The sequence below is a fragment of the Sphingomonas qilianensis genome (assembly GCF_039614825.1).
Taxonomy (GTDB): domain Bacteria; phylum Pseudomonadota; class Alphaproteobacteria; order Sphingomonadales; family Sphingomonadaceae; genus Sphingomonas; species Sphingomonas qilianensis.
This window is the reverse complement of sequence record NZ_JBDIMF010000002.1, coordinates 110,171-167,841: the sequence shown is the minus strand read 5'-3', so window position 1 is coordinate 167,841 and position 57,671 is coordinate 110,171. Positions and strand designations below refer to the sequence as shown.

Annotated in this window: 41 protein-coding genes, 1 tRNA gene and 1 pseudogene (2 of these 43 running past the window's edge); 28 read left to right on the top strand and 15 right to left on the bottom strand. The window is 63.7% G+C overall.

What is annotated here, in order from left to right; all coding sequences use genetic code 11:
- Positions 1–300 carry the 3' portion of a hypothetical protein gene (locus ABC969_RS07270; protein ID WP_345864020.1) on the top strand. Its footprint begins 102 nt before the window's first position, so only the last 300 of its 402 coding nucleotides appear in the window; the start codon falls outside the window, past its left edge; its stop codon occupies positions 298–300.
- Between the two features lie 56 nt (positions 301–356).
- On the opposite strand, the gene ABC969_RS07265 is transcribed toward ABC969_RS07270, so the two are convergent.
- The 3 genes from ABC969_RS07265 to ABC969_RS07255 form a co-directional block, all read right to left on the bottom strand.
- Positions 357–1,256: a hypothetical protein gene (locus ABC969_RS07265; RefSeq protein WP_345864019.1), complete on the bottom strand. Its 900-nt coding sequence runs from the start codon at positions 1,254–1,256 to the stop codon at positions 357–359.
- A gap of 1,239 nt (positions 1,257–2,495) precedes the next feature.
- Positions 2,496–3,146, bottom strand: a complete 651-nt coding sequence (locus tag ABC969_RS07260; protein WP_345864018.1) for a hypothetical protein — start codon at positions 3,144–3,146, stop codon at positions 2,496–2,498.
- A gap of 104 nt (positions 3,147–3,250) precedes the next feature.
- A complete protein-coding gene (locus ABC969_RS07255) occupies positions 3,251–3,814 on the bottom strand; it encodes a recombinase family protein (protein WP_345864017.1) in 564 nt (187 codons plus the stop codon).
- A 1,238-nt stretch (positions 3,815–5,052) separates the two neighbouring features.
- Between ABC969_RS07255 and ABC969_RS07250 the strand changes: the two genes are divergently transcribed.
- Both ABC969_RS07250 and ABC969_RS07245 read left to right on the top strand, forming a co-directional pair.
- Entirely contained in the window at positions 5,053–7,512 is a 2,460-nt protein-coding gene (locus tag ABC969_RS07250) for a hypothetical protein (RefSeq protein ID WP_345864016.1), read from the top strand.
- Between the two features lie 169 nt (positions 7,513–7,681).
- The gene (locus ABC969_RS07245) at positions 7,682–7,924 is read left to right on the top strand and encodes a hypothetical protein (RefSeq protein ID WP_345864015.1); all 243 of its coding nucleotides are present in this window, start codon (positions 7,682–7,684) and stop codon (positions 7,922–7,924) included.
- Between the two features lie 287 nt (positions 7,925–8,211).
- On the opposite strand, the gene ABC969_RS07240 is transcribed toward ABC969_RS07245, so the two are convergent.
- The 5 genes from ABC969_RS07240 to ABC969_RS07220 form a co-directional block, all read right to left on the bottom strand.
- The gene (locus tag ABC969_RS07240; RefSeq protein WP_345864014.1) at positions 8,212–8,409 is read right to left on the bottom strand and encodes a hypothetical protein; all 198 of its coding nucleotides are present in this window, start codon (positions 8,407–8,409) and stop codon (positions 8,212–8,214) included.
- 412 nt (positions 8,410–8,821) lie between these two features.
- Positions 8,822–9,643 carry a response regulator gene (locus ABC969_RS07235; RefSeq protein ID WP_345864013.1) on the bottom strand — a complete coding sequence of 274 codons (822 nt, stop codon included), beginning with the start codon at positions 9,641–9,643 and terminating at the stop codon, positions 8,822–8,824.
- Positions 9,640–13,578: a GAF domain-containing protein gene (locus ABC969_RS07230; RefSeq protein WP_345864012.1), complete on the bottom strand. Its 3,939-nt coding sequence runs from the start codon at positions 13,576–13,578 to the stop codon at positions 9,640–9,642. The genes ABC969_RS07235 and ABC969_RS07230 overlap by 4 nt, the downstream gene beginning before the upstream one ends.
- A gap of 1,005 nt (positions 13,579–14,583) precedes the next feature.
- A complete protein-coding gene (locus tag ABC969_RS07225) occupies positions 14,584–17,556 on the bottom strand; it encodes a Dyp-type peroxidase (protein ID WP_345864011.1) in 2,973 nt (990 codons plus the stop codon).
- A 25-nt stretch (positions 17,557–17,581) separates the two neighbouring features.
- On the bottom strand, positions 17,582–18,730 hold the full coding sequence (locus ABC969_RS07220) for a cytochrome P450 (protein WP_345864010.1): 1,149 nt from the start codon (positions 18,728–18,730) through the stop codon (positions 17,582–17,584).
- Between the two features lie 318 nt (positions 18,731–19,048).
- Here ABC969_RS07220 and ABC969_RS07215 point away from each other — a divergent pair, with 318 nt between their 5' ends.
- The 3 genes from ABC969_RS07215 (at position 19,049) to ABC969_RS07205 (ending at position 23,351) form a co-directional block, all read left to right on the top strand.
- Positions 19,049–20,428: a M20/M25/M40 family metallo-hydrolase gene (locus ABC969_RS07215; RefSeq protein WP_345864009.1), complete on the top strand. Its 1,380-nt coding sequence runs from the start codon at positions 19,049–19,051 to the stop codon at positions 20,426–20,428.
- On the top strand, positions 20,428–21,633 hold the full coding sequence (locus tag ABC969_RS07210; RefSeq protein WP_345864008.1) for an aromatic ring-hydroxylating oxygenase subunit alpha: 1,206 nt from the start codon (positions 20,428–20,430) through the stop codon (positions 21,631–21,633). The genes ABC969_RS07215 and ABC969_RS07210 overlap by 1 nt, the downstream gene beginning before the upstream one ends.
- A gap of 116 nt (positions 21,634–21,749) precedes the next feature.
- Positions 21,750–23,351: a phytoene desaturase family protein gene (locus ABC969_RS07205; RefSeq protein WP_345864007.1), complete on the top strand. Its 1,602-nt coding sequence runs from the start codon at positions 21,750–21,752 to the stop codon at positions 23,349–23,351.
- A 103-nt stretch (positions 23,352–23,454) separates the two neighbouring features.
- Here the strand turns inward: ABC969_RS07205 and ABC969_RS07200 are convergent, their stop codons facing one another.
- Positions 23,455–24,774, bottom strand: a complete 1,320-nt coding sequence (locus tag ABC969_RS07200) for an amino acid permease (RefSeq protein ID WP_345864006.1) — start codon at positions 24,772–24,774, stop codon at positions 23,455–23,457.
- 112 nt (positions 24,775–24,886) lie between these two features.
- Here ABC969_RS07200 and ABC969_RS07195 point away from each other — a divergent pair, with 112 nt between their 5' ends.
- The 7 genes from ABC969_RS07195 to ABC969_RS07165 all read left to right on the top strand — a co-directional run bounded on the left by ABC969_RS07195 (position 24,887) and on the right by ABC969_RS07165 (position 36,098).
- Entirely contained in the window at positions 24,887–26,473 is a 1,587-nt protein-coding gene (locus ABC969_RS07195; RefSeq protein WP_345864005.1) for a tetratricopeptide repeat-containing sulfotransferase family protein, read from the top strand.
- 117 nt (positions 26,474–26,590) lie between these two features.
- The gene (locus ABC969_RS07190) at positions 26,591–29,083 is read left to right on the top strand and encodes a TonB-dependent receptor (RefSeq protein WP_345864004.1); all 2,493 of its coding nucleotides are present in this window, start codon (positions 26,591–26,593) and stop codon (positions 29,081–29,083) included.
- A gap of 23 nt (positions 29,084–29,106) precedes the next feature.
- Entirely contained in the window at positions 29,107–29,574 is a 468-nt protein-coding gene (locus ABC969_RS07185; RefSeq protein ID WP_345864003.1) for an OsmC family protein, read from the top strand.
- Positions 29,575–29,907: 333 nt separating this feature from the next.
- Positions 29,908–30,114 carry a cold-shock protein gene (locus ABC969_RS07180; protein ID WP_034159288.1) on the top strand — a complete coding sequence of 69 codons (207 nt, stop codon included), beginning with the start codon at positions 29,908–29,910 and terminating at the stop codon, positions 30,112–30,114.
- Complete coding sequence (locus ABC969_RS07175) at positions 30,111–30,389, top strand: hypothetical protein (protein WP_345864002.1); 279 nt, start codon at positions 30,111–30,113, stop codon at positions 30,387–30,389. The genes ABC969_RS07180 and ABC969_RS07175 overlap by 4 nt, the downstream gene beginning before the upstream one ends.
- Positions 30,390–30,449: 60 nt before the next feature.
- Positions 30,450–32,591 carry an NAD-dependent DNA ligase LigA gene (ligA, locus tag ABC969_RS07170; RefSeq protein WP_380808224.1) on the top strand — a complete coding sequence of 714 codons (2,142 nt, stop codon included), beginning with the start codon at positions 30,450–30,452 and terminating at the stop codon, positions 32,589–32,591.
- 180 nt (positions 32,592–32,771) lie between these two features.
- A complete protein-coding gene (locus tag ABC969_RS07165; RefSeq protein ID WP_345864000.1) occupies positions 32,772–36,098 on the top strand; it encodes a TonB-dependent receptor plug domain-containing protein in 3,327 nt (1,108 codons plus the stop codon).
- A gap of 176 nt (positions 36,099–36,274) precedes the next feature.
- Here ABC969_RS07165 and gorA read toward each other — a convergent pair whose 3' ends face one another.
- Together gorA and pgi are read right to left on the bottom strand one after the other, a co-directional pair.
- A complete protein-coding gene (gene gorA, locus ABC969_RS07160; protein ID WP_345863999.1) occupies positions 36,275–37,630 on the bottom strand; it encodes a glutathione-disulfide reductase in 1,356 nt (451 codons plus the stop codon).
- Positions 37,631–37,745: 115 nt separating this feature from the next.
- Positions 37,746–39,239: a glucose-6-phosphate isomerase gene (pgi, locus tag ABC969_RS07155; protein ID WP_345863998.1), complete on the bottom strand. Its 1,494-nt coding sequence runs from the start codon at positions 39,237–39,239 to the stop codon at positions 37,746–37,748.
- A gap of 103 nt (positions 39,240–39,342) precedes the next feature.
- Between pgi and lepB the strand changes: the two genes are divergently transcribed.
- From lepB to era, 3 genes are read left to right on the top strand one after another with little or no spacing between them, the layout of a single operon-like run.
- A complete protein-coding gene (lepB, locus tag ABC969_RS07150; RefSeq protein ID WP_345863997.1) occupies positions 39,343–40,176 on the top strand; it encodes a signal peptidase I in 834 nt (277 codons plus the stop codon).
- Entirely contained in the window at positions 40,173–40,880 is a 708-nt protein-coding gene (gene rnc, locus ABC969_RS07145) for a ribonuclease III (protein WP_427916126.1), read from the top strand. The genes lepB and rnc overlap by 4 nt, the downstream gene beginning before the upstream one ends.
- Positions 40,877–41,779 carry a GTPase Era gene (era, locus tag ABC969_RS07140; RefSeq protein WP_345863996.1) on the top strand — a complete coding sequence of 301 codons (903 nt, stop codon included), beginning with the start codon at positions 40,877–40,879 and terminating at the stop codon, positions 41,777–41,779. The genes rnc and era overlap by 4 nt, the downstream gene beginning before the upstream one ends.
- 139 nt (positions 41,780–41,918) lie before the next feature.
- Here the strand turns inward: era and ABC969_RS07135 are convergent.
- Positions 41,919–42,616 (bottom strand): annotated as a pseudogene (locus ABC969_RS07135) (NAD-dependent deacylase).
- 64 nt (positions 42,617–42,680) lie between these two features.
- Positions 42,681–43,388 carry a LuxR C-terminal-related transcriptional regulator gene (locus ABC969_RS07130; protein ID WP_345863995.1) on the bottom strand — a complete coding sequence of 236 codons (708 nt, stop codon included), beginning with the start codon at positions 43,386–43,388 and terminating at the stop codon, positions 42,681–42,683.
- A gap of 123 nt (positions 43,389–43,511) precedes the next feature.
- Between ABC969_RS07130 and ABC969_RS07125 the strand changes: the two genes are divergently transcribed.
- The 4 genes from ABC969_RS07125 (at position 43,512) to ABC969_RS07110 (ending at position 46,306) form a co-directional block, all read left to right on the top strand.
- On the top strand, positions 43,512–44,564 hold the full coding sequence (locus ABC969_RS07125) for a potassium channel family protein (protein WP_345863994.1): 1,053 nt from the start codon (positions 43,512–43,514) through the stop codon (positions 44,562–44,564).
- 139 nt (positions 44,565–44,703) lie between these two features.
- Positions 44,704–45,432 carry a 4-hydroxy-tetrahydrodipicolinate reductase gene (gene dapB, locus ABC969_RS07120; RefSeq protein ID WP_345863993.1) on the top strand — a complete coding sequence of 243 codons (729 nt, stop codon included), beginning with the start codon at positions 44,704–44,706 and terminating at the stop codon, positions 45,430–45,432.
- Positions 45,429–46,100 carry an endonuclease III gene (gene nth / locus ABC969_RS07115; protein WP_345863992.1) on the top strand — a complete coding sequence of 224 codons (672 nt, stop codon included), beginning with the start codon at positions 45,429–45,431 and terminating at the stop codon, positions 46,098–46,100. The genes dapB and nth overlap by 4 nt, the downstream gene beginning before the upstream one ends.
- Before the next feature lie 129 nt (positions 46,101–46,229).
- Positions 46,230–46,306, top strand: a tRNA-Arg gene (locus ABC969_RS07110).
- A gap of 1,048 nt (positions 46,307–47,354) precedes the next feature.
- Here the strand turns inward: ABC969_RS07110 and ABC969_RS07105 are convergent.
- Entirely contained in the window at positions 47,355–48,518 is a 1,164-nt protein-coding gene (locus ABC969_RS07105) for a hypothetical protein (protein WP_345863991.1), read from the bottom strand.
- A gap of 95 nt (positions 48,519–48,613) precedes the next feature.
- Between ABC969_RS07105 and ABC969_RS07100 the strand changes: the two genes are divergently transcribed.
- Genes ABC969_RS07100 through ABC969_RS07080 form a run of 5 tightly spaced genes read left to right on the top strand, consistent with a single transcriptional unit; the run spans position 48,614 to position 54,500 of the window.
- On the top strand, positions 48,614–49,618 hold the full coding sequence (locus ABC969_RS07100; RefSeq protein ID WP_345863990.1) for a hypothetical protein: 1,005 nt from the start codon (positions 48,614–48,616) through the stop codon (positions 49,616–49,618).
- A gap of 23 nt (positions 49,619–49,641) precedes the next feature.
- Positions 49,642–51,540: a hypothetical protein gene (locus ABC969_RS07095; RefSeq protein ID WP_345863989.1), complete on the top strand. Its 1,899-nt coding sequence runs from the start codon at positions 49,642–49,644 to the stop codon at positions 51,538–51,540.
- Entirely contained in the window at positions 51,537–52,622 is a 1,086-nt protein-coding gene (locus tag ABC969_RS07090; protein WP_345863988.1) for a hypothetical protein, read from the top strand. Before ABC969_RS07095 ends, ABC969_RS07090 begins: the two co-directional genes overlap by 4 nt.
- The gene (gene rpiA / locus ABC969_RS07085) at positions 52,615–53,301 is read left to right on the top strand and encodes a ribose-5-phosphate isomerase RpiA (protein WP_345863987.1); all 687 of its coding nucleotides are present in this window, start codon (positions 52,615–52,617) and stop codon (positions 53,299–53,301) included. Before ABC969_RS07090 ends, rpiA begins: the two co-directional genes overlap by 8 nt.
- Positions 53,302–53,324: 23 nt before the next feature.
- A complete protein-coding gene (locus ABC969_RS07080; RefSeq protein WP_345863986.1) occupies positions 53,325–54,500 on the top strand; it encodes a hypothetical protein in 1,176 nt (391 codons plus the stop codon).
- Between the two features lie 32 nt (positions 54,501–54,532).
- Here the strand turns inward: ABC969_RS07080 and ABC969_RS07075 are convergent, their stop codons facing one another.
- Positions 54,533–55,675 (bottom strand): endonuclease/exonuclease/phosphatase family protein, encoded by a 1,143-nt coding sequence (locus ABC969_RS07075; protein WP_345863985.1) that lies wholly within the window; start codon positions 55,673–55,675, stop codon positions 54,533–54,535.
- A 971-nt stretch (positions 55,676–56,646) separates the two neighbouring features.
- Between ABC969_RS07075 and ABC969_RS07070 the strand changes: the two genes are divergently transcribed.
- The 3 genes in view from ABC969_RS07070 to ABC969_RS07060 are tightly spaced (at most 8 nt apart) and all read left to right on the top strand, a layout consistent with a single transcriptional unit that may run on beyond the window.
- Entirely contained in the window at positions 56,647–57,018 is a 372-nt protein-coding gene (locus tag ABC969_RS07070; RefSeq protein WP_345863984.1) for a hypothetical protein, read from the top strand.
- 1 nt (position 57,019) lies between these two features.
- Positions 57,020–57,559 carry a caspase family protein gene (locus tag ABC969_RS07065; RefSeq protein WP_345863983.1) on the top strand — a complete coding sequence of 180 codons (540 nt, stop codon included), beginning with the start codon at positions 57,020–57,022 and terminating at the stop codon, positions 57,557–57,559.
- 8 nt (positions 57,560–57,567) lie between these two features.
- A protein-coding gene (locus tag ABC969_RS07060) for a hypothetical protein (RefSeq protein ID WP_345863982.1) crosses the window boundary here: on the top strand, positions 57,568–57,671 show its start. Its footprint extends 349 nt past the window's final position; 104 of the gene's 453 nt are visible here — the first part of the coding sequence; the start codon lies at positions 57,568–57,570; its stop codon lies beyond the right edge, outside the window.

Genomic DNA, 57,671 nt, shown 5'->3' with positions numbered 1-57,671 from the left:
CGTCGCGCTCCCCTACGGCGAGCAATGGTCTTTCTGTCGGTAGCGAGCTACCCAGGAATCTCCCAGCTCGAAGTCGCGAACCAGGTGGACGGACCTGCGTCAACCATCCACACGGACCTGCAGGCCCTGGCGGAGACCGACAGGCACGGCAGGCCCGGCAGGAAGCTAATAGAACGCTACCGGGAAGCCCCTTTCGGTTCGCGGTTCCTGTACAGGCTCACTGCGGCTGGAGAGCGTGTGATCGAACGCCTGGAGAATGCGTTGCCCGATGAGCCGGATGTCCTGACAGCGGCGCACTGACGCCCTATCAAACTTGGTAGCAGTGCAGGTGTGAAAAGAGGAAATCTCTCATACCTCTAAGATGCCGGTCCCGAGCCAACGGAGGCCAGCAGGTCCGTCGCATCCTTCTTTTTACGCTGACGGTAAGCGCCATGGACGTCGATCACGGTGTAAGATTTTGGCTCGCCGGCTTCATACTCTACCAATACATCAACCTTAAACGGTTGCCGAAATGGATTAGATGATCGACCGACCATCTTTTTCTTTAGATCTTCAATAGTTTTAGCAAAATAGACAGCCAAGGGCTTTTCCGTTACAGATCGAATTATTCCGCGATCAGCCGTCTTCCCACTTGCCTTAGCTGGTCCAGTATTGGTCTGTTGTAGACTTAGCACAACTTTTCTGAGCAGTCGTGGCTGCGTCTCATCCAGCGATGTCTCAGGAATAGCCACAAGTTGCTCGGTAGCGCGACCTGCATTCACGGCTATTCGGTCGATCTCGGTCGACCCGTACGAAACCTCAAGCTCTACCGTGCGCTCCTTTGATCGACTCCGGTACTTGATGTGCGCGACGTCCAATCGACTCCCTTGGCGGCCCGCTAGGGGCTTTACGAGAGCTGCTATATCCGCTGCAACGTCGCGGTCATCGGACTGAAGTGGCACCGTGACGGCTCCGTCACCGATCCCGGCAAAAGCATTTAATCCGTCACGAAGCCTCTTCACGAACTCAGCGACCTCAGTGGATCGTGTTGCAAATTCGACCGCCTGTCCCATGAACGGCACAAATGGTGCCAGCAGAGCGACGATACTGCCCTTACGTATTTCAGCTATTGCAAGGTGTGCACCCGACTTTGACTCTCTTACAAACAGCCTATCTAAAGCCTTGAAGCTGTCGGCAAGCTCAGCGAGTGGAATGGCATCCCGAGTATCAAAGACAAATTCGGCAACGTTCTCGGGTAGGTCGGCCTCGATCTTCACGCCACTCTCCTTACTTTGCGTAAACATGCCCGCGAACTTGGTGATAGAAAAGCGGAGACTGGGATAGCGCCGTGTTGCGTGTAGCGATTCCCCGCTTAAAGCCCGGTGGATTCAGCCCAAAGCTGCAGCCGAGTTATGGTACTCGTATGCTGTGTGTCCCTCCCGGCCATCACTTCGCAAACCAGTGGAATGGGCCCGAAGGGAAGAGTAAATGAATATTCCCGTCTATCTAGCATCCGGCTAGGCGGCACGCCTCTTGATCTGGACTGCGAGCCTTACTGGGGACGGCTTCCCCGTCGACGCTTCGACATGGGCTCGGAAGGCCACTTTTAGCGCGCTACTAGCGCCCTCTAACGCCGGATCGGGATGAACCCGGAAGCCCGAGGGCCATGCGCCCCGCACCGAGGGAGAGGAGTATGGCAGCACGCCAATCTCTACGATGGCTGAGGCGATAGGTAGGCTCCCGCGCGACGTCATACCGGGCGTCTAATGCTGCGCCCCTACCCGATCCGCGCGACAGTCGTGCATGACTGCTCCCACGTCCAGATAAGGGGGAACGCTTTCCCATGCGCAGCCTTCCACTGAGCCGCGTCTTCCGATGTTACGTGAAGCGTAACCTCAACAGCTCCGCTCAGCCGATCCAGACTGAAAAACCGCATGGTGCCGTTCTCGCTGTAGGATGACGCCTCCACAGACCCCTCAGTCACCTTCAGGTGATCGAAGGTATTGCCGCTCCCAACCGCAGGACGGATGCCCCCGCCAGCAAAGTCAACGATCCAGCTCTGCGGCACAGAGACAATCGCAAATACCATGCCGCCTTTCCAAATGTCCGCAAGGTATGCGTCTCGACTGGCAGGAGGCTTCGTGTACATCTCATAAAGAGAATGTTGCGGCCCAGATATTGTCTCACATTTTAGGTACAAAGGTGCCGACTGAGGCGAACCTATCATCGCAGCGAGTCCTACGGCCATCATTGTATTTAGCATAGCTTGTCCCCCAGTTACCCTTGTAGGACACCCGCTTCTAACAAGCGAATAGCGGACGGACGATCGTCAAAAAGGGTCCGCGCAATACCGGACTTTCCTCGGTGGCGGCCTGGATTGTAAAACAGAGGTATCAAAAACAGGGAGTTGGGATTAACAAAACCTCAGGACTTCCGCGCATTCACGCCCGCCGCTGTTACCCATGACGCCCAAACTTAACAGTCACCGTTCGAAAAGCTCGCAGTTCCGCCAGTTTCTAGATGTCCAACCCCTCGACGGCCTCGACGTTCCCGGCAGTCTCCATGTCCCCTAATGCGGCCCGCATGCTGTCGAGGAAGAACGCCCGGCTGACCGGGTCGGACATTCGCCCGTAAAGTCCCTCCAGGCCCTTCAAGTTCTTCCGAGCCGTCTCGCCCACTCGGTCCTGCGCGGCCTCCCGTGCCCGTCGCTCGGCTTCTCCGGGCTCTAGTTTCTTTGCGCCCTTCAAGCCCGCCAGGCCCATCCGGTCCCGATAGGTCATGACGGTGACGTGTGAGACGATCCCACCCAAGGCCCTCGACACTTCCCGGTGTGACAGCTTGGCGCTGGCGGGGTCTTTTAGGAACATCTCCAGTGCCCGCCCCTTCGACTTTCGGTCCCCTAAGGGTCGTCCGTGTCCCACATTGGCCGTCGCGGCATAAGCGCTCGCCTGGGCCCAGGTCATCCGCGCCACGAAGGCCGCAATCGTCGTCCTGCCGTTCCGCTCCGCCGCCGCCATACGCAGCCTGCCGTCAAGGACGTACAGCGCGGGCCCTATCCGGGCGACGCGTACAGGCGGGAACTCAGCGCCTGCCCGCAGCGCCTGGGCCGCGTCCAGCACTGCCGAATGCTTATGCTCCCGCACGGTCAGTTCGGGGACGTCGGTCAACTCAGCTATCGCCAGCTCTTCCGCAGTCCATTTAAGTTCTCTCGCCACGTTAGGTCTCTCTCGGTTCGGCATCAGGCAGGAAAGGGAATGGTAGAGGAAAGAGATCAGGCACCATCGGGCTCGGCAGTCCCTAGGACCCTGTAGACCGATGCCCTGCCGATCCCCAGGCGCTTCGCTATCGCCGCAGCGCCAACGCCCTCCGCCCGCAATGCCTGGACTTGGGCGGCGTCCACGGTCGGCTTCCGCCCTTTGTAGACCCCTGCCGCCTTAGCTTTGGCAATGCCCTCCATCTGCCGCTCGCGCCGCAGGGCCGTTTCGAACTGGGCAAACACCCCCAGCATTTGCAGGAACGCCGTGCCTGCCGGGCTAGACGTATCAATCGGTTGCTCTGTGGCTCGCAGGAACGCCCCCCGATCCTTCACGGTGGCCACAAGGGCCTCCAGGTCCGCGACGGAGCGAGAGAGGCGATCAATCCGCGTGACCATCAAGGTGTCACCTGCCTGCAGGAACCCCAGGATCGTATCCAGCTCCGCCCGCCCCGCCATCGTCGTGCCGCTCTTCTTCTCCGATCGGACGATGGTGCACCCCGACGCCCACAGGGCCGCTTCCTGAATCGTGCAGTCCTGATCGTCCGTTGAGGCCCTGGCGTAACCGATGATGCTTGCCACAGTGTAGGTGTCCCGTCTCGTTAGGGTCTAGATGACACCTAAGTGAGCGTCTCGCTGCCCTAAGTCAACCCTATTAAGACGGAGAATGTGTCTCGCCTCCATGTCCCGCTCAGGTATACCTCAACGGGACGGCGAGGCACGGCCTGGGCCGGTGGCACGGCCTGGGCCGGTGGCACGGCAGGTCCCACGATCGCACCGCGACGCCGCCGCTGTAGTACACGAATAACACACTAAAACGCTTTCCAAATGTCACCGGAATGTCTCCGACACGATCGGCAGCGTCTGAACCGAAGCCAATGCCATCAATCCGCCCCAGGCCCTACCAGTCCCTACCGCCCCCGCCCCGGTGACAGGCCGCCCCGACTGGACCGTCTGCCGAACCCCAGGACTTCCGCGCTCCGCAATGGCCCTTTGTGTTTTGGGTCCCTCCCGCCCCACCGCCTGGGGACCCGCTGGCCTCGCTGCAATCCGGTTCGAAACAGGCGGCTTCGCTCGACCGCCAACGCCACAACTCGGACCCTGATGCACGCAACGGGTCCCCAGAAACGCTGCAGAGCTGCCCGATTATTTCACCTTGGGCACCATACGGCTCCAGGGTTCCATCCGGGCAACTTGGGTCCCATCTGCCCCCGCAGGGTCCCATCCGGTCTTAGCGGGCTCCCGCCGCTGACTTAGTGCTACCTAATGGGCATCTCCGCATGAGCCCGCCACAGTAGGCAGCGCTACATCGACCAATGTGGAGGGGTAACTCCTTCAGGAAGCCCCAAAGCCTCGACCAGAACAGTGCCTATGTCGGCAAGGTCCACGCAGGCGTCCATGTCTAAGACACCGCCGCATTTAACGACCAGCTCTTCAATCGACATCATCACGACGTGGTAGCTTTCCAGGGGGGTACGATGGGCCATCGGCTGGGCATGACGCTCCCTGACCGATAGTCAAGATCGTGATGGGTCGGTACAGCCACTCCTTAGTGCCCCCTTATGTACATCACCCGTCCGGCCCCGGCCCGGCAGGCTTTAGTCCCCCCTAATGTAGACGGGCGCGGTCAGATGCTTGGGAAGACCCCAGGCCAGCCCCCCGTTTGCATTCGCCCTCCCCGCCTATCCGCCTCGCTCCTACAGTGCCCGCTAGTCTGCAGGAACGCTGCGTAACGATGGGCTGGGAGGCTCCGGTGGCGGCCCCGTGCACACGGGCTGTCCCCACGGCGTCTAGCGGCGCTCCACCCAAGAGAATAATCAATGTCCGATCCCACAAGGATCAAATCCAATATCGCCTCCATGATCGACCAGGGAGCGACCGAGGCCGAAATAGAAACCTACATCGCCTCGGAGAATACCACCGCCAAGGACCTCCGAGGCGGCAGGATGTCCGCAGATGATGAGGCGCTCTACACGGCCCTGGCGCAGGACCCTCGGTCCACCGCCGACTCCTTGCAAGGCTTCGCCCGCTCGCGTGGCTTTGACGTGACCGACGCCGACGCCCAGGCCTTCATCGCCGCCCGCGACCGCAACCCCGACGTGGGCGGGTCTGTCCTGTACGAGCCCGCAGAGGCCCCCGCCGTCCCCGAAGGCCCCAGCGAGGAACTCAAAGCCCAACCAAACACCGCCTTCCAGACCGTCTCAGCCACCGCTGGCGAGTTCATGGACGGCCTCATTCCAGGGTCCAGCAAGTTCCTAGCAGGCTCTGGCGGGGCCCTTGGGAACACGATCGGGGCCGGTCTTGGCATGACCGATTGGCATCCCGGCCAAGCCTATGATGAGGGAGCAGCCGACAGCGAACGCGACCAATCCCGGCTGGAGGCTGACCATCCCAACATCGCCAGCGCGGCAGGTTGGGCGGGGTTCGGTTCCAGCTTCCTCCTACCAGCCGCCAAGGTCTTCCAGGGCGGCAAGCTCCTAGCCGGTGTCGGAAATGGGGCTCTCAACGGGGTTCTGTACGGCGTAGGCACGGGAGCCCTCAACGATACCGGCGAGGGCCGCTTAGCCAATGCGGTAAACGGCGGGGCCCTCGGAGGAGTCCTTGGTGGAGTAGCGCCCGTTGCGGCCCGCAAGCTGGGGGACACAATCTCGACGGCCCGGCGTAACATCCCAGGCCTGAATGGGGTCCTGACCGCCGCAGCGAACCTGCCGCGTCGGGCTCTAGGCCAGCCGCTCATTCCCGCCACCGCCGCCGCCCAGGCCCAGGCCGAACGCATCATCAATCGCGAGATGCGGGACGCCACGATCGCGACAGGCGGCGGGACCCGGACCATCCCCGCCACCCCTGCCAGCGTCGCTACGGAGGTCAACCGGCGTGGGGCGCTCTACGTGCCGTCGATGCCAGCCGATGTCAGCGAGCCCCTCCGGGACACCGCCGCCTGGGCACTGCAGGGCAAAGGTACGATGGCCGCCCGCTCCCGTGGCGTGCTTGCAGACCGCCAGGCCCAGACGGGGCCCCGTATCCGACGACACATCACCGACGAACTGGGGCCCACGATCGACCCCATCGCAGAGGTGGAGGCAATCCGCGCCCGTGCCTCGGCAGCTTCCGAACCTGGTTACCGTGCCGCCTATGCCCAGCCGGTGGTGGTCACCCCTGAGATGGCCCGGATCATGCAGACCCCAGCGTTCCGCGATGCCGTCCCCCAGGCCGTCCGCAACATCCGCAATGCCCAGCGGGACCCACGGGCCCTGGGGTTCGCCCTAGACCCGGACGGGAACATTGGCGGAGTGGAGACGCTCTCAACCGAGGGCTTTGACCAAGTCATTCGCGCCATGCGGGACAACGGGCAGGCGGCCATGAACACCTCCGGCTTCCGCCCCGTCGACACGACCAACTCGGTTCACATTAATAGCCGGGCGCGGGACCTTCGCGGGGCCCTGTCATCGCAGAACCAGGCTTATGCCGACGTTACCGCAAACTACGCCGATGAGATGGCATTGAGGGAGGGCCTGGAGCGCGGCGCGGATGTCGGCAAGCTCTCGGGACCGGAGATCGAAGCGCAGCGCCGCGCCATGCCCCAGCCCGCTCAAGAAAGCTGGATGGTAGGGGCTCGCACAGCCTTGGCCGACATGGCCACAAAGGCTAGCCTCCGCCCTACGGCCAACGTCGCACAGGCTGTCAGGTCCCCCCTGGGCCTATCAGGCGCTGGAGTCCTCTCCTCCCCTGGAGATGCTGCCAAGCAGACTGCGATTGAAACCATGTCAGGCCGCCCTGGGGTCCTCCGCAGCCTAGACGACCGCCTTGGAGCCGAGGACGACGCCTTCCGCACCTTCGCCGCCGTCGACCGAGCGGGCCGGTCTGGCGGCGGCCTGGAGGAAACAGCGGGCCATCTCGGCACGATGGTGGACGTCGCTCGCAAAGTGGCCACGGGCCGCCCGTTCTCGGCTCTCGCCACCGCAGCGCTTCGTGGGAACCCTAAGGGGACGCTCCGGTTCAGGCGGGACGTCCAGGACCACACCGCCGCCATCCTGACAGCCAGCTCGCCCCGCGAAGTCCAAAGGGCGATGGGGGCACTGTCGAGCCGCCCAGTCACCGACCAAGCAAAGAGCGGAGCCCTCTACCAGCGGGCCGGAAAGCTCGCCGCTATCGGCACGATCCAGGCGGCAGGCCAGAGCACCGACCCCGTCGCTTGGGAGGAGCCTGACACAGACTCCCTGGAGGCCCCATACAGCTTCGAAGAGGAGCTGCGGGCCCCCATGTACCGCCGCGCCCGGTAGGCGACTCTACGGCCCTCTCAGGCCGCCTAAACAACCCCTCGCCTCCCCATGTCACCGCAAGGTCACTTAGGGAGCCGCAGGGGTTCTTTTTCGATCTAGAGACTACAGCGCCCCGCCCCGCCGCCTCTCCCTACTGGACCCTGAGGCCGCCCCCGTTCACATTATGCGCATGCGCGGAAAGCCCTCCTTCATCGTCGCCTTGCGCGAGTTCACCCTGCTGAACGAGGCGGATGCCCCAGGTCCCGCCAAGGTCCTGCTGGAGCGGATCGAGGCCTATCGGAAAAACGACATGCTTGGCGGCCCCGAGTGCGCCGCGATGATCCAAGCGATGGCTGTGCTGCAGAAAGCCCTCGGGCTCCGAAAGCTGCCGGATGAGCTGACCGAGACGGCATGGTGCTTCGTAACCTTCTAGGCCCGCCGCCGCCCTACCAGTTTAACGAAGTCATAGTTCGTTAGCGTCAGGCCGAATTCGTGAACGCCTCCAGATACCGTAGCGTCGGCGCGTCGCAAATACTGCCGAGCTAATAGCGGCCACGGCACATAGGCCAGCAAGGATTATGATGTCGCCCCTATCGGCAAAAACCCATTGAACTATGCCCATTCCCGCCCCGCATCTGGTGATGCCCGGAGGCATAAGGTAGGGCGCGTCCACGTCAATCCGCGCCCACTTTATTTCGTCGGCTTCCTCACGGTCTGCCCTCAGCCCAGCCAGGCCAGCATGTCCCGCAGGTCCTCCTCGGTCAGGATGACGCGCTGCAGCCTCCCCACGTCGTCGGGCTGATCTACGGCCAGGATGCCGCCCCCCATGCGATGCACGATGATGCCATCCGATAGCTGCATGACGTCGCACGCAGTTGGCAGCTCAGGAGCAATGATATCGGTGTTGTTATTAGCCATGGAATGTCCCCTCGCCCGACCACGGGCCGCCATCGTCTATGAATCTATTTAGCCGCCATGTGAATCGTAATTCTCACGCTCTCTCAATAATTGCAGTTCCACCAGAGAGTATTATTACACATCTGTAGAATATCCACGATCCCAACATCTATTGTTGCCAGGGAAACAGGAGAGATTAGTAGCTCCTCCAGACTAATGATCCGGGGCTCGGCTTGCGTCTGCCAGCCGCCATCGGTAACGGTACATGGACACGGTACATCACCGCCGTTCGGGACGCATTAAAAGCACGGTTTTCTGCGGTTTTAGGGCTGGGTGTGCCGACCCGCCCTCGGGCACCACTCCTATTATCTGCGGAGGTCCGCAGATAGCGCGAGTGGCCCCTTTGCCTGGCCCGTCCGGACGCCGGCAACCATCAGTTTCTCAATCGGTAGCTGACCTCGTCCCAATGCCGCGGGCCGACGCGGATGCTGGCGCCCGAGCGCGTCACGAGCACCATATGCCGGCCCACCGCGTTGATCTGCAGCACGGCGCTTGGCCGTACGAATGCCGAACGGTGCACCCGCATCATCTGCGCCGGATCGAGCCCCTCCTCCAGCGCCTGCATCGTCACCCGGATCATGTGACTGCGATCGGCCGTGTGGAGCAGCGCATAATCCTTGGCCGCCTCGATCCACTCGATCGTCTCCACCGGGATGCGAATCTCGCCGCGCGCCGTCGGGATCCAGAATTCGGTCTGGTAACCACTGCCCGGCGGCGGCGGCGCACACTGGTCGACACCGTCCTCATCGGCCTCGGGTTCAGGCTCGGGTTCAGGCTGGGGGGCCGGATCCGCGGCCGGGGCGCTGACTGGCGCGGGCACGTCGGCGCTCAACCGGCGCAGCACCGAGCGGATCCGGGCGAGCAATTCACGCGGCTCGAACGGCTTCATGACATAATCGTCCGCACCCAGTTCCAGCCCGACGACACGGTCGATCACATCGCGGCGTGCGGTCAGCATGATGATCCCGAGCGCGCCGTAGCTGCCGCGCAGGCGCCGCGCGATGCTGAACCCGTCCTCCACCGGCATGGTCACGTCGAGCACGACCAGTTCGGGCGTCCGCCGCGCGAGCAGCGCGTCGAGCGCCGCACCACTGCCCGCCTCGTCGACCACCAGCCCCTGTTCGCTCAGATACGCAGCGACCGGCTCGCGCAGATCCTCCTCGTCGTCGACAACGATGATGTACGGACCATTCATGCCAAATCCATTCGTTCGAGCAGGCGGCGCACCGCTTCGGGCGTGAAGGGCTTTTCGAGCACCGGGCGTTGCGCCTCGCTGAAGAAGCGCCCCGCCGATACGCCCAGCGTATCGCCGGTGGCAAAGGCGACGGTATCGACCAGGTCCGGTCGCGTCTCCGCAATCCACGCAAACAGCGCCGGCCCGTCCAGCCCGGGCATGCGCAGATCGCTGATGACCAGATCATAAACCTCCCGTTCCAGTAACGATCTTGCGGCGGCCCCCCCCACCGCGACCACGCACTCGAACCCCTCGATCGACAGGAAATCCGCCAGCGATTCGGCGATCTCCGCCTCATCGTCGATGACCAGCGCATGGCGCTTGCGCGCTGCGATGGTCTGCTGCTGTTCAGGCGCCACCTGCAATGCGGCGTGCGCGTTGATCGGCAACGTCAATCGAAACCATGCGCCACGCTCGGCGTGCCGCACCTCGAGCCGCCCGCCATGCGCCTCCGCCAGACCTTGCGAAAAGGACAGGCCGACCCCGGTGCCATGGCCATGCGCCTTGGTGGTAAAAAAGGGTTCGAAGATGCGCCGCCGAACGTGCGCCGGAATGCCCGGCCCGGTATCGCGCACATCGAGGATGACGGTGCCGGGCTCGGGTCCGCGCGCGGTGGTCAAGGTCAGCGTGCGATCCGCAGCGTTGGCATGAACCATCGCCTGTTGCGCGTTGACGATCAGATTGATGATGATCTGGTGCAGCTGATCCGAATCCGCCAGGATGGGGGGTAACGACGCGGCCAGATCACGCACGGTGACAATGCCATCGGTGCGCAACCCATAATCCGCCAGTTCATGCGCTGCGCTGGTCACGGCATTGAGATCGATCGGCGCATGTTCGGGCCGCTTCTGACGGGCCATGCCGAGGAATGTCTGGACGATCCGCGCGCAGCGATCCGCCGCCCGGCGGATCTTTTGCGCGCGCTCGGCCAGCTCGCTGCCGGCCGCCTGGCGCTCCATCATCACCGCCTGCGCCACGACGATCGACAGCGGATTGTTCAGCTCATGGCTGACACCGGCCAGCAGCGAGCCCAGTGCCGACAGCTTCTCCGCCTGATACAGCGCATCGCGCGACTGCGCGAGTTGCGCTTCGGCGCGCTTGCGTTCGGTCTGGTCGATGGTGAACCCTGCCGTCCGGGTAATGCCACCATTACCCGGAATCGGGAACACGATCGACAGGATCGAGCCGTAGCGCCGTTCGAACGACGGATCGAGATCCGCCTCCACGCTCGCCACCTGCCCGGCCAGCGCGCGACGCTCCAGCTCGTTGACGATCTGGGCGATATCGGGCGGGAACAGTTCATCGGGGTGCTTGCCCAGAAGTTCGTCGAGCGGCCGCCCAATGGCGCGGGCGACCTCTGGATTGACCCGGATATACCGCCCCTCGGCATCCTTCAGATGCATCGCCAAGGGCGCGTTGATCATGAACGCAGCAAGCTGCGCCTCGTTTTCGGCCAGCCGTTCCTCGGAGAGGGCCCGCTCGAGCACGGCGAGCGTGCGATCGGCGACGTCGCGCACCAACTCCGTCTCGGCATCGGTCCAGCTGCGCGGCTGCGCTTGTTGCAGCGACAGCACGGCGACCAGCGCCCCGCCCCGCAACATCGGTACGGTCAGCGCGGCCGTCACGCCGACCGATTCGTACAGGGGGCGATTGCTCTCGTCGAAGCGATCGTCGGCGAACACGTCATTCACTTTGAAGGGCTGGCCAGTCAGGTGATCGGCGATCACGCGCGCGCCAAGTGCGGTCAGCGGAAACGCTCGACCGATCACGCGCACCACCCCTTGCGTCCATTCCTGAAGAACGCACAGCGCGGTGCCGTCTGGTGTCAATTCGGCATAGTTGGCGCGGGATACGCCGAGATGCGAGCCGAGCTGGGCGAGCGTTTCGGACAGGATGGTGCGCGCATCGGTTTCGCTGCGAATGCTATCCGTCCACGCGATCAGGAAGGCCTGGTCGCGTTCGCGCACTTGTAACGCTGCCTGCGCGCGCGCTCGCGCCAGTGCTACCCAGGTCCGTTCCGCAACGTCGCGGATCACTTGTATTTCGCTGTCCCGCCAGCGACGCGGGCGATCAAGCTGCACCGACATGGCAGAGCGCACCATGCCGTCATCGCTCAAGGGAACGCTGACGAAGGCGAGGATTTCCGCGGCGCAATATGCGGGCCGCGCCGATGGTTCGATCCGCGGGTCAGTCGTTATGTCGTCGTAGCGCACGATTTCCCCCGCGACCCATTCCCGCTCGACCGTCGCCCCGATGTCATCCAGCGCGAAATTGGTGCCGGCGATGCTCCTCACGCCATCGCGCCATTCCCCAAGGATCGAAAAAAGCCGTCCTGAATCGTCGCTTTCCGAATAGGTCGCCCGCGTCACCCCAAGATGACGACCAAGCCGTTCAAGCGTTACGTTCATGATCGCGTCGGGCGAAGCTTCGCTGCGCACCGCATCGCTCCAGTCGATCAGAAAGGCCTGGTTGCGTTCGCGTTCCTGCAATGCCCTTTCGGTCCGGGCACGGGCGAGCGTCGCCCAGGTGCGCTCGGCCAGATCCTCGCATAACTCGATCTCATGGCGCAGCCAGCGGCGCGGTGTGGCGTTTAGCGCCGACAATCCGCCGGCCAGCTTCGCGTTCTTGACGATGGGTACGCTGATCGCGGCTCGCACGCCGAGCTGTTCAGCCGAGAGCCGCACGGGATCGTCCAGCGCGCGATTGAGCCTGGCGTTGTCGTCGATCACCACCGTGCGTTGTCGCTTGGCCGTCGCCATCTGCGCGAATGCCCGATCGAGCAGTGGGTTGCGGACAAGCTCGGATGCCCGCCCGCCCGCCGCGTGAAACAACGTGGGTCGATCACTCTCTCCATCATCGGCTTCGCCATAAAGGATATGCGAGATGTCGAGCTGATCTTTCAGGATTTGTGCGAGCGCGGTCAGGATCTGATGTGGATCGGTCAAGTCGCGCGTACGATCGTGAAACGTGCGCAACACGCTGCTGCGCCGGTCGTGCGATTCCGCCTCGCTGAGATCAAGCAGCGTGCCGCACCAGCGCACTACCGCGCCGGCGCTGTCGCGAACGGGTGAGACCTTGCCGAGAAACGGGCGATAGGCGCCGTCCATGCCGCGCATGCGCAGCCGCAGTTCCGCCATCTCTCCCCGCTCACGCATCGCCGCCCACGTTTCGCGTACCAGGGATAGGTCGGCGGGATGGCAAACGCCGGAGAGATCGCCACGCTCCGCCCCCGTGCCGTCGAACATCGCATGCCAGCGCAGATTGGCCCAATGGGCCGTGCCGTCATGATTGCCGACCCAACACAAGCCCGGCATGTTTTCGGCGAGCGTTCGGAACTGCTCCTCGCTTTCGCGCAATCGTGCCGTCAGACGCAGATGACGCAGCGCGCTCCAGATCCGAGCTGCGGTCTGCGCGATAAAGGTGACGTTTTCGGGCGACCAACGCCGCGGCTTGTCGTCGCTGATCATCAATAGCGCGACGAGTTCGCCGTCGTCGATCAGCGGCACGTCGACGAACGAGCGGATTTGCGCCCCCGCCGAGAGCGCGGCTTGTCGCGCGGGGGCCGCATCGCCCACGTCGGGCACCACCACGGTACGCCCGCGCCGATATTCCCGCACAATCTCAGCATCGCTATCAAGCGGGAGGTGCCCGCCAAGTGTCACCCCGTGGCGCCGCGTCCAGTCCAGCCGGATCGAGATCGAGCCTGCCCCGGGCTCGACCTCGCCATAGCCGACCCGTGCCGCGCCCAAAAAGCGTCCCACCGCTTCGGCCGAGATGGCCAGAATGCGCGCCGGTTCGGTTTCATGGCCAAAATGCTTCGACAACCATAGCTTGGCTGCATCGGCGGAGACGAAATCAGGGAAGATAACATCGTCGATACTTTCGAGCCGCGCCATATCGCCCCTCCTGCACGCTGCTTTAGTGTGCAGCGAATCGATCTTCTTTGCGAGAGGGATGCGATGCTCTCGGTCGATCAGCATGTTACTTTCGTCGCAGCTTGGTCGCACCCGTCGCAAGCGCCGCAAGCATCGTAACGCCTCGGCTGCGGCATACGCGGCGCGCAGCCCCGCGCGGATTGACCAGGCAGTGCCTGCTGATCTGCCCCCGTCTTGGCGTCGGTGCTGCGGCCGCCTTAACGGCGCGCCCTGCGGAAACGATGCCGTCTGGTCGCAATCCCGGCGCTGCGGTCGCACGCGAGATGACCCGCCTGCCGGGCGGTGCAAGGAGACAGGCACCGGGAGCCGACCGCTCCCGTCATTGTGTGAGAGAGAGTATCATGACACGAAAAGATCGCTTTTATGAGCTGATGCTGGTTGGTTTCTTAGCCGGGGCGTGCATCTTCGCGCCGCAGATCCGCGCCGCGGAACTGCCCGCCAATGTCGGTTTCAAACGCGCCCCGGGCTGCACCGTGATCGCCCCCCGATCGACATGCGCGCGCCCCTGCAAGCCGCTCCCGTCAAGCCGATCGGCAACCACGTCGGATTTATGATGTCGGTGGGCGCGGGGCGCCGGGCTTTAGTATCGGTAGCCGCAACATTGGTTGCCGTTTGATCCGGCCAACTGGTCGCCCCCCATGGGCAGCGCGGCTGCCCGCCCGGCACTTCACTCCAATAACCAACAACACTTTGCGAAAGGAACCGTACAATGAGGAATTTTGTAGCACTCGTAATGGCATGCTTGCCGCTGTTCGTGATGGTCAGCTTATATACCGTCTACACCTGAACGGCTGTGCCGAAATGGCGTTCGCGATGGGCACCGGCCAATCGACCCTGACTATCATCAGGCCACGATTGCCCGGTGCCGTCGCATCCGGCCTGCGACGACCGGGGGATTCCGGGCCATTCGATCAACATTCGTCCTGCGCGTCGTTCGTCCTCCGCATCGTTCGTCCTTGCGTATCGTCACGGTGCGACGTCTGCCGGCACAGCAAGATAATTGAGCAGCTGCCGCCCTGGCAGAAAGAAATATCCGCCCCCCCGCAGCGTCACGAAACGCGGCAACGGATCAAGCGCCACGGGGCCCGTGCGCACCGGGATCGTGAAGGCGTTGCAGTCCGGTTTGCCATTGCCCGCAATCACGTCGCTCTCGCGATCGAGACCGTGGAATTTCGTGCTGCCCATCCAGGTCTGCTGGATGAATTCGAACTGCCGTTCGATATCGCCGTTCAGGCACATGAACATCAGCCCGGCGTTACGCCCCGCTTGTGCGGGGAAGCCACGGCCGATGCGGATCGTGCGGTGACGATTGGTGATCTCGACCTGCTCCATCGACCCGGGGCTGAGACTGTCGCGCGGATTGGCCCGGCGAACATGCGCGCCAAAGGGGCAGCGCAGCCCCTGCGGGTCTTCCGTTCCGAACAGGAAGTCATTGTCCGGCATGACCGGCGGCCTGGTCCCCCCGCCCGCCTGGGCAACGCCGGGCGTGCGATCACCGCTCGCGATCGGGGTGGCGGCCGGATCGGCTGGTGCGGCCTGCTCGCGCATCGTCGTCGCCGCCGCGTGGCCGCCGTAGAGCGCGTTGAGCTTGGTCGCCGACATGTAGGGATTGCGGGCGAGCGATGAGCCGTCGGGCCAGCGACCGATGATTTTGGCGGCAATGAACTCGGCGTCGCAGATTGCCGGCGGGGGGAAGCGGCCGGCGAACTTTTGCGCCTGCGTCGCGCAATAGGCCCAAAAGGCGTCATGGTCCTGCTCGAGCTGGCGGATCACGAGATAACTGCCGTTGAAGCCGATCAGCCGCGGATTGGCCTTGATCGATTCGGTAAAGCCGTGATCCTCGCCGGCGATCGGCAGCATCATCGCCGGATCGTCACGCGCCTCGAGCAACGGGCCGGGCGGGACCGATCCGCGATTGTCGGGATAGCCCAGGATGATCTCGCCGGGTTCGATCACATGGATCGGATCGGCGTTGCGCAGGCCGCGATAGGTGCCGCGGATTGCCGGCTGGGATACACCATCGACAAAGCCGAACGGTTCCTTGCGATCGGTAAGCTCCTTGCCCACCGGCGTCAGATCGATCTGGTCGACGATCGTGCCGGCGCCCGCCAGCATCGCCTCCAGCGTGCCGACCTGCGCCGCCACCGCGGCGTCGTCATCGCCATACACGAGCAGCGCCGCCTCGATCTCGCCCTGGTCCCACCACCAATCCGCGCATCCCGGATCGTCGCCCAGAATGCGCGCGCGCCCCTCCCCCCGCATGCCGAGCAGAAACGCCGCCGGAAACGTCTCCAGCGCCGCGTCGGGCAAACCGAGCTTGGCCAGCCCCGTCGCCGTCAACGCCAACGTGACCACCACCTGTTCCTTAATGTAGCGCCCATCATTGAAACTCAGCAACGCCATCACCCCCCGCACCCATGTGCGGTTGCGCGCCACGTCCGTGCCAAGCCGCACCGTCACCAGCCGCCCGGCCGGCTTGAAACCGAGCCCGCCGAATATGATGCTCTGAATCTGGGTGGTATCGAGTTTGCTCGCCGGGCGCGGCGCCGAGCCAAAGAGCGTGAGCCAACGTCCCGCCTCGATCTCCGTGCGCGCATGCAGGCCGCGTCGGATCCGCGCGTTGGTGCGGATGTTCGCGGTCGTCAACGTCGGATAGGCGCTGTACCAGAACGGCGTATAGCGCATGCTCTGCCGCGCGAAGCGCTTGAAACGTTCGCCATCGGTCGCGCCACCGAAGAAGAGATTGCGCGCACGCGGGAAGCCTACCGTGTTCGACCAAACCGCAGTCAACCCTTCATGCGCGCGCGTGATGAAATCCTCGAGATAGCTTTCCCAGCTGCCGCCGTAATTGGAGAAGAACAGTACGTCGCGTGTGCCGGGCAACGATACCCAACGGGCAAAATGAATGGTCCCGATATCGCCAAGAAAGCCTTGCCTGGGATTGAGGCTGCTCAGCGTGCCGATCGCGCAGAAAGCGATGCGGATGGTGAAGAAGCGTAGAATCCCGGGCTTACGGACGGTGTGCGACATCATGTGATTGTGCGCGAAGCCCGGTGCATTTTCGTGCGCGAACATCGCCGCTGCCTGATCGAGCGTCGGCGCCGCGTCCGACGTCCAGTCGGTATCTTCACCGCCGCGGAAGACGAGATAAAGCAAGATCAGCGCCGTCAGCGCGAACAGCAGGGTGAGACCCGCGGCAAGCAGCAGAAAGCGGATCGTCGCGGCGGGCAGCCACGCTGCGGGCCAGGCGATCGAGCAGGCCAGCGTGATCGCCACGATCAGGATCGGCCACAGGAAGGCGGTTATCAGCACCGGCAGCAAGGCTGCGATTTTCGCGCCGAGGCTAGGGTCCGCGGTCGGGCCAGGTGGCGGATTTGGCGCTGGCTCACTTGCCCAGGCAAAGGCCGCATCCGCCGCGAGCGCCCGCTTCACCGCCTCCAGCCGCGCCAGCGACGACGCGGACTCTCCCTGCTGCGACAGTAAAACGGCGACCCGCTCAGCGAGCGCGCACTCCAGTTTAATCTGCTGAACCGACAGCCCGGGTACCCCCGAAAAAGCGAGCCCGGCAGGCTGGAACAGCCGATAGCCGGCATCGATCCGGTGGCGCATCAGGAAATCAGCGAGCCGCGAGGGCGCAAGGCCTTGCTCGGCGAACCGGAAGATCGGCGTCAAATAAGCGCCGGCACGCCTGGCCAGCTCGCCGAAAACGGCGTCTGGTGCACCATCTGCGGACAATTCGAGCACGATATAGGCGCGTCCCGCGCGGTGCGAGCGGATCGCGTGAAGGCTGGCAAAATGCAGGAATGCAGCGTTGCCCGGGCCGGCGAGTGCCACGGCGATCGGCCCTGCCGGATTGCCGAGCGCGGCGATCAGCGCCCGCACCGTATCGAGGTCGCTCACGTCGATGCGTGCGGCGATCGTCAGCATTGCCTGGTTCACTTCTTCCCCCCGTTGCTCCCGCTTCTCAATCAAATTCCACGACGAGCGAACTTGCGAACACGCCATTCTTCTGGAGCCGTCCCGCGCGGCCGGGCGCGCGCCGCAACGAACCGCGCCTGAGCAATGGCTTGAGCATCAGGTGCAGCGTCGCGCGGTTGATCTCGAGCCCGAAACACTGGTGAACGCCGTAGCCGAAATGGAGATATTGCTCGGCCGTCCGCGTCGCATCGAAGCGATTGGGCTCGGGCACGCGCCGCGCATCACGCATCGCCGAGGCTATGCTGGCGAGCACGGTGGCCCCGGCCGGAATTATCCGCGCGGACTTGCCCTGACCAACCGAGCGCGCGGCACGCGCAACGCGCGGCATCCACGGCGCCAGCGGATCGAAGCGCATGGCTTCGGTGATATGCGCGGCCAGCAGCCGATCGTCGCCGGCGCGCGCCGCCGCCTGCGCCGCCGCGAGCGCATCCGGACGCCGCAACAATTGCTCCAGGGCTTGGGGCAAGACCATGGGGGGCTGTGGCGGCCCGCCGACCAGGAGACCAACAATATTGCTGCGGATCTGCGCATCGCTGAAGCCCGGCTCACCGGCGGTCTGCAACCGGAGCGCACGCGAAATCACATCATCCCCATCGCCGCCCCGCCGCGCATCTATTTGCTGTTGAACGTGCGCGCGCAACAGCGGAGCAATCCGGGCGACGTCGACGAGTAATGCCGGATCGCTCGCCACGAATTGGAATTCAAATAAGCGCGTACCCCAAACGCGCAGGTCGCCATTCGCTGGCTCCGGCACGCCAAGATAGGTCGCCATTTGATCAAACGCGATCCGCCGCACCAGCGTATCGACGACATCGAGCTGTCCATTCGCCTGGGCCACGATCGCTTCAGCCTGGGCCGCGACGCGCGAGGCCAGCACCGGCAGATCGTCTGACCGCACCACCCGGCGCAGTGCTACGAGGCCGGCACGATACTCGTCGCCGTCCGCCATGCCGAGAATGAACGGCGTACCGCCCATGATGATCTCAAGCTTTGCGGCGTAAGGCGCCGCAAACGCCTGATCGTTTGCGAACACCGCCTGTACGTCGGCATGCCGGGTAATCAGGAAGGTCGATCCCAGACGGAAGACCGGGCGCGCACAACGCAGCCAGCGAAACAGCAATGGCAGCATCGCCATGACGCGATCCCTAAACCATTGCGCAAGGTAACCCTGACGCTGGCGCAGAACGGCTTCTGTCCCCACGAGCTGCCCCTCCATATTTCAAGATATAGATTATACTATAACTAGCTAATATCTACGTAGATCGAGATAATTTGAACCGAATATTGCGATGTTTGTATCAATATCTATCCATTGCGCGGCGACGGTCGCCCCAGACTGCTTGGCGTACCATCTCTTCCCCCGACAGCTGCCACATTTGCGCCCCGCGCCGGGATTGCGCTTGCGCCATCCGCCCCCTAGCCTCCCGCCAAATCAACAAAGCGGGGAAGCAGTATGCGTCTATTGGCCTTGGCGACGGCAATCGCGCTCACCACCGGCGCGGCACAGGCAGCGGACAGCGCCGCCGAGGTGCAAGCGCTCGATATCGCCAAACGCGCCATTGCCTTCCGCTCGGTCGCCGGCCCCGGCAACCAGACGCCCGAGCTCGCCGCCTATCTCAAGAGCCAGCTCGTCGCCGGCGGGTTCAAGGACAGCGATGTACAGGTCACCCCGGTCGACGACACCGCCTATCTTATCGCACGCTATCCGGGCAGGAATGCCGCCGCCAAGCCCCTGGTCATTTCCGGCCATATCGATGTGGTCGAGGCAAAGCCCGCCGATTGGCAGCGCGATCCGTTCACGCCGGTGGTCGAAAACGGCTATCTCTATGGTCGCGGCGCTACCGACATGAAACTCGACGCCGCCATCGTCATCGCCACGCTGATCGATCTCAAGCGCCAGGGCTACGTGCCCGCCCGCGACATCATCCTCGAATTCTCCGGCGACGAGGAAACCGCGATGAAAACCAGCGCGCTGATCGCTGAGAAGCTCAAGAACGCCGAACTGGTCATCAACATCGATGGCGGCGGCGGCGCGCTCGACGAAAAAACCGGCAAGCCGCTATATCTCACCTGGCAGGGTGCGGAGAAAACCTATGCCGATTTCCAGCTAAGCGTGAGCAATCCCGGCGGGCACAGCTCGGCGCCGCGCAAGGACAATGCCATCGTCCAGCTGTCGCGCGCACTGGAGCGGATCGGGGCATATCAATTCACCCCCGAGCTCAACGAACTGACGCGCGGCTATTTCACCAGCGCGGCGAAATATGAAGATGCCGAAACTGGCGCGGCGATGCGCGCCTTCGCCGCCAATCCGGCCGACAAGACGGCGATCGCCACGCTGACCGCCAATCCCAGCATGGTCGGGCAGATCGGCACGACCTGCGTGGCGACGATGGTGAGTGGCGGCCATGCGCTCAACGCGTTGCCGCAGCGCGCCACCGCCAACATCAATTGCCGCATCTTCCCCGGGCACCAGCCCGCCGCGATCATGGCCGAGCTGCAAAAGGTCGCCGCTGAACCCGCCGTCCAGTTCAAGGATGTCAGCGAAGGCGCGGTGCCCAACGACGCCTCGCCGCTGCGCCCCGATTTCGTCGCTGCGGTCAGCACGGCGATGGCGCCGATCTATCCAGGCGTGCCGATCTTCCCCGGCATGTCGGCGGGGGCCAGCGACAGCATGTGGTTCCGCTATCACCACGTGCCGAGCTATGGCGCGAGCCCGGTGTTCATCAAGGGCTCGGACAATTTCAGCCACGGGCTGAACGAGCGCACGCCGATCGCCAATATCGCCCCGGCGCTCAGCTATTACCGGTCGCTGTTCACCACGCTGGCAAAATGATGGCGCATCGCCCCGCCGAAACTCCTTGGGCCGACCTGCAGCCCGAGGCCGACCCGGACGCGGATTGGAGCCTGCCCGGCTGGCTCTATACCGACGCCGAATATCACGATGTCGAGGTGGCGCGCGTGCTCCGGCCCTCATGGCAGATCGTCTGCCATGTCAGCGATATGCCCACGCCGGGCGATTATCACACGCTGGATTATCTCGGCGAAAGCGTCATCGCCGTGCGCGGCGACGATGGCCAGGTGCGGGCCTTCGCCAATGTCTGCCGCCACCGCGCCATGCGGCTGGTGGAAGGCCCGGCGGGTTGTGCGAAGAAGCTCGTCTGCCCCTATCACGCCTGGGCCTATGAGCTTGACGGCCGGCTCACCGGCGTGCCGATGCGCGGCCATTATCCCGCGCTCGACATGCAGCAGATGGGGCTGGTGCCGGTCGGGGTGGAGATTTGGAACGGCTTCGTCTTCGTGCGATTGGAAGATAATGGCGGCCCCTCGGTGGCCGAGATGATGGCGCCTTACACGCCCGAGATCGCGCCCTACCATTTCGAGGATCTGCGCGCGATCGCGCCCCTGCGCACGCGCACCCGCGCGGTGAACTGGAAGAATGTCGGCGACAATTATTCGGACAATCTGCACATCCCCGTCGCGCATGCCGGGCTCACCCGCCTGTTCGGCAAATCCTACGCGATCGAGGCGCAGCCTTATGTCGACAAGATGTCGGGTTATCTCGCCGATCGCCCCTCCGCCGATCCGTGGGAGCGGCTGTACCAGACGCATCTGCCCCCCGCGCCGCACCTGCCCGACAGCCATCAGAAATTGTGGCTCTATTACAAGCTGTGGCCGAACATGGCGTTGGACATCTATCCCGATCAGGTCGATTTCATGCAGTGGCTGCCGCTCAGCCCGACCACCTCGCTGCTGCGCGAAATGACCTTTGCGATGCCCGATGCCCGCCGCGCGATGAAGGTGGTGCGCTACGCCAATTGGCGCATCAATCGCACCGTCAACGCCGAGGATACCTGGCTGATCGAGCGCGTACAGCAGGGCATGGCCTCGCAGAGTTACCAAGCGGGGCCGATCGGGCGTAGCGAAGTGTGCCTGCGCAGCTTCGCACGCAAAATCCGCGAACGGATCCCGGAGGCCAGGCTGCACCGCGCGCCGCCGGCGGGGTGGAGCAAGAAGCCTCGCCCCATTGCGCCACCCTGACCCGTCCGCCACCCCGGACTTGTTCCGGGGTCTGCTGTCCCGCAAACGCAGCGCTCGCGGTTAATGCCGCCCGGTGGACCCCGGAACAAGTCCGGGGTGACGACGGGGGATCGTGAATGACCAAGCAATACGACGCACTGATCATCGGCGGTGGCCATAACGGCTTGGTCTGCGCCTTCTATCTCGCCCGCGCGGGGCTCAAGGTGCGCGTGCTCGAGCGACGCCATATCGTCGGCGGCGCTGCCGTCACGGAGGAATTCGCCCCCGGCTTCCGCAATTCCACCGCCAGCTACACGGTCAGCCTGCTGCGCCCCAAGGTGATCCGCGACATGCGGCTGCACGAACGCGGCTGGCGCATCATCGAGCGCACGATCAGCAATTTTCTGCCGCATGACGGCGGCTATCTGAAGCTCGGCGGTGGCAAGACGCAATCCGAGTTCGCGCGCTTCAGCCAGCATGACGCGGATATCTTCCCGCAATACGAAGCCGCGCTCGAACGCGTCGCAGGCGTGCTGCGCGACATGGCGCTGAAGACCCCGCCCAATGCCGGCGGGGGCTTGCGCGCGCTGATCGCCGCCGCCGTGCAAGGCAAACGCCTTGCCGGCATGGGGCTGGAGGCGCAGCGCGACACGATGGACCTGTTCGTAAAATCGGCGCGCGATTTCCTCGATCACTGGTTCGACAATGAGTATGTCAAAGCGGCGTTCGGCTTCGATGCGGTGGTGGGCAATTATGCCAGCCCCGATACGCCGGGCAGCGCCTATGTGCTCCTCCACCACGTGTTCGGCGAAGTGAACGGCAAGCTCGGCACCTGGGGTCATAGCGTTGGTGGGATGGGGTCCATTACGCAGTACATGGCCGAGGCGTGCGAGGAGCTCGGCGTCGAAATCAGCCTCGACGCGCCCGTCGCCAAGGTACTGGTGGACGGTAACAAAGCGGTTGGCGTCCGCCTCGACTCCGGCGAGGAGATTGCGGCGAAGATCGTCGCCGCCAATGTCGGCCCCGCTTTGCTGTTTCGCCAGCTCGTCGATCGCAGCGATCTCGCCCCCGATTTCGCGCGCCGCGTCGATGGCTTCAAGGCCGGGTCGGGCACGTTTCGAATGAACGTGGCGCTCAGCGAACTGCCCGATTTCACCGTGCTCCCGGGCAAGGCGCCGGCCGAACATCATACCGCCGGCATCATCATCGCGCCCACGCTCGATTATATGGACAAGGCGTTTACCGATGCCCGCGCCAAAGGCTGGTCCGACGATCCGATCGTCGAGCTCAAGATTCCGAGTTCGGTGGATCACAGCCTCGCGCCGCCGGGGCAGCATGTCGCCAGCCTGTTCTGTCAGCAATTCGCGCCGGTGCTGCCGAATGGCCGTTCCTGGGACGACGAACGCGACGCGGCGGCCGAGACCATCATCGCGACCGTGACCAAGCACGCGCCCAATTTCCGCGCCTCGATCATCGCCACGCAGATTCACTCGCCGATCGATCTCGAACGCAAGTTCGGGCTGATCGGCGGCGATATCATGCACGGCCATATGTCGCTCGACCAGCTCTGGGCGGCGCGCCCGATGCTCGGCCACGGCGATTATCGCAGCCCGATCAAGGGGCTCTATATGTGCGGCGCGGGCACGCACCCGGGCGGCGGCGTCACCGGCGCGCCCGGGCACAATGCCGCGCACGAGATCTTGCGCGATCGGAGCCTGGTGGGGCGGGTGTTCGGATAGGCACCGAGTTTACCGTTACCCCGGACTTGGTCCGGGGCCTGCGGCGCCGCACGCGCTGCCATAAGCGTTCAAGCACAGCCTGGCCGCGCCATTCTCGACGGCATCACACGTCGCCCGGCGGACCCCGGACCAAGTCCCGGGTGACGGCTCGGGCTACGCCCGCCCCCCGCCGCGCCCACCAATAAACCGGCGCCCCGGTCAGCGTCAGCGCCAGCCCCCAGCCGCTCGCCTCCAACCCTGCCCCAACCATCGCCCAGCCGGTAAACGCCAGCCCCAGCCCCGCCGGCAGCACGGCCACGCGCCGCAGCAGCGCCGCGACGCAGATCGCGGCATACAGCCACAGCACCGTGCACGTCGTCAGCAACGCGGCGAACTGGAACGCACCGCTTAACGATCGGCTCGCCGTCGACAGCACCAGCAAGCTCGACAGCACGCTCGACAGCAGCAGCACGCGCACCGGCACGTCGCGCATATTGACCCGCCCGAACCAGCCCGGCAGCAGCCCGGCGCGCGCCATACCCAGCGGCACTTCGCCCTGCAACAACACCCAGCCGTTCAGCGCGCCGATCGCCGCCAGCGCGGCGAAGGCGGCCACCAACAGCCCCGCCCCGCGCCCCCAGAACGTCTCGACGAACAGCGCAAACGGCGCCGACGATGCCGCCACCTGCTCGGCCGGGATGGCAAAGGCGATCCCCGAACTGACGAGGATATACAGCAATCCGGTGACCACCGTGCCGACCATCGTCGCGCGCATCACCGTGCGCGCGGGATTGCGCACGCGTTCCGAGATCATCCCTGCGCATTCGAAGCCGAGCAATGGAAACAGCGTCAGCGTCACCGCCGCGGTCAGCCCGCCATAGCCCGCGCTCGTTCCCGGCCAGGCGGGTGCGTGCGCCTGACCGGTCACGCCCAACCAGGCGAGGATCGCCACCACCGCGATCAGCGGCAGCAATTTGAGCAACGTCGTCACCACCTGTACGCGCCCCGCCGCGCGCGCGCCGAGCAAATTGGTCGCGGTGAACAGCCAGATCAGCGCGATCGTGGCCAGCGCGCCGTTCAGCGGCGTGGCGATCAGCAACGGCCCGAACACGCCGAGATAGCTCACCGCCGCGCCGGCGATCGCGGCGATCGTCGTCCAGGTCGAAATCCAATAGGCCCAGCCGACCAGCACGCCGACCCACGGCCCCAGCACCGCGGCGGTGATCGCCACCGCGCCGGTCTGTTCGGGCATCTTCTGCCCCAGTCGCGCGATGGCATAACCGATCATCACCGCGCCGGTGATGCTCACCAGCCAGGCGATCACCCCGATCCAGCCATATGGCGCGATCGCCACGGGCAGCAGGAAGATGCCCGATCCGATCATGCTGCCGACGATCAGGGCGGTGGCGGTCCAGAAACCGAACGGGCGCGCGTCAGTGCTCATGCGCCGCCTTATGATCGAAGCCCCATAATCGGAAGCCCTGTCGGGCAACGGCCCACGCAGCTTCCGGTACACCCCGTTCCCTTCCGCCGCATTCGCGTTCAATATCACTGCCATGACCATCGTCGCGCTTCCCCACCGTCATTACCCGCAGCCGTTGATCGATGCCGCGCTCGCGCTGCACGACAATCGCCTGTCCGATGCCGAGCCGCTGCTGAAAGGTCATCTCAAGGCCGACCCGTTCGACGTGCGCGCGATGCGCATGCTGGCCGAGCTCGCCGGGCGTATCGGGCGTTACAAGGATGCCGAAAACCTGCTGCGCCGCGCGGTCGAGCTGTCGCCCGATTTCACCGCCGCGCGCGCCAATCTCGCCATCGTTTTATACCGTCTGAACCGCCCCAGCGAAGCGATCGCCGAACTCGATCGCGTGCTGGAGGAAGACCCCGACAATCCCGGCCATGCCAATCTCAAGGCCGCGGCATTGGGCCGCATCGGCGGGTTCGACGAAGCGATCGAACTGTACCAGCAAGTGCTGCAGGACGCGCCACGCCAGCCCAAAGTGTGGATGAGCTTCGGCCACATGCTGAAAACGGTGGGTCGCCAGGCGGACGGAGTTGCGGCGTACCGCAAGGCGATCGCGCTTGCGCCCGAACTCGGCGAAGCCTGGTGGAGCCTGGCCAATCTCAAGACCGTAAAATTCGACACCGCCGATATTGCCGCGATGGAGGCGCAATTGGCGCGCACCGACATCAGCGACGAGGATCGCTTTCATCTCGATTTCGCACTCGGCAAGGCGTTCGAGGACCAGCGCGATGCGCCACAGGCGTTCGCCCATTACGACGCCGGCAATGCCCTCCGCCGCACCAAGATCAGTTATGATGCGGGCGAGACCGAGCGCTTCGTCGATCAGAGTATCGCGTTGTGCACCCCCGAATTCTTTGCCGCGCGCGGCGGCGTCGGCAGCGCCGCAGCAGACCCGATCTTTATCCTCGGCATGCCCCGCGCCGGCTCCACGCTGGTCGAGCAGATCCTGTCGAGCCATCCGCTGGTCGAAGGGACGTCGGAACTCCCCGACATCCCCGTCCTCGCCCGCCAGGCCAGCGCTGATCTCGCCGCACTGTCGCCCGATCAATTGCGTGCGTTCGGCGACGATTATATCCAGCGTACGCGCGTCCAGCGCCGCACCGACCGCCCCTTTTTCATCGACAAGCTGCCCAACAATTGGGCGCATCTACCCTTCATCCACCTCATCCTCCCGAACGCCAGGATCATCGACGCACGCCGCCACCCGCTCGGCTGCTGCTTCTCCAATTACAAACAGCATTTCGCGCGCGGTCAGGCGTTCAGCTACGCGCAGGAGGACATGGGGCGTTACTATCGCGACTATGTCCGCCTGCTAGCGCATGTCGATGCGGTGCTACCCGGCCGCGTCCACCGTATATTCTACGAAGACATGGTCGCCAACACTGAGATGCAGGTGCGCCTGCTGCTCGCCGCGTGCGGGCTGGCGTTCGACCCGGCCTGCCTCGACTTCCACAAGACCGACCGCGCCGTGCGCACCGCCAGTTCCGAACAGGTCCGACAGCCGATCTTCACTGCGGGCACCGAAGGCTGGCAAGCATTCGAATCCTATCTCGGCCCGCTCAAGGCCGCCCTTGGCCAAACGTTAGATTGTTACCCCTCGGCTCCGCCAGCCATCTGACTGTTGCACATTCGCCACGATGTGCGATCGAAATGAAAGGTTTCGCGCCACCCCGTTGACGGATGCTGCAGGCGCGAACACGCTGTGTGACGGGAATACTACACGGGGGAATTCGAGATGCACGTTACCAAGCGCCACGCCGTGCTGGCCGCGTTGCTCGCGTCCACTTGGATTGCCGCCCCCGCGCTCGCGCAGGACATGCCGGCCGACGCCACCGCGCCGTTCGCCGAAGAAGTCGATGACATCGTCGTCACCGCGCAGAAGCGCGAGGAAAATCTCCAGGATGTGCCGATCAGCATCCAGGCGCTCGGCACGCGCAAGCTCGATCAGCTCAACATCAGCAATTTCGCGCAATATTCGCAGCTGCTGCCCTCGGTCGCGTTCCAAAGCCTCCAGCCGGGCCAGACGACCGTCTACATGCGCGGTGTGGCGTCGGGCGGCGATGGCAACCATTCGGGCTCGCTGCCCTCGGTCGGCGTCTATCTCGACGAACAGCCGGTAACGACGATCGGCGGCACGCTCGACGTGCACGTCTATGATATTGCGCGCATCGAAAGCCTCGCCGGCCCGCAGGGCACGCTCTACGGCGCGTCGAGCCAGGCGGGCACGATCCGCATCATCACCAACAAGCCCGATCTGAACGATTTCTCCGGTCGCATCGATGCGGAAGTGAACACGGTCGAGCATGGCGGCCAAGGCGGCAAGCTCGAAGGTTATATCAATCTGCCGCTGGCGGAGATGATGGCGCTGCGCGTTGTCGGCTTCTACCAGCGCGATGCGGGTTATATCGATAACGTGGCCGGCACGCGCAACTTCGATGTCTCGGCCCCTGCCGCGCCGCTTGCGCCCGGCTATACCGGCACGGTCGACAATGCCGCGTTCGTGAAGAAGAATTTCAACACCAACGAAGTCTATGGCGGCCGCGCCGCGCTGAAGGTCGATCTCGACGATAACTGGACGGTCACGCCCACCGTCATTTACCAGCAGATGAAGTCGAAGGGCATTTTCGGCTATGACAGGACCGTCGGCGATCTGCAGGTGCAGCGCTTCTTCCCCGACAACCGCAAGGAGCGTTTCGTCCAAGCGGCGCTGACGATCGAGGGCAAGGTCGGTAATTGGGATGTCACCTATGCCGGCGCCTATCTCGATCGCACGACGCGTTCGGAAACGGATTATACCGACTATTCCGAGGCCTATGATTCGCTCTACAGCTCGGTCGGCGGGCTCGCCGGGTATTTCTATTTTCAGAACGCGGTCGGCCAGACGATCGATTCGCGCCAGTTCGTCATCGGCGAGGATCACTTCAAGAAACTGAGCCAGGAATTCCGCGTTTCCTCGCCGCAGGATGCGCGCTTCCGCGTGTTCGCCGGCGCCTTCTATCAACGCCAGACCAACGACATCTTCCAGGATTATACCGTTGCCAATCTTGGGGCTGCGGTTTCGGTCAATGATCGGCCGGGCACCTTGTGGTTTACCAAGCAGTTCCGGGCCGACACGGATTACGCCATGTTCGGCGAAGCCGCCTTCGACATTTTGCCCAATCTGACCGTTACGGCGGGCGGCCGCGCCTATATTTACGACAATTCGCTGATCGGTTTCTTCGGCTTCGGGCGCAATCCCGATGGGCCGCCTTATAACGGTGCGGGCAGTTCGCGCACCGGCGTCGCCGGCTGCTACACCACCACCGGCCAGTTGCTGCGTGACAATCCCGGCGGCACGTTGCTGCCCGGGATGGTCGATGGCACGTATTGCACCAATCTCGCGACGTTTTCGGGCAACCGGCTGGTGCCCAAAAAGACCGAGGGCCAGGGCGGCACCTATCGCTTCAATCTCACCTGGAAACCAACCGATGGGGTGCTGCTCTACGGCACCTGGTCACGCGGCTTCCGCCCCGGCGGGATCAACCGGCGTGCCGACGTGCTGCCCTATGCCGCCGATTTCCTGACCAATTACGAGCTTGGCGCGAAGACCACGCTGCTCGATGGCGCACTCCGCCTGAACGGCGCGATCTATCAGCAGAATTGGGACGCCTTCCAGTTCAGCTTCCTGGGCGCGAATAGCTTCACCGAAATCCATAACGGCCCCAATGCGCGCATTCGTGGCGCCGAAGCGGATGCCAATTTCGTCACCGGCGGCCTGACGCTGACGGCCGCGGGATCGTACACCGATGCCAAGACGCGCGACAATCTCTGCGCGATCGACGACCAGACCTTCACCTGCACGGGTGAGGACAACTCGATCTCCGCGCCGGCCGGTACGCGTCTGCCCATCACCCCCAAGGTGAAGCTGAACGGCACGGCGCGCTACGCCATGCCGATCGGCGATTTCAAAGCCTATGTGCAGGGGCTCGTCGCTTATCAAAGCTCGGCCTCCACCGACATCCGCGTCGATTTTGCTGCCACGCAAGGCCGCCTCCGCGCCTTCACCACCGGCAATGTCTCGATCGGTGCGGAATTCCCACGCTATACACTCGAACTGTTCGTGCAGAATGTCGGCGACACGCGCGCCGAGCTGTCGCGCTACCAGGCGTGTGGATCGTGCGGGCAGCGCAATTACACGGTCGTTTCCACGCCGCGCACGATCGGCATCCGGGCGGGCGCGAAGTTCTGATCGCCCGGCAGCCAAATACCGGCATGTCCCAGCATGATTATACGAGCCGGATCGAATGGACCGGCAATCGCGGCACCGGCACCAGCAGCTATCGCGGCTATGATCGCAACTGGAGCGTTGCCACGCCGGGCAAGCCGGTGATCGACTGTTCGAACGATCCCTTGCTCGGCGGCGATCCCACGCTGCACAATCCCGAGGACCTGCTGCTCGCCAGCCTCTCCGCCTGCCACATGCTGTGGTATTTACATTATGCCAGCGTCGCCGGCATCGTCGTCCGCGCCTATCGCGACGAGCCGCTGGGCGTGGGGGAGACAACCCCTGACGGTGCCGGCCGTTTTCTTGGCGTGACGCTGCGCCCTCACATCGTGCTTGACCCCGGGAGTGACCATGCCGCCGCCGATGCGATCCACGCCAGGATCCACCAGGTCTGTTTCATCGCCCGCTCGGTTAAATTTCCAGTCACATATGTCGCGCATTACGCGGAAGTGTGATCCCCCGCCCGAAACAATGCGACAGCGCGGCAAATGTCTGCTATAACCCGTTTATCGCGCGACATCGCCCACAAGCATCGCACGGCTGAGAGACTTTCCGCGCTCCCGCTTGTCAAAGCCCCGGAGCCTGTTCTTGGCCCCTCGATATCCTGCTCGCAGGTGACGGATAATGCCACGAGCTGGACCGATGTCCGCTCTGCTGCGTTGTCGGGTATTCTTTCGTACCATCATCGGCTTTGAGCCGGTGATACGACCGTTATCGAAAGCGCCGGCCGAAGCCGGACGGTGCTTTCGGCTTCTCTTCCCGGCTTCATTCTACCCAAGGAAATACCTATGCCGATCGGCACCGTAAAATTTTTCAACGCGGACAAGGGCTATGGCTTCATCGCGCCTGAAGGCGGCGGGAACGACGCCTTTGTGCACATCAGCGCTGTTGAAGCTGCTGGCATGCGCACGCTCGATAAGGAGCAGCGCGTCTCCTACGAGCTCGAGCAGGATCGCCGCGGCAAGATGTCGGCTGTGAACCTCGCTTCTGCGTGATTGATGTTGGCGGGCCCGGAGCAATCCGGCGCCCGCCGCTCTTTCACGGCCAGAACACGAGGAGAGTCGCCACGAATACCACCGCAATCTTCTATCGCGATCGTGCCCGTCAGGCTCAGACCGACGCCGATTCCGCGACCCTCGATAATGTCCGCGATCGCTGGACACGCGCCGCAAAGGCGTGGGACGAGATGGCCACACGCGCTGAAAAGACCGCCGACCGTCGCGCCGTCAACGAGGAAGCCAAGGCCCTCCCTGGCGAAGATGAAGATTAGTCCGGTCGATTGACCGCGGGCGGCTTGATCGTCGCCCCCTCCCTCCGCTAGCCGTCACTCATGAAAGCTAGCGTGCCCCTGCCCGATACCGACGAGTCCGCCGCCACCGAGCTGGCCACGCTCGCCGCCGAGATCGCGCGGCACAACGCCCTCTATCACACCGATGACGCGCCGGAGATTTCCGACGCTGCCTATGACGCGCTCGTGCGCCGCAATGCCGCGCTCGAGGCCGCTTTCCCGCATCTGATTCGCGCTGATTCGCCCAGCCGATCGGTCGGTGCCGCGCCCGCCGGGCATCTCGCCAAGGTGCCGCACGCGCGCCCGATGATGAGCCTCGACAACGCCTTCACCGATGCCGAGGTCGACGAGTTCCTCGCGCGCGTGCGCCGCTTCCTGCGCCTGGCCGATGACGCGCCCGTCGCGCTTACCGCCGAGCCCAAGATCGATGGCCTGTCCTGCTCGCTGCGCTACGAGCACGGCGCGCTCGTCCAGGCGCTGACCCGCGGCGACGGCCAGGTCGGCGAGGATGTCACCGCCAATGTCCGCACCATCGCCGACATCCCCCAGACGCTGCCCGAGGGCGCGCCCGACATTTTCGAGATACGCGGCGAGGTCTACATGGCCAAGGCCGATTTCGCCGAGTTGAACGCGCGCCTGCTCGCCGAGGCCGAAGGCACCGCCAAGGAAGCGCGCCAGTTCGCCAACCCGCGCAACGCCGCCGCCGGCTCGCTGCGCCAGAAGGACGCCACGATCACCGCCGCGCGCCCGTTGCGCTTCCTGATGCATGGCTGGGGCGAGGCCAGCACCATGCCCGGCGAGACGCAGGCCGAGGTCGTCGCCACCGTGCGCGGCTGGCACATCCCCGTCGCCGAGGCCTTCACCCGCGTCGACAGCGCCGCGGACGCCCTCGCCGTCTACCGCGCGATCGAAGCCGGCCGCGCCGATCTGCCGTTCGATATCGACGGCGTCGTCTACAAAGTCGATCGGCTCGATTGGCAGGCGCGGCTCGGCGCCGTCGCGCGCGCGCCGCGCTGGGCGATCGCGCACAAATTCCCCGCCGAGCGCGCGCAGACGACGCTCAACGATATCGAGATCCAGGTCGGCCGCACTGGCAAGCTTACCCCCGTCGCCAAGCTCGAACCCGTCACCGTCGGCGGTGTGGTGGTGCGCAACGCCACGTTGCACAATGCCGATGAAGTCGCGCGGTTGGGCGTCCGCCCCGGCGATCGCGTCATCCTGCAGCGCGCCGGCGACGTTATCCCGCAGATCGTCGAAAATCTCACGCGCGACACGGAACGCCCCGCCTGGCATTTTCCCGATCACTGCCCGCGCTGCGGCTCGGAAGCCGTGGCCGAGGAAGGCGAAGTCGATGTGCGCTGCACCGGGGGGCTGATCTGCCCGGCGCAACGGCTCGAGCGATTGAAGCATTTCGTCAGCCGCGGCGCGCTGGATATCGACGGTCTGGGCGAAAAGACGCTGGTCGAATTGCTCGATCTCGGCTGGATCACCGAACCCGCCGACATCTTCCGCCTCGCCGCGCACCGCGCGGCGCTGGTCGGCCGCGACGGTTGGCAGGCCAAATCGGTCGATGCCCTGCTGGCGGCGATCGAGGCCAAGCGCACGCCCGATGCCGCGCGGCTGCTGTTCGGGCTCGGCATCCGCCATGTCGGCGCGATCACCGCGCGCGATCTGCTCAAACGCTATGTCACGCTGGCGGCGGTGCGCATGCTGGCCGAACAGATCATCGCGCTGCGTGAGGCCAATCCAGCGGTGCTCGGCGAAACCGCGCCGAAAGCGCGCAACCGGCTCGACAAGGCGATCGCCGATCATATCGGGGTGGAGAATGTCGGCGGCGCGGTCGGCCATGCGCTGGCCGATTTCTTCCACGAACCGCACAATCGCGCGGTGTGGGACGATCTCATGGCCCAAGTGTCACCGCCCGATTTCGTGGTCGAGACGCGCGCCTCGCGCGTCAACGGCAAGACGATCGTGTTCACCGGCACGCTGGAGACGATCAGCCGCGACGAAGCCAAGGCGCAAGCCGAATCGCTCGGCGCGCGCGTCGCCGGCTCGGTCTCGGCCAAGACGGATCTGGTGGTGGCCGGGCCGGGTGCCGGATCGAAGCTGAAAAAAGCCGCCGAGCTAGGCATTGAGGTGATCGACGAAGCAGAATGGGGCAAGATCGTCGCCGCTGCGGCGTGATGGCAGTGCCACCCTACCCGGTTTGAAGTGATGCTATTTTGCAACGCAGTATGAAACGTTGCACGCTACCCTATCTTCGTGGCCGAACTGTCATGTAACCGAAATAAAGGGAGCGCAGGGGCGCCTGCGACGGACAACGATCCGCAGGACCGGGCGCGTAGGCTCAACAGGGAAAACTTCATGCGAAACAATTTGTTCCTCGGCGTGGCGGCGATCGCGCTGTTCGCCCCGGCTGCTGCGATGGCGCAGGAGACGACATCGACGATTCGCGGTACCGTAACGCAAGATGGCGCCCCCGTTGCCGCTGCTGACGTTGTCGTCCTTAATACCGCCACTGGCGCGCGCGCGACTGCGACGACGACCGCCGATGGTTCGTTCAGCTTGTCCGGTCTGCTTCCCGGCGGCCCCTACACCGTTGAAGTGACGAGCGCTCAGGGTAACGCGACCGTCACCGATATCAACACGATCGTCGGCCAGCCATATACCGTTCCCGTCGAGATCACGGCCGACACGGCCGACATCGTCGTCACGGCATCGTCGGTTGCTGGCGCTGGCACCACCTCGGATGGCCCACAGACGGTACTGAGCCGTACGGACATCGCCGCCGTGGCGACCGTCAACCGCGACATTCGCGATCTCATGCGCCGCGATCCCTTCGCACGCATGGAAGACACCGCCTCCGGTGGTCGTTCGATCTCCTTTGCCGGCGTCAATCCGCGCTTCAATCGCTTCTCGATCGACGGCGTGATCGTCAGCGACAATTTCGGCCTCAACCCAGATGCCAACCCAACGCGCCGCGGCCCGGTACCGATCGACTCCATCGGCCAGTTCTCGGTCTCGATTGCGCCGTACGATGTGCGTCAGGGCAACTTCCTCGGCGGCGCCGTGGATGCCGTGCTGCAGACCGGCAGCAACAAGTTCCACGGCACCGGCTTCTACTCGCAGAACACCGATGGGCTGTCGGGCGAGAAGATCGGCAGCACCGATACGAACCTCGATTATAAGAGCGAGACCTACGGCGCGACGCTGTCGGGTCCGATCATCAAGGACAAATTGTTCTTCATGATCTCGGGCGAACGCAATACGCAGGGCAATCCGTTCTCGCCTGCGCTGACCGTGATCCCGGGCCTGACCACTGGTCAGATCAGCGCCGTGCAGGCCGCCGCGTCTTCGACCTATAACGGCTATGAGGCAGGCGGCATCCTCGCCCTGTCGCAGGACAAGGACGAGAAGTTCGTCGGCAAGCTGACGTGGAACATCACCGACAAGCAGCGTCTGTCGGTGTCGTACATCAATGCCTATGACGAGAACCAGATCCAGGGCAACGTCAGCACCAGTTCGTCAACGCCGGGCTTCGGTCTCGAATCGAACAGCTATGGTGGCACTGAATTGCTCCGCGCGGGCATCGCTCAGTTGAACTCGACCTGGTCGGACAGCTTCTCGACCGAAGCGCGTTTCCTTTACAAGAGCTACGAGCGTGGCCGTCCGGCCGGCGGTGCGCCGCTGTCGCAGTTCCGCGTCTGCACCGACGCGACCAACGGCTCGGCAATCGGCTCGCCCGCTAACACTACCAACGACACGCCCACCTCGTGCGGCTCGAACAACCCGATCCTGGCGCTCGGCACCGAGAATTCGACCCAGTCGAACGTCTTCAACACCGACACCTATGGCGGCTCGCTCATGGCACGTCTCAACCTCGGCAAGCACGACCTGCGCGTGTTCGGCGAAATGAACCGGGTCGGCATCTTCAACCTGTTCCTGCAGAACACGTTGGGTAACTACTATTTCGACTCGATCGCCGATTTCCAGGCGCGTACCGCCAGCTCGGTCACGTACCAGAACACTGCGACCGGCAACCCGGATGACGCAGCCGCCGATTTCACCTACACGCAGTTTACCTTCGGCATTCAGGATGACGTTGCCGTCACCGATCGCCTGAACGTCAATTTCGGTGCGCGCTACGATACCTTCGCCGCCCCAACGCAAGTGCCGCTCAATGCCGGCTTCACCTCGCGTTACGGCTTCTCCAACGCCAGCACGATCAAGGGCAAGGGCCTGTTCCAGCCGCGCGCTGGCTTCGATTGGGAACCGATCGACGATTTCAAGATTCGCGGTGGCGCCGGCATCTTCGGCGGCGGTACGCCGGACGTCTACTTGTCGAACAGCTATTCCAATGCCGGCGCGGGCATCGGCGGGGTTTCGATCAACTCGGTGACGGTGCAGCGTTGCGCAATCAGCACGGCCTGCACCACTGGCTATCAGCTGAACGGTGCCAACATTGCGGAGGCACAAGGCCAGGCGTTGCTCAACAACGTCACGGGCACCTCGATCCCCGCCGGCTTGCAGGCGCAGATCCCCAACACCGGGGCAAACGGCCTGGCCAATATCAACGCGCTGGATCCGGATTTCGAAATCCCCAACGTCACCAAGGCAACCTTGTCGGCCGATTGGACGCCGCGCGACTTCTTGGGCGGCGGCTGGCACTTCGGCGCCGATTACTATTTCAGCAAGACTAACGCCGCGGTGTTCTTCACCGATCTGCGCTCTACCGTAATTGGCAAGCTGCCTGACGGTCGCGACCGTTACGGTCCGCTCGTCGGCACCAACACCAACACCGATATCCTGCTGACCAACTCCAGCAAGGGCCGCAGCCATATCGGTGTTGTCCGTGTCGAAAAGAACTTCGATTTCGGTCTCGATCTCGGTCTGTCCTATGCCATCCAGGATGTGAAGGATCAGGCCCCGGCAACCTCGTCGACGGCAGGCTCCAACTATGCCAACGGTGCGTTCCTCGATGGTAGCGGCGCCGCCTACGGCACCGCCAACGATCAGGTGAAGTGGTCGTTCAAGTATAGTGCCGGCTTCAACCATGCATTCTTCGGTGACTATAAGACCATCATTCAGCTGTTCGGCGAGACCCAGGCGGGTCGCCCTTACAGCTTCACGATGGAGGATGCCGCCAACGTGACGCGGAGCGCTGTGTTCGGTGTTACGGGTCGTGACGATCGCTTCCTGCTGTACGTGCCGACCAGCACGACCGACCCGATCGTCAGCTATGACAGCGTGGCAACGCAAAACGCGCTCGAGGGCCTGATCGGCAACACCAAACTAAAGGATTTCCGCGGCAAGATCGCACCGCGCAACTTGGCACGGTCGCGGGCATATACCCGCCTCGATCTTCATCTTGAGCAGCAGCTGCCGACCTTTGTGGGCAACTCGCGCATCTCGGTCTTCGCCGATATCGAGAACCTGCCCAACCTGCTGAACAAGAATTGGGGTGGCTTCCGTCAGGCGGTGTTCCCGTTCGTCGAAGACGCGGTGCGCGTGCAGTGCCTCTCGGCACCGGTTGCCACAGGTACAGCGCCTACGGGCGCGCAGATCAACAGCGCACCGAACCAGCCTTGCGTGCAGTACCGTTACTCGAACTTCATCGAGCCTAACGCCAAGCAGCTGGAAATCCGCCGCTCGCTCTATCTGATCCGTATCGGCGCACGCTTCAGCTTCTGATCGCGCGTCCCTCGGGGACACTAAAAAGGCCGCCGTCCCAACGGGACGGCGGCTTTTTCTTTTTTCGTTCCCCCCGGCTTGGTCCGGGGTCCACCGAGCGGCGTTCGCTGGTGTGCGAGACACGCGCCGAGCGCCCGGCACGGCGGGCCCCGGACCAGGTCCGGGCCGCCAGGCGTCTACCGCATCAGCACCAGTTCCTCCGCCATCGACGGATGCAGCGCCACCGTCTGGTCGAACGCGTCCTTGGTGAGGCCGGCCTTCACCGCGATCGCCGCGGCCTGCAAAATCTCCGGCGCATCGGGCCCGATCATGTGCAGCCCCAGCACCTTCCCGGTCTCGCTGTCGCACACCATCTTGTAGAGCGCGCGCTCGTTGCGCCCGGCCAGCACGTTCTTCATCGGCCGGAAATCCGAGGTATAGACCTTGCACGAGCCGAGCTTGTTCTTGGCCTGACTCTCGGTCAGCCCCACCCCCGCCATCGGCGGATGGCTGAACACGGCGGCCGGGATATTCTCGTAATCGACGCGCGTCGGCTTGCCGCCGAACACGCTGTCGGCAAACGCCTGGCCTTCGCGGATCGCCACCGGGGTCAGCTGCACGCGGTTGGTCACGTCGCCCACCGCATAGATACTCTCGCAGGTCGAGCGATTGTCCTCGTCCACCACGATCGCGCCCTTGTCGTCGAGGCTGACACCCGCGCTCTCCAGCCCGAGATCGTCGGTATTGGGCTCGCGGCCGGTGGCGAACATCACGCAGTCCACCGTGATCGGGTCATGCCCCGACATCGTCACGGTCAGACACCCGTCGCCATTCTTCTCGATGCCCTGGAATTCGGCATGGAAGCGGAAATCGATCCCCTTCATCATCGAAATCTGCAGCAGGCGATCGCGGATCGACTCGTCATAACCGCGCAGGATCACGTCGCTGCGGTTGATCAGCGTCACGTGCGCGCCGAGCTGGTGGAAGATGCCGGCGAACTCATTGGCGATATAGCCCGCGCCCGCGATCAGGATGCGCTTGGGCACGGCGTCGAGATGAAATGCCTCGTTGGAAGTGATGCCGTGTTCGGCGCCGACGCAATCGGGCACCGAGGGCTTGGCGCCGGTGGCGATCAGGATGATCTTGGCGGTAACCTCGCGCCCGCTGGCCAGCTTGATGCCGTGCGGCCCGGTGATCGTCGCGTGTTCGGGAATGATCTCCACGTCGTGGTTGGTCAGCGTGTTGGTATAGGCGCCGTTAATGCGGTCGACCTCCTCCATCACATTGTCACGCAGCACCTTCCAGTCGAAGTCGTACGTCTCGGGCACGTTCCAGCCGAAGCGCTTGGCGTCCTTCAGATCCTCGGCGAAATGCGCGCCATAGATCAGCAGTTTCTTGGGCACGCAGCCGCGGATCACGCAGGTGCCGCCGACGCGATATTCCTCCGCCACTGCCACCTTGGCGCCATGCGCCGCGGACACGCGCGCGGCACGCACGCCGCCCGATCCAGCGCCGATGACGAATAGGTCATAGTCGTATTTGGCCTCAGCCATGGTCATTCCTTCTTCGTCACCCCGGACTTGTTCCGGGGTCCAGTTATCGATTCAGGCGGTATTGCGTGAGGCGCGGTGGGCCCCGGAACAAGTCCGGGGGTGACGCCGTAAAAAATCAACCAAACGCCCGCTTGATCAGATCATCGGTCGAGGCATCGAAGCTCTGCCCGCCCTCGACCGCCGCCTTGGCCATTTCCTTGCCCAATTCGACGCCGAACTGATCGAACGAATTGATCCCCAGCAGCACGCCGTTCACGAACACGCGGTGCTCGTAAAACGCGATCAGCGCGCCCAGCGAGCGGGCATCGAGATCCTCCAGCAGAATCGTGGAGCTCGGCCGATCGCCCGAATAGCTGCGCGCGGGATCGTCGGTCTGCTTGCCCGCCATCAGCGCCGCCCCTTGCGCAAACGCGTTCATCAGCAATTGCCGGTGATGCTCGTCGCCCAGCGTATCGCCCGGTTCGATGCACGCGACGAATTCGACCGGCACGAGATGCGTGCCCTGGTGCAGCAGCTGGAACACGGCATGCTGCGCCTCGGTGCCAACCCCGCCCCAGGTAATCGCCGCGCTAGGCCGGCCGAGCGGTGCGCCATCGATCGTCACCGCCTTGCCGTTCGATTCCATCTCCAGTTGCTGGAGGTACGGCGGCAGCAGCTTCAGCCGCTGGTCATAGGCAAAGGTCGCACGCGTCTCGGCATGGCGCACCTGCGTGTAATACAGGTCGGCAAAGGCGGCGAGCGCCGGCGCATTCTCGTGCAACGCGGTCAGCCGGAAATGCCGGTCCATCTCGGCAGCACCTTCGAGCAATTCCTCGAAACACTCCCAGCCCAGCGCCAGCGCCGCCGGAAAGCCAATCGACGACCACAAGGAATAGCGCCCGCCGACGCTCTCGCTGAACGGCAGGATGCGCGTTTCATCGACACCCCATTCCAGCGCCTTGTCCGGATCCGCGGTCAGCGCGACGACCTTGCCGTACACATCCGACACGCCGTGCTCTGTCATCCATTGCAGCACGCTTGTCGCGTTGGTCATCGTCTCGGTGGTGGTGAAGGTCTTGGAGGCGATCACCAGCAAGGTCGCATCGGGATCGAAGCGCTTGAACGCATCCTCCAGCGCCACGCCATCGATATTGGCGACGATCGCCACGTCGTAACGATCCATATCACGGCCCAACGCGTCGATCAGCAGGTCCGGCCCCAGCGCGGAGCCACCGATTCCGACATGCAGGATATGCCGCACGGGGCCCAGCGCATCGGCTTCGATCGCATCGATCAGCGCGCGCATCCGCGCCTGCAGCGCGCGCGCCTTGGCAACGCTTTCCTCCGCCCCCTCGCCACGCTCGGCGGTATGCTCGACCGCACGCCCCTCGGTCACATTGACCACCTCGCCAGCGAACAGCGCCTCGCGCTTGGCGCTCAGCCCCTGCGCCTTGGCCAGCGCCGCGAATGCCGTCACTGCCTCGGGCGTCAGATGCGTCTTGGACCAATCGAAATGCAGCCCCGCGACATCCAGCGAAAAGCGCTCGAGCCGCCCGCTGTCCTGCTCGAACAGATCGGTCAGCTTGGGGGCGGGCAGCGCCTCGATCGCGCTCCAGTCGGCAGTCGGCATCGTTCACCTCGGCATTGGTTCGTGGGCTTCTAGATCGGCCTAGCGGCTGCCCGTTACAACCGCCAGCTTGACGCTTGCCCGCCGCCGCCGCAAACCGCGCTTCATGCCCGATACCGATACGCTCAGCGCCACCGCCGCGCCCGCCAAACCGCGCTCCGAGACGCGCGAAACGGTGACCTTCCTGCTGAAACTGGCGATCGTCGTGCTGATCTTCCGCAGCTTCATCTTCTCGCCGTTCAGCATTCCGAGCGAATCGATGCTGCCGCGGCTGCTGATCGGCGACTATCTGTTCATCTCGAAATGGAATTACGGCTATTCCAGGCATTCGCTGCCGTTCAGCGTGCCGCTGATCCCCGGCCGCATCTTCGCGAGCCTGCCAACACGCGGCGATGTCGTCGTGTTCAAGGCGCCGCCGGGCAACAAGGTCGATTATATCAAGCGCGTCATCGGGCTGCCCGGCGACACCATTCAGATGCGGGACGGGCAATTGTTCCTCAACGGCGCGGCCGTGCCCAAGGACCGCGTGGCCGATTTCACCATTCCGCTGACGCCCAATTTCGGCGAGCGTGAGTGCGGCGCGGCCTATCTCGATACCGACGCCAACGGCCAGCCGATCTGCCGCTATGAGCGCTTCCGCGAAACCCTGCCCGGCGGGCGCAGCTATTTCGTGCTCGATCGCGGCACCACCGTGGCCGACGATACCGGCATCTTCACGGTCCCTGCCGATCACGCCTTTCTGATGGGCGACAATCGCGATGACAGCGCCGACAGCCGCTTCCCGCAGGTTGAGGGCCAGGGCATCGGCATGGTCCCGCTCGAAAATCTCGAAGGCAAGGCAGTAATCGGCTTCTTCTCCACCGATGGCAGCGCCTCCTGGCTGCTGCCCTGGACCTGGTTCTCCGCCGCGCGCTGGAGCCGCATCGGGGAAGGCTTTTGAGTCTATCCCCCATCGGAAATTTGGGCGTCGGCAGTTTGGGCGACTGGCTTGAATCGATCCTCGGCCACCGCCCGACCGATCTCGCCCCGTTCGAACGCGCGCTGACCCATGGCAGCCAGGCCAAGGCCAATTACGAACGGCTCGAATTCCTCGGCGATCGCGTGCTCGGCCTCATCATGGCGGAATGGCTGTTCACGCTGTTTCCCGGCGAACCCGAAGGCGCGCTGTCCAAGCGGCTCAACGCGGTCGTCACCGGCGCGGTGTGCGCCGATGTCGCGCGGGGCCTGGGCGTCGCGCAGCATCTCAAGCTTGGCAAGCAGGCGCGCGACGATGGCGCGACTGATAGCGACAATGTGCTCGGCGACGTCATGGAGGCGTTGATCGGCGCGCTCTATCTCGATGCCGGGCTGGACGCCGCGCGCCACGCGATCCGCACCGCCTGGGGGGATCGCGTCAAGGCGCAGAGCGTCGCGCCGCAGCATCCCAAATCGGCGTTGCAGGAATGGGCCGCCGCGCACAATCGCCGCACTCCGGCCTATGACATCATCGATCGCTCCGGCCCGCATCACGCGCCGCGCTTCACCGTGAAAGCGAGCATCGGCACGCTCGCCGAAGCGACCGCCGAGGGCAGTTCGAAACAGGAAGCGGAAACCGCCGCCGCCGCCGCCTTGCTGGCGACGCTGACCAACGGAACCAGAAAATGACTGAAACAACACAACATTGCGGCCTGATCGCCATTCTCGGCGCGCCCAATGCCGGCAAGTCCACGCTCGTCAACGCGCTGGTCGGGCAGAAAGTCGCGATCGTCAGCCCCAAGGCGCAGACCACGCGCGTGCGGCTGATGGGCGTGGCGATCGAGGGCGACACGCAATTGCTGCTGGTCGATACGCCCGGCATCTTCGAGCCCAAGCGCCGGCTGGATCGCGCGATGGTCTCCGCCGCCTGGGGCGGCGCGGAGGGCGCCGACATCCTCGCGCTGGTGGTCGATGCCAAGGGCGGGCTGGGGTCAAAAGTCACCGGCATCGTCGAGAGCATCGCCGGCCGCTCCGAGCCCAAATATCTCATCCTCAACAAGGTCGATCTCGCCGACAAGGCCAAGCTGCTCGTCCATGCCGAGAAATTGAACGCGCTCGTGCCGTTCCAGGAAACCTTTTTCGTCAGCGCGACCACCGGCGATGGCCTTGCCGATCTCAAGGCGCATCTGGCCAAGGCCATGCCCGAAAGCCCGTGGCATTATCCCGAGGATCAGGTCTCCGACGCGACCGAGCGCAGCCTCGCCAGCGAAGTCACGCGCGAACAGCTGTATCTCCAGCTTCACGCCGAATTGCCGCAATCGAGCGCGGTCGAGACCGAGCAGTATAACGAACGCCAGGATGGCTCGCTCGAAATCCACCAGCAGATCCTGGTCGAACGCCCCACGCAGCGCGCGATCGTGCTCGGCAAGGGCGGCGCCCGCATCAAGGAAATCGGCGCGCGCGCCCGCGCCGAACTGAGCAGCATCATGGGCCGCCCGGTGCACCTCTATCTGCACGTCAAGGTGAAGCCCGGCTGGGACGAAGAACGCGACGTCTACCGCGACATGGGGCTCGACTGGGTCGACTAATTCCTCCCCCAGCTTGGCTGGGGAGGGAGACCACTCGGCTCCTCAGCCGAGTGGTGGAGGGGTTACGAAGCAGCGCGACGCTCAAGGCCTACCCCTCCCCAGCTACGCCGCGCCCCCTTCCCGAGCAAAGGGGAGGATTTTAGGCCAGCATCTCCTCAACCCATTCCGGCACCACGGCGCCCGCCGCGCCCAGCCGCACCTCGTTGAAAACACGCTTCCCGCCGACGGCTCCAAATTGATCTCCATCGTCCGCGCGCCGTAATAACGCGCCGTCTGCACGAACCCCGCCGCCGGATACACCGCGCCCGACGTGCCGATCGACACGAACAGATCGCAGTCCTGCACCGCCGCTTCGATCCGTTCCATGTCGTGCGGCAATTCGCCGAAGAACACGATATCCGGCCGCACCGCCCCCGCCCCACAAGCGTCGCAAACCGTCCCCACCGGCATAGCCCCGGCAAACGCCCGCCGCGTGCCGCACGCCGCGCACAATGCCGAATTCAGCGCGCCATGCATGTGCAGCAACCGCTTGGCCCCCGCGCGCTCATGCAGGTCATCGACATTCTGCGTCACGATCAGCAGATCACCCGCCCACGCCGCATCCAGCCGCGCCAGCGCGGCATGCGCCGTATTGGGCTCAACACCCGCCAGCGCCGCCCGCCGCCCATCATAAAAGCGATGCACCAGCGCGGGATCATCCGCCAACGCCTCCGGCGTACACACATCCTGCACACGGTGCCCCTCCCACAAGCCGCCGGGGCCGCGGAACGTGGCGATGCCGCTTTCCGCCGAAATCCCTGCGCCGGTAAGGATTACGATGTTTTGGATGTCCCGCATTGCAGAGCTTTACGACGCCAGTGCCGACATCACCATCGAGTGGTCATGCCTTTTTTAGCGCGCGTCAGTTCCCTTCAACAGCGAAGGCAAGCTCCATCGGCCGGGCCGGCACGCCCGAACGTCCCGTGAAGTTCATATAGGGTGACCGATTGAAGCCGATGCGATACCGCGCACCGGGTTTGGCCGTGCAGCGCAGCGAAAAGGTCCGCGCGTCGTCCGACAGGGTCGGGCGCGGCGCGCAATCCGGATATGTATCGGGCGAGATCCGCACGAACGAATAGCTGCCGTCGCGCATTGGCTGATCGAAAGTGACGGACAGAGTGAACGGTCCCGGCGGGATGACGGCGTCTGCCGCCGGCAGCGTCGCCACAATTCTGGGCCGGTCGGATGCCGCCGGATCATTGCGCGCGGCCTGATTGCCGATCACCGCAAGACCGGCGGAAACGATAATTATCATGACGAAAGCTCCCGGCAAAATAATGAAAGCGGAACGCAGCGGACCGCCCGCCTCGCTGCGCCCGCCGTCCTCAGCCCCGAGCGGTCCCGCGCCAACCCCGAAAATTTCGCCCCCAATTTCTTGTGCCCTTGCGCCGTCGATCTCGGCGAGCTTCCTCGCGGCCTCCCGACTGCTGGATGCGCCGAGCGTGCGCCGCGCCGTACGCAGCCGTTCGTTGATCGTGTGCACCGATAGCCCAAGGGCGTGCGCGGAGGATTTCGCATCATGCCCCTGCGCCAGCAGGCGCAATACCGCCCGCTCGCGCGCCGATAACATTTCGTGTCGTTGGTCCACCGCATGCCCCCCGGATCAGCCTCGCGACGGTACCGTGGGGCCGCCGATTTGCAAAGGATCAGCCCGGCATAGCCCCCCACCCCAAACCCCGCTAAGCCCGGCGCCATGCGTCCCCGCAAGCCCGATCATCATCTGACGCTGCACCGCAAGAGCAGCACCCCGCCCTGGCTGTCGCTGCTGCTGCGCATCGGGCTCGCCTTCGCCCTGATCGGGGTCGCGCTGGCCATCTTCTGGTTCGATCGGGCGGGCCTGCGCGACAATAGCGATGGCACGATCACGTTTCCCGATGTCGTCTATTTCACGATCATCACCATCACCTCGGTCGGCTATGGCGATATCGTGCCGGTCAGCACGCAGGCGCGGCTGATCGACAGCTTTCTGGTCACGCCGATCCGGCTGTTCGTGTGGCTGATCTTTCTTGGCACGGCGTATGATTTCCTGCTCAAGCGGGTGTGGGAGAAGTGGCGTATGACGGTGATCCAGCAGAAACTGACCGGGCATATCGTGGTGGTCGGTTACGGCACCAGCGGCTCGGAGGCGGTCAGCGAGCTGATTCGCCGCGGCGCTACGCCCGGCTCGATCGTGGTGATCGACGACAGCGAGGCCGCGCTCGATCTGGCCAAGGAATGCGGTGCCACCGTGATCCACGCCGATGCCGCGCGCAACGCCACGCTCGAGGCGGTCAAGCTGGCGCATGCCAAGGCAGTGATCGTCACCGCGGGGCGCGATGACACCTCGATCCTGATCGTGCTCACCGCGCGCCGCGTTGCGCCCAACGTGCCGATCAGCGTGATCATCCGCTCGGCCGATAACGAACCGCTGGCGCGACAGGCGGGCGCCGATACGGTGATCAACCCGGCCAGCTTTGCCGGGCTGTTGCTCGCCGGCTCCACCCACGGCCCGCATATCGCCGATTATATGGCCGATCTCGCCGCGGCGGATGGTCGCGTCTCGCTGCACGAGCGCCTCGTTCATGCCGACGAGGTGGGCAAGCCGCTCACCGCGCTCACCACCGGCCTCGGCGTGCGGCTTTACCGCCACGGCGCCTGCCACGGCTTCTGGGAGCCCGAGGCGCGCGCGCTGCAAGCGGGCGATGCACTGGTGGAAATCGTCCCGCGTGATGAACCCACCGGCGATCGTCCGACAGACGAGGCATAAAGTTCTGTCCAATAAGACCCACTTTATGGCACCATCAACGACATGGCGACGTTGCGGCGCTTTGCCCCCAAGCCGGCCCGGCGCGCGATGCGCCAGGCCTGACCTTAGCCTAACATTCTAGTTCCGGACTGCATAACTCATGACGAAAATCGGCATCATCGGCAGCGCCGGACGGATGGGGCAAGCGCTTGCCGCGGTTATTCCCGATATGGGCGCCACGCTGATCGGCGGGATCGATGCCGGCGGCGATCCCGTGCGGCTCTCAAACGAAGCCGACGTGCTGGTCGATTTCTCCGCCCCCTCGGCGCTTGAGACGACGCTCGCCGCGGCGCGCGCGGCGGGCACGCCCATCCTGATCGGCACCACCGGCCTGACGCCCACGCATCATGCGCTGATCGACGCCGCCGCCAGCGACATCGCCGTGCTGCAGACCGGCAACGTGTCCCTGGGCGTCACGCTGCTCGCCAAATTGGTGCGCGAGGCGGCCGCCGCGCTCGGCGCCGATTGGGATATCGAGATCCTCGAAATGCATCACCGCCACAAGGTCGATGCGCCCTCGGGCACCGCTTTATTGCTTGGCGAAGCCGCCGCGGCGGGCCGCGAAACGACGCTCGCCGAAAGCCGCGTGTCGGATCGCGCGGGGCTCACCGGCGCGCGCAGCGAAGGCACGATCGGCTTTGCGTCGCTGCGCGGCGGTTCGGTCGCCGGCGATCACCAGGTGATTTTCGCCGGCACCGGCGAACGGATCGAGATCGGCCACCGCGCCGAGGATCGCGCGATCTTCGCCAAGGGCGCGATCACCGCAGCGTTGTGGCTCGTCGGCAAGGCGCCGGGCCGCTACACCATGGGGGAAGTGCTCGGCCTGTGAAGAAGGCGGAAGTCTTCGAGTTTTACCGCCGCCTGGCCGAGCACGATCCCGATCCGCAAACCGAGCTTGCGTACGGCAATCCCTTCCAACTCGTCGTCGCAGTGGCGCTGTCCGCGCAATCCACCGATATCGGCGTCAACAAGGCCACGCGCGCTTTGTTCGCCGAGATCGATACGCCCGAGCAGATGCTCGCGCTCGGCGAGGAGGGGCTCAAACAACACATCAAGACCATCGGGCTGTTCAACACCAAGGCCAAGAATGTCATCGCGCTCAGCCGGATGCTGGTCGATGAGTTCGGCGGCGCGGTGCCGTCAACCCACGACGCGCTCGAACGCCTGCCCGGCGTCGGCCGCAAGACCGCCAATGTCGTGTTGAACGTCGCCTTCGGGCAGCAGACCTTTGCAGTCGACACGCACATTTTCCGCGTCGGCAATCGCACCGGCCTCGCGCGGGGCAAGACCCCGCTCGCGGTCGAACTGGTACTCGACAAGGTCACCCCCGCCCCGTTCCGCGTCGACGCCCATCACTGGCTGATCCTGCACGGCCGCTATGTCTGCAAGGCGCGGACGCCAGAATGCTGGCGCTGCATCGTCCGCGATCTCTGTGCGTTCAAGCCCAAGACCGCCGCGCCGAAGAGCGCACGTTGCAAGACAATAGCGGATGCGTAAGCGCCTGCGCGGCATCCGGGGCCGCCCGCGGTGCAAGGTGCGGCTGGGGAAGATCCGGCGGGCGCGCTAAAGGTGCACTAAACAGGCTAGCGTCGATCGCGGGGCTTTGCTACGCGCTTGATCTGGCCGGCACCCGTAGCTCAGCTGGATAGAGCGCTGCCCTCCGAAGGCAGAGGCCGCTGGTTCGAATCCAGCCGGGTGCACCATAATTTCAGACACTTAGCAGTTCGCTGCCCGGCCCGTATGGAATAAGTACGGAAAGTCGGGTTTTGAGATGGGCTACAATCCTCGATGAACTGAAGCAGTCGGACCGTCACTTTGGCCATTGTGGCATCATGTCAAAGGATGCCGACCCCCACCACATATGCGGCAAATGCGTTAGCGACCTGCCCATGTCGAAGCGCATCGCGATCGGCGGTGAGGAATGTTTCGCTATAAGCACGAGCTGGCGAATCTGCTGGCGGCAAGGCAAGTTATCGCGCCGTAGCGTATTCAGTACAGCCGCCCCTCCTTGAGGCCGATATGCGGAGATCAAGTCAGTGCGGACGACAAAGCGTCGGCGCGACCGAATCGCCGACCTGCGCCGCCACACGGGGATGTCGACCGCGACTGTTTATCGGCGGGTGGAGTAACTCGTTCACCTTGCGTTCTGATGACCTTTGCCATATCCGCTGCGAATGCCACTGCCAGAGCAGATTGATTGCGACTAGCGTTCAGCGCCTAAGGAGAGGTCGAACATGGGTTTGTCGGCTTTGCCGCATGGCTCGCCGACCTCCGCCGCAGTTGGCAATCCCGACTGTATCGCTATCTGCCTCGATCAGAATACAAAGCGCTGGTGCTCACACCGACCGGCCGAGCCGAAGCGTCACTGTTCTGGGTGGCGGGTATCGGCGGCTTCATCATCTTGCTAATTTCGACGCTGGTCATCTTCCCCAAAATCTGGACGTAGCAAGACGAGTTGCGCTGCGTCGCGGAGACTCAACGCCAAACGGGGGCGTCTTTTCCGTCGACGAACGGGTGGGCGGGACGGCAGAAGTTGGGACAAAGGCGTCGTTCCGGCACGGTCTGCTGAACGACAGCTAGCGCCAGATCCGGCCGCTCGTGGGGCAACGTCCCGTCTTATCGCCTACGGCGCAACTGTTGTGGGGGCCGGACAGTCCGCTTCGAGCGTCCAACCGCAAATGCGGACGCTTCAAAACCGGACGGTTGCGACCAGCGAGCAACAATTGAGCTGCGACTAAGGCTAATTTGCACTCAACTCACAAATGCCCTTTCGGCACTCGTCAGTTCGACAGTGCCGCGCAAGGTTTTGATCAACGTACCGCGCGGTGCACGGCGTGTCGCGATATGTGCAGCCGTGCTGATCGGCGGTTCGGCGCATGCGCTTGCCTCGATCACGCGGTTGATTCCCGCGACCGGATTCGGCCAGCCTGGCGGAAGCGAGCCGACTACTTTGCCGAAGACCACGCGGCGTTCTTCAGTATTAGCGAGCGCGGCCGCGTTGACCGGGGCAATGATATGCGTCTCGACATTGGGGCCCTGCCAGTTCCACGGCGGCGTCGCACCAATGCATAGACAGAGATCCCCTATGACCGCCGGTCGCGGTGCGCCCGGATACCCTGCGGCACTGTCGGCAGGATTGGTCAACCGGGTAAGAAACCAGAGCTGCTCGTTGAGCGCGGACAGGCCAACCGCCGCTCTGTCGCCGGTCGCCCGCTTGCCGTAGAGCACGACACCGGTACCGATGAACGGGCGCAGCCGCTCCTGCATCGCGGCATCGTCGATCGCGATCTGTCGCTCGGAGCTGACCCGCAGCACCACTGGCCCGCCTACCACGCCATTATCGAACAGGCGGCCCTGAGCCCAGTCGTTCCAGTCGAGCCCGGGCAGGGCCATGATCGGTGCAGCCTCCTGGACGTGGATCTGTCCAGTGCCGTCGGGCCAACCTACCACGGCGATTTCGTAGGCCCCCCCGGCGAATGCACTGAGGTCGCCGGCAAAACACTCCAGCGGATCATCGTTGCTGACCAGCGGAAACTCTCGCTGCCCGACCGACAGCACCAGGCGCTGTCCCAATTCCTTGGTAGTGGCAACCAACTGGACTGTCCCGCGCAGCATCGGTGGCGAAGGAGTTTCGCTAACCTCCAGACCGAAGGCGCGCACCGCGTCGAGCGAGAAGCTCGCGAACGGAGCGGTCAAGGCCTTGCCAACCGCAACGATGACGTCGCGATTGCTTGCGATCGCGGCCGCATCGACCTGCGGCCGCAGCCAACTCGCAATTGAATCGGCAAGGCTACCCGTCGCCCGCACAGTCGTGATTAGCGAATCAAGCCACTTTACTGCACCGACCGGCTCGTTGTTAAAGAACGGCTCGAAATCCTTGCGGCGATCAAACTCAATCGATACTTCGATTGGCATAGTTCTCCTACCCCTTAAGCTTACAGAATTGGGCTCCAAGCAGTATTGCTCGCGCTTGCGGCGTGGTCTAGCCTCATTTTTTTAGGGGGGTGCGCGTGCCTACCGAATCCGATCTCCTCGCTTTTCGCGAACAAGCGCGGGGCCGGCACCAAGCCAACAGCTGGGTCGCCCAAGCCGAACAGGATCAAGTCTTGCGTGGCCTTTTGGGCAGCGTTTCTGACGCCCGTGTGGCGGGACTGCGGCCGGTCGTTTGCGTCGATCTCGATCTGACCACGCTGCTCGCCCCCGCCAAATCGGTCGATGTGCTGATGCAGCTTGTGCCGACCATCACCGAGATGCCGGTTTCGCCGCGCTGCGCCGAGATGATCGACCTACTGGCGGCGATCTGGCGGGGCGAGCAAGATGCCCTGCTGCCGGGTTACACATCTTCTGCAATCGCAGCATACGGCGTGTTCATGGCCGCCTGCCTCGAAGCGCGCACTGGCCTGCCGTTCGACCAGGATCGCGATGCTTGCGAAACCTGGATTGCCTCGTCGGTGCACGGACAGCTCCGCAACGGCTACTGGAACCGCGACGTGGAGCGTGACGCGTTTTCGCCCGGATTTTCGGGCTTTGCATCGGAGCTCGTAGCAGCCGGTGCGACAATCGTCTTCCTCTCGAACCGCGACCCGTCGCTGCGGGCGATCTCACTTGCCTCGCTGTCCGGGCTGCTCGCCGGTGCGGCCCCGATTTTCGCGTTCTTCGGGCCGGGGGGCTCACCGTTCGATGCCTCGTCTAAGGCGGTAGCGGTGCAGTGGATCGAAGCGGGGGTCGGGGCGGGGGTGCATTTCGGTCGCGCGGTCGATGGGCAAACTGTTTTCGACGAGGCCGCACTGGGCGGCATGACTGGCGAACCGCAGGCGATCGTCGCGGTCATCGACGATCGCGCGGAGAACCGGCATCAGATCGTCGCCGCGGCAATTCAGTCGGCCGCGCGCCTGAATGCGGTAGGACTTCCGCCGCCGCGCGAGATGGCCTGCGCGGCGCCCGGTTTCTGTCCGGAGATCGAGATTGTCAGCACGGCCGATGCGCTGAGTTCGTTCATAGTCGGGGAGCAGTGATGGTCGATCCCGTTCGAGCCGTCTTGACCGTAAGGGTGGGTGACTTCCGGTTCGTCCTGCTGGGTGAGTTGCGCCGCCTGCTGGCAGAGGCGCGCCAGGCCGAGGAGCGCGCCGCAACTCCCGATTTCGTCTCGCGCGAAAAGGCCGAACTTATCGTGCGCCGCTCGATCTCTGAGAGTGTTGCCGAACTCGCCTCCTACGGTGCGCGCATCGGTGCAGCATTCCCGGCGCTTGCCTCAACAGTCGAGGCGGCAAACGCGCTGGCACAGCGGATTCGCGCGACGTCCGATGCAGCGGCGCTGGTCGCGATCTCGGCCGACATTTCCGCGCTGTTCGGCTCGCCAAGTCATCCCGCCGAAGCCCGACCAGTGAGTTTGCAGGTGAGTGAGCAGGGCATCAGAGTCTCGATAGGCGCACAGCAGCCGGCCGAGCGGAACGGGCCGACGACACCGTTCGCCGCTGCGGTCGAGGCTGGCCGGGACGTGCAGTTCTACCTTGCCGCAATCAGCGAAGTAATCGCCAGTGCGCGAGACGCAGGCCGCGCGCCAAGCGGGGTCGAACAGACTGCGCGAGCGGCGGCCTATCAGGCGCTTGAAGTTGGCCACACCATGCCGTCAGCGTTCCGGCCGATCGCCACCAGCGGGTTTCGTAAGTGGCAAACCAGCCTGTCGCTCGCCGATCCGGGCGAGGGTCACAATCTCGTAACCTGTCTCGATGCGCAATTGCTGACTGGCACAGTCGTGCACGTTGAACATATCGATCGCGGGCGCCAGACCGATCGCGAGATCGTCGAAGCCTATCGCTTGCCCGCCCCGCTCAGCGCAGCGCGGGTGCGCTTGCAAGCCGGTATTGCGGCACCGTGTACCGCCTATATCGGGCGCCCCGCGTTCGAAAACGGCGCAGCGCCCGATAGCGCCACCTATCTGCCGCTGGCGCGCTATTACGACGAAGACTTGCTCAAGGCGGCACATATAACTGCGAGCGCGTGCAGCGTGATGTTCGGTAACGGCATCGCCGATTGCAAGATAGCGATCGAGCGGATGAGCGTCCTTCAGGCGGTGCGGTTCATGGCCGCCGTGGCAGGGAATGTGTCGCGCGATAGCTCGCGGCAGTTCCTGTCTGCGGCGTTCAACATCAATCAGCCGCTGTACGACGATCGCGATTCCGCAGCACCGCATTGGACCGGCAGCAGGATCGGCGTGGCGCATACTGGTATCGACATCGCCACCATGGGCGGGTTCGACAAGGTCACTTGGGATGGCGCATCGAACCTGCCGAAGAGCGAACCGATCATCGCTGCTTTTACCGCAGCCGAGTGGCTCGGCTTGATCCACAGCGCGCACGAACGGGGGTTAGAAACCTATGTTTCGGCAGGGATGGACCGCACGCACATGGCCGCGTGCGTCGAATGCGCGGTGGACGGCGTTGGCATCGGTACCAGCCTACATTACCTGCAGCGCACCGCCGACGGCAAGATCGTGATGGGCGAGCTTAAGCCCGATGCCGTGCTCGATGTGCTCGCGACCCGTGATGCGGCTGCGGTCGGTGTTAAGGGATCCGGCGCGGGAGCTCTGGCGATGCTCGACCGGCTCGCGTTCGAGAAGCTGCTCCCTCCCAGATGTGAAACGCTTCGTCAGCAGCTCTACGCCAGCCTTGCTTCGGCAGACGAAGCTTCGATCGAAGCCTGTCTGGCGAGACTTGCACGAAATCCGTTCTGGCAAGCGATGGAGCAGCACAAGGCTGAGAGTTTCAACAAGCACCCGGCAATTGCCCAAGCCGAGCGTCGGCTTATTTCTATCGAACTTGCAGCTTGGGCGGCACCGGCCGAGATGTCGAAAGCCGCGGCTGCCGAATCCAGCCAGCGGCTCCGCGAGGCCGTTGGGCGAGGCGACATTACCGATATATTGGAGGAATTGCGATGAGCATACCTGGCCGGCGGGGGTTTTATACTGGGACCGACGGGGAAGTTTGGCGCGAGCTTCCGCGCAACGTTGATCCAGCCCAAGACGGGATTAGCCTCGCCGCACACCATCCGCGCATTTTCGCTAGCGACGAACCGCCTGACAGTGTGCCGACCGCAGAGTTCGACGCACGCCTCGAGGCCGTCGTTCCGCCCGAAGTTCTCGCGCGGCTCGAGGCTGTCATATCGGCCGGGACTGCGCTGGCGGCCCGAGGGCTGGCGGACACACCGCCTGTCGATCTCCATGAGTGGCGGCGGGGCATCATCCTGTCGTGGTCGCACGCGCGCGACCTTGGTGTAATCCACGACGCGCTAGGCCACCCGCGTGCAACTGCCAACCGGCACGATGTCGACGAAGTCGTCCTTGCCAAGCGGCTCAAGGAGCAGCTCGCCCAGTCCGGTGCTAAAGCCGACGCATGGTACCTCGACTATGTAGCCTCGCTCGACGACGGGGCATGGGTAAATGTAGGCTTTTTCAATCCGCATCTTTCGGCGTCCATGTACAAATGGGGTGACGCGAAGCAGGGGAAGCAGAATGCGATGGATGCCCACCGGCTTTCTCCCCACCACCAGGGCAACTTTGAGACACCCAAGGACTGGATTGAACGCGCCACCAATTTCGTGATCCATCATATCCCACGCGAGCATCGCGGCATTCGCCATGAACCCCGAGGCGACTACACACAGCTTGAGGAGCGGATGGCCGTCGATCCAGCGATTAAGCAGTCGGAAATCGGCAAGGCGATCGCACGCGATGTTGCGGCGCTTTGTGCGCTGCTGGAGAAAGAGGGCAAGATCGTGCCGTGGGGTTTGCTCGCGGTCCCGCCCGACGAACTCACAGCGGGCACGGTCGAACACGCCTTTCTTCTGGCATCGACGGCCGGCGAGGAATTTATAGACGATGCCGAGCGCGAAGAGCACAATCGGCGGCTTGGCTGGGCGCGGCAGATTATCGCGAGAGTCCCGGCCGAGGCTGAACGGCTTGATGCAGAAGGCAAGTCACAATTAGTGGCGGCTTACCGCGGATGGCTCGACAATGGCTGATCTTGAGGCGCAGAAGCAGCGGGCGGCGCTGCGCGCTGCTGCTGAGGTCGCAGACGGCATGCTGCTTGGCCTGGGTACCGGATCAACGGCTACCTACGCGATCCGCGAGATTGCGCGGCGGATGCGCGAGGAGGGCTTGAGGCTGACCGCGATTGCAACCTCGTCGGCTACGGGCGCTCTCGCGGTCTCGCTCGGCATACCGCTGCGGTCGATGGGAGAGATCGATCAGCTCGATCTGGTCATCGACGGCGCCGACGAAATCGATCCGGCTTTGCGCGCGATTAAGGGCGGCGGCGGAGCGCTGTTTCGCGAAAAGATCGCTGCCGCTGCTGCCGTTCGGATGATCGTGATTGGCGATAGCAGCAAGCCGGTCGAAACGCTCGGCCGCTTCAAGCTACCGGTTGAGGTGCACCCGTTTGCCTTGCGCTCGGTCCAGCACCAGCTCGAAGCGTTGGGTGCGCCGATCGCATTACGGTCGCGGGCCGACGGAGCCCCGTTCGCGACCGATCAGCAGGCCAACATTTTCGACGTCGCTTTCGACCGGATCGACGACGCTGGCGCGCTTGCCCGAATGCTCGAAGCCATGCCTGGCGTGCTTGCGCACGGGCTCTTCATTGATCTTGTCGATACCGCGATCATCGGCACCGAGGACGGTGTCTCGATCACGAACCGTCACTAAAGTTTGCGCAGGAGGCAATCGAAATGACCCGTCCCATTCCCGTGATCTTCAATCCGCCGTTCAACCCGATCCACGAAGGCCTCTATATTCCGGAAGAACTGCTTGTTGGGTATGATCTGGCCGATCCTGCCTCGGTCGTGCGAACGCTCGACTATCGCTGCTTCATTTATTTTGAGCAGCAGGGGCGGACCACAGTGGCCGATCCCTACGCAGGGATGATGCAGGCCGTTCACGACGCCTCGGTAGCGCGTGGGATGAACACCTTTCTCGCGACCCATCTCGCAAATGGGCGGCGGCCGGTTTCAATCATGGGCGGCCATCGCGAAGTGCGCGGTAGCTCAACATACCGCGCGGTCGCAAAAATCGCCAAGCTGCTTTCAGAGCACGGCTTTCTCGTGGCGAGCGGCGGCGGCCCGGGGTGCATGGAGGCGACCCATCTTGGCGCGCTGTTCGCAAACGCCGACGATGCCGAAATGGCAACCGCGATTGATCGTCTCGCCGCGGAGCAAGCAGCACTTCCCAAAGGCATGGACGAGGTGCTGACGCAGGACGACAAGTCCAAACAGTGGGTGATCGACGAGGAAAAAGCGGTCGGCTTGGCGAAATGGATGGAACCGGCCCGCTTGATTGCGAATGAACGCAGATCGTTGTTGAAGATTGAGAACGAGAGCCTTGCCGTTCCGACTTGGCACTATGGTCATGAACCGTTTACCCCACTCGCCACCCATGTTGCCAAGTATTTCCTGAACAGCATTCGCGAGGATGTCCTGCTCGCGCTGGCCAGCAGCGGAATCATCTATTCCGAAGGGCGCGCTGGAACGCTCCAAGAAGTTTTCCAAGACACCGCACAAAACTATTATCGCAAGAAGAATATCCCGATCACGTCGATGGTCTTCTACGATACGAAGTTCTGGTCTTCTCCCGCCGATCCTGTTGCCGAAAACCCGCCAAAAGTACACCTCCCTGTTTGCGATCTTCTGTACCGATTGTTTGTTGATGGCGAGAAGATGACCAAGCTCGAGTTTGATCAATTCATCAGGTTCACGGACGATCCTGGCGAGGTCGTAAAAATCATCATCGACAATACCCCTCCGCTCGAAAACGTGGTTCAGGCTCTGGTAGGCGTCGGGATGAAGGACTTTTCGGCGGAGCAGGTTGCCGCTGCTTCCGTCAAGGCAATGGCTTTCACCGGCAATTAATCGCGGGGTCGCTTGCGTCGCGCTACGGTCGATTACAGGTCGAGGTCAACGAAGATCGCGGCGTGATCCGATGCCGCTTCGGTTGCCTTGGTGATTTCCGGAATGTGAGGAAACAGCGTGCCATTCGTGCCGCCCCACACTCCAGACCGGTCGATCCCGCCTCCGTGGGCGAGCGCGAACAGCGCGGGCGACATCAGGATGTAATCGATCTTGTCGCTCGCCGTGCAATTACCAAAGGTTCCAGGCCGCCCGGCGTTGTCGAACCCGGCGACCTCGCTGACGTCGCGAAGGTCCGAACCCTCGCCCAGCAGCGGCGATAGCGGATCGCGGCCGGGACTGTCGTTGAGGTCCCCAAGGATCGCGACAAACTCGTTCCCTGCGGTCCGCAGACCCTGATAGATTTCGCGAATGCGCGTGGCTTGTCGTTTACGCGTCGCGTCGTTTTCGGCAGGGAATCCGTAACCCTTGCTCTTAAGATGATTGGCAAGGATGACCAGGCGGCGACTATCACCAAGCGCAAAATGGAATTCGGGACAATCGCGGCTGAACACCCGCTTGCCATCGATCGTGTCGTCGACATGAGTGCGCACAAAGTCGAGCGCGTGCGGCTCGCGCGTCAGCACGCCTACATCGATGCCACGTTCATCGTTGCCGTCGATCAGTGCGATATGGTCGAAACTCCAGCCTGCCACCGGCGCGATTACTTGTTGGTTGAAGCGGAGGAGAGAGGGGCGATGCTCGGCCTCGACGACCACCATGATATCGGCGCGGAGCTTCCCGATAATTCGCGCGGTGTTCTGCGTGGCCTTTTCGTTGAGAGCTTCGGTCTTAAGCTCCAGCCAGCCGATCCAGTCGTCCCGCCCATCGGCAATTACTGTGATTTCACCGCCGGTCCGCTTGACCAGCGACCGCCGATTACGGCGCAAAATAACGAATTGCGATTCGTCCGAGGTGCCAAGCCCCAGCGCCTCGAGTAGCGCGACGATCTCGACCTTGTCCGTATCGCTGTATACCTCCTTCGCGAGTAGCGCATTGAACTTAGCGAAATCGTCTAGCAGCTGTCGTGCCGCGTCCCGGCGGTCGGTCCCGGAGCCCGGGTCGATCCATTCGTTACGATTCAGAATCTTGGCCCGCTCGAACAAGTTTTCGACATTGTAGGACGCGAGTCGCAGCACCGCCGTATCCCCTCATGAAGTCATTAGCGAGCTAACCCGTCGCGAAGAGCAATCAAGCCAAAATGTCAATGATGAGACTTTCTGGTTACGCTACCAATGAGCGAGGATTTTTGCGCTCTTTTCACTGATGTTTCTGCGATCTTCGGCATTGTGGCCGGCCCTGAGATACCCAAGATTCCGATAACCGACATGCGAGAGTAGCCTCATCCCCTAATTTTGAACGAACTTCCGCTTCGGGGCTGTCCGAATTTCCGTCACCGACGACCGACAAGGGCGCGTTGCTGCCCCGCGGCCCGCCAACACACGAATGACCGTTTCCGGCAGGATCGGCCGTTCAGGCGCTCTTCGCGGAACGGCTTGGATTGGTCGACTGCCGACGTCGCTTCATGGGACAAACCTGCGGATCGCGATCATCGCCGAGAATGGCAGGTTCATATCCAACTCCCGCCATTCCCGGAGCCCCGACGATCGGTCGACAAACGCGCAAGGCGGGGCCGATTCCTATCCAGCAAGTTCAGGAGCACGATCGTGAGATAGTTTCCGCTCAGTCCGTGAGACCAGTTCCACCCCACCTGGCACGGTCCTTGTTCTGGAAATTCGTATGGCTGATTTATCGCACGCAATAATCGGATGAGCGCCTACGGCCGCACCGATCGCATCTTGCGTATGTGCAAGCTTGAGGAGATCGCTTGCCAGCGCCGCGGTAGTCACTGAACAGCAAATCCGCTTTCGAGCCGCACGGCCAGCTGCGCCGGGATGAGCACCGCGGTGCCCTCATGGCGCTGCGCAGATCGAGCGGGAGCGATCGAGCCCGTGGAATCAACAGCTAGGCATTGGCTGACCTAGCGTTACAAGATTACTGGTAAGCGCGCTGCGACCAGCCTCGCGACTGCCAAGCTACACCATCACCTAGGCACAATTGTTATCGTTTCAGAATTGCTAGAATGCATTTGTTGGGGGTTACCGTCATCATGATTAATAAGAAGATCATATTCGTCGCATTTGCCATCGAGGACGCGCGCATTCGCGACATGATCAAGGGGCAGTCTCTCAATACGCGTACTCCTTTCGCTTATGTTGATATGTCGGTGAAGGAAGCTTACGATGAAGAGTGGAAGAAAAAAGTGCGAACGCGCATTCTGCGGTCGGACGGCGTGCTCGCTCTCGTCAGCAAGAACTCGCTCGGATCGACTGGGCAGAAGTGGGAAATTCAGTGCGCCAAGGATGAACGAAGACCACTAAGAGGCATATGGGCCTACAGCGATGATCGTACGAGCCTTGCCGGGGTGAGCACCATAGTCTGGACTTGGCCAAACCTCGCGGCATGGATCGACGGGCTTTAGAATGCGCAAGGCTCTCATCGTCGGGATCGACCATTACGAGCACATCCCGCGGCTGCGCGGCTGCGTCGCCGATGCCTATTCGGTCGGAGCCATGCTGGAGCGCAACGCCAATGGCACCGTTAACTTCGTCAGGCCGCGCCTGATCTCCGGAAGTGACCCCTCACATCTCGTTACCCGTAAGGAGTTGAAGGACGCTGTGCGCGAGCTATTTGCACCCAAGGCCGATATCGCGCTCTTCTACTTCGCCGGACACGGCTATATCGAGGACACTGGCGGCTTTCTCTGTTCGGGCGAAAGCACCGACGGCGACGACGGGCTTTCGTTGAACGAGCTGATGACGATCGCCCGTGCGTCGCCCGCTACCAATAAGGTCATCATACTGGACAGCTGCCACGGCGGCATCGCCGGCGACCGGGCGAGCCTCAAGGGCTTCGCCGAGATTGTCACCGGCATGACCATCCTCACGGCCTCGACCGCCGATCAGTACGCGATGGAAAAACAGGGTGCGAACCCCGGCGGTGTGTGTTCACAAGTCTCTTAGTCGATGCCTTGAACGGCGCGGCCGCCAATCTCGTAGGCGATGTCACGCCCGGGAGCGTCTACGCCCATATCGACCAGTCGCTCGGCCCGTGGGCGGCGCAGCGGCCCGTGTT

Bases quoted from the DNA above. Each gene is read 5' to 3' on its own strand.
- ABC969_RS07220 (WP_345864010.1), bottom strand. From the start codon at position 18,730: ATGGCGATGCTGCCATTGCTGTTTCGCTGGCTGCGTTGTGCGCGCCCG.
- ABC969_RS07180 (WP_034159288.1), top strand. From the start codon at position 29,908: ATGCCGATCGGCACCGTAAAATTTTTCAACGCGGACAAGGGCTATGGC.
- ABC969_RS07200 (WP_345864006.1), bottom strand. From the start codon at position 24,774: ATGAGCACTGACGCGCGCCCGTTCGGTTTCTGGACCGCCACCGCCCTG.
- ABC969_RS07235 (WP_345864013.1), bottom strand. From the start codon at position 9,643: ATGAATGGTCCGTACATCATCGTTGTCGACGACGAGGAGGATCTGCGC.
- ABC969_RS07165 (WP_345864000.1), top strand. From the start codon at position 32,772: ATGCGAAACAATTTGTTCCTCGGCGTGGCGGCGATCGCGCTGTTCGCC.
- ligA (WP_380808224.1), top strand. From the start codon at position 30,450: ATGAAAGCTAGCGTGCCCCTGCCCGATACCGACGAGTCCGCCGCCACC.
- ABC969_RS07250 (WP_345864016.1), top strand. From the start codon at position 5,053: ATGTCCGATCCCACAAGGATCAAATCCAATATCGCCTCCATGATCGAC.
- era (WP_345863996.1), top strand. From the start codon at position 40,877: ATGACTGAAACAACACAACATTGCGGCCTGATCGCCATTCTCGGCGCG.
- rpiA (WP_345863987.1), top strand. From the start codon at position 52,615: ATGGCTGATCTTGAGGCGCAGAAGCAGCGGGCGGCGCTGCGCGCTGCT.
- ABC969_RS07065 (WP_345863983.1), top strand. From the start codon at position 57,020: ATGCGCAAGGCTCTCATCGTCGGGATCGACCATTACGAGCACATCCCG.
- ABC969_RS07195 (WP_345864005.1), top strand. From the start codon at position 24,887: ATGACCATCGTCGCGCTTCCCCACCGTCATTACCCGCAGCCGTTGATC.
- ABC969_RS07080 (WP_345863986.1), top strand. From the start codon at position 53,325: ATGACCCGTCCCATTCCCGTGATCTTCAATCCGCCGTTCAACCCGATC.
- gorA (WP_345863999.1), bottom strand. From the start codon at position 37,630: ATGGCTGAGGCCAAATACGACTATGACCTATTCGTCATCGGCGCTGGA.
- ABC969_RS07190 (WP_345864004.1), top strand. From the start codon at position 26,591: ATGCACGTTACCAAGCGCCACGCCGTGCTGGCCGCGTTGCTCGCGTCC.
- ABC969_RS07230 (WP_345864012.1), bottom strand. From the start codon at position 13,578: ATGGCGCGGCTCGAAAGTATCGACGATGTTATCTTCCCTGATTTCGTC.
- ABC969_RS07105 (WP_345863991.1), bottom strand. From the start codon at position 48,518: ATGCCAATCGAAGTATCGATTGAGTTTGATCGCCGCAAGGATTTCGAG.
- ABC969_RS07215 (WP_345864009.1), top strand. From the start codon at position 19,049: ATGCGTCTATTGGCCTTGGCGACGGCAATCGCGCTCACCACCGGCGCG.
- ABC969_RS07125 (WP_345863994.1), top strand. From the start codon at position 43,512: ATGCGTCCCCGCAAGCCCGATCATCATCTGACGCTGCACCGCAAGAGC.
- ABC969_RS07090 (WP_345863988.1), top strand. From the start codon at position 51,537: ATGAGCATACCTGGCCGGCGGGGGTTTTATACTGGGACCGACGGGGAA.
- pgi (WP_345863998.1), bottom strand. From the start codon at position 39,239: ATGCCGACTGCCGACTGGAGCGCGATCGAGGCGCTGCCCGCCCCCAAG.
- ABC969_RS07210 (WP_345864008.1), top strand. From the start codon at position 20,428: ATGGCGCATCGCCCCGCCGAAACTCCTTGGGCCGACCTGCAGCCCGAG.
- ABC969_RS07240 (WP_345864014.1), bottom strand. From the start codon at position 8,409: ATGGCTAATAACAACACCGATATCATTGCTCCTGAGCTGCCAACTGCG.
- ABC969_RS07070 (WP_345863984.1), top strand. From the start codon at position 56,647: ATGATTAATAAGAAGATCATATTCGTCGCATTTGCCATCGAGGACGCG.
- ABC969_RS07130 (WP_345863995.1), bottom strand. From the start codon at position 43,388: ATGTTATCGGCGCGCGAGCGGGCGGTATTGCGCCTGCTGGCGCAGGGG.
- ABC969_RS07185 (WP_345864003.1), top strand. From the start codon at position 29,107: ATGTCCCAGCATGATTATACGAGCCGGATCGAATGGACCGGCAATCGC.
- ABC969_RS07205 (WP_345864007.1), top strand. From the start codon at position 21,750: ATGACCAAGCAATACGACGCACTGATCATCGGCGGTGGCCATAACGGC.
- dapB (WP_345863993.1), top strand. From the start codon at position 44,704: ATGACGAAAATCGGCATCATCGGCAGCGCCGGACGGATGGGGCAAGCG.
- ABC969_RS07245 (WP_345864015.1), top strand. From the start codon at position 7,682: ATGCGCGGAAAGCCCTCCTTCATCGTCGCCTTGCGCGAGTTCACCCTG.
- lepB (WP_345863997.1), top strand. From the start codon at position 39,343: ATGCCCGATACCGATACGCTCAGCGCCACCGCCGCGCCCGCCAAACCG.